General features: G+C 60.4%; 49 protein-coding genes (2 of these 49 cut by a window edge). 18 read left to right on the top strand and 31 right to left on the bottom strand.

Annotated features, from left to right (window positions below; all coding sequences use genetic code 11):
- The 3 genes from ABTV87_RS18505 to ABTV87_RS18495 all read left to right on the top strand — a co-directional run.
- Positions 1–424: the final stretch of a glutamine--tRNA ligase/YqeY domain fusion protein gene (locus ABTV87_RS18505; protein ID WP_262196245.1), read on the top strand. Its footprint begins 1,277 nt before the window's first position; only the last 424 of its 1,701 coding nucleotides appear in the window; its start codon lies beyond the left edge, outside the window; it ends in the stop codon at positions 422–424.
- A 20-nt stretch (positions 425–444) separates the two neighbouring features.
- The gene (cysS, locus tag ABTV87_RS18500) at positions 445–1,827 is read left to right on the top strand and encodes a cysteine--tRNA ligase (RefSeq protein WP_433898089.1); all 1,383 of its coding nucleotides are present in this window, start codon (positions 445–447) and stop codon (positions 1,825–1,827) included.
- Positions 1,828–2,115: 288 nt separating this feature from the next.
- The gene (locus tag ABTV87_RS18495) at positions 2,116–3,333 is read left to right on the top strand and encodes an MFS transporter (RefSeq protein WP_221533223.1); all 1,218 of its coding nucleotides are present in this window, start codon (positions 2,116–2,118) and stop codon (positions 3,331–3,333) included.
- A 174-nt stretch (positions 3,334–3,507) separates the two neighbouring features.
- Here ABTV87_RS18495 and ABTV87_RS18490 read toward each other — a convergent pair whose 3' ends face one another.
- Positions 3,508–5,373 carry a sigma-54-dependent Fis family transcriptional regulator gene (locus ABTV87_RS18490; RefSeq protein ID WP_433898088.1) on the bottom strand — a complete coding sequence of 622 codons (1,866 nt, stop codon included), beginning with the start codon at positions 5,371–5,373 and terminating at the stop codon, positions 3,508–3,510.
- A 270-nt stretch (positions 5,374–5,643) separates the two neighbouring features.
- On the opposite strand from ABTV87_RS18490, the gene ABTV87_RS18485 reads away from it, so the two are divergent.
- The 6 genes from ABTV87_RS18485 to ABTV87_RS18460 are packed head-to-tail and all read left to right on the top strand — an operon-like array spanning position 5,644 to position 11,596.
- Entirely contained in the window at positions 5,644–6,738 is a 1,095-nt protein-coding gene (locus tag ABTV87_RS18485) for an ABC transporter ATP-binding protein (protein WP_433898087.1), read from the top strand.
- A complete protein-coding gene (locus tag ABTV87_RS18480; RefSeq protein ID WP_007951488.1) occupies positions 6,738–7,850 on the top strand; it encodes an ABC transporter ATP-binding protein in 1,113 nt (370 codons plus the stop codon). Before ABTV87_RS18485 ends, ABTV87_RS18480 begins: the two co-directional genes overlap by 1 nt.
- On the top strand, positions 7,847–8,713 hold the full coding sequence (locus ABTV87_RS18475; protein ID WP_007951487.1) for a carbohydrate ABC transporter permease: 867 nt from the start codon (positions 7,847–7,849) through the stop codon (positions 8,711–8,713). Before ABTV87_RS18480 ends, ABTV87_RS18475 begins: the two co-directional genes overlap by 4 nt.
- A 9-nt stretch (positions 8,714–8,722) precedes the next feature.
- Positions 8,723–9,523, top strand: coding sequence for a carbohydrate ABC transporter permease (locus ABTV87_RS18470; RefSeq protein ID WP_007951486.1), 801 nt, complete (start codon positions 8,723–8,725; stop codon positions 9,521–9,523).
- Between the two features lie 10 nt (positions 9,524–9,533).
- Positions 9,534–9,806 (top strand): DUF2160 domain-containing protein, encoded by a 273-nt coding sequence (locus ABTV87_RS18465; RefSeq protein WP_039767461.1) that lies wholly within the window; start codon positions 9,534–9,536, stop codon positions 9,804–9,806.
- Positions 9,807–9,853: 47 nt separating this feature from the next.
- The gene (locus tag ABTV87_RS18460) at positions 9,854–11,596 is read left to right on the top strand and encodes an ABC transporter substrate-binding protein (protein WP_007951484.1); all 1,743 of its coding nucleotides are present in this window, start codon (positions 9,854–9,856) and stop codon (positions 11,594–11,596) included.
- Positions 11,597–11,639: 43 nt separating this feature from the next.
- Here ABTV87_RS18460 and ABTV87_RS18455 read toward each other — a convergent pair whose 3' ends face one another.
- From ABTV87_RS18455 to ABTV87_RS18430, 6 genes are all read right to left on the bottom strand, one after another.
- Positions 11,640–12,518 carry an alpha/beta fold hydrolase gene (locus tag ABTV87_RS18455; protein WP_433898086.1) on the bottom strand — a complete coding sequence of 293 codons (879 nt, stop codon included), beginning with the start codon at positions 12,516–12,518 and terminating at the stop codon, positions 11,640–11,642.
- Complete coding sequence (locus tag ABTV87_RS18450; RefSeq protein WP_433898085.1) at positions 12,515–13,465, bottom strand: class I SAM-dependent methyltransferase; 951 nt, start codon at positions 13,463–13,465, stop codon at positions 12,515–12,517. Before ABTV87_RS18450 ends, ABTV87_RS18455 begins: the two co-directional genes overlap by 4 nt.
- Complete coding sequence (locus ABTV87_RS18445) at positions 13,462–14,685, bottom strand: YcaO-like family protein (protein ID WP_433898084.1); 1,224 nt, start codon at positions 14,683–14,685, stop codon at positions 13,462–13,464. Before ABTV87_RS18445 ends, ABTV87_RS18450 begins: the two co-directional genes overlap by 4 nt.
- 50 nt (positions 14,686–14,735) lie before the next feature.
- The gene (locus ABTV87_RS18440) at positions 14,736–14,864 is read right to left on the bottom strand and encodes a hypothetical protein (protein WP_007951477.1); all 129 of its coding nucleotides are present in this window, start codon (positions 14,862–14,864) and stop codon (positions 14,736–14,738) included.
- Positions 14,865–15,236: 372 nt separating this feature from the next.
- Complete coding sequence (locus ABTV87_RS18435; RefSeq protein WP_085608370.1) at positions 15,237–16,646, bottom strand: heavy metal sensor histidine kinase; 1,410 nt, start codon at positions 16,644–16,646, stop codon at positions 15,237–15,239.
- Positions 16,643–17,317 carry a heavy metal response regulator transcription factor gene (locus ABTV87_RS18430; protein WP_007951475.1) on the bottom strand — a complete coding sequence of 225 codons (675 nt, stop codon included), beginning with the start codon at positions 17,315–17,317 and terminating at the stop codon, positions 16,643–16,645. Before ABTV87_RS18430 ends, ABTV87_RS18435 begins: the two co-directional genes overlap by 4 nt.
- A gap of 408 nt (positions 17,318–17,725) precedes the next feature.
- Here ABTV87_RS18430 and ABTV87_RS18425 point away from each other — a divergent pair, with 408 nt between their 5' ends.
- The 5 genes from ABTV87_RS18425 (at position 17,726) to ABTV87_RS18405 (ending at position 24,230) form a co-directional block, all read left to right on the top strand.
- Positions 17,726–18,973: a TolC family protein gene (locus ABTV87_RS18425; RefSeq protein ID WP_433898083.1), complete on the top strand. Its 1,248-nt coding sequence runs from the start codon at positions 17,726–17,728 to the stop codon at positions 18,971–18,973.
- A gap of 49 nt (positions 18,974–19,022) precedes the next feature.
- Complete coding sequence (locus ABTV87_RS18420; RefSeq protein WP_433898082.1) at positions 19,023–20,216, top strand: efflux RND transporter periplasmic adaptor subunit; 1,194 nt, start codon at positions 19,023–19,025, stop codon at positions 20,214–20,216.
- A gap of 15 nt (positions 20,217–20,231) precedes the next feature.
- On the top strand, positions 20,232–23,387 hold the full coding sequence (locus tag ABTV87_RS18415) for a CusA/CzcA family heavy metal efflux RND transporter (protein WP_433898081.1): 3,156 nt from the start codon (positions 20,232–20,234) through the stop codon (positions 23,385–23,387).
- Between the two features lie 230 nt (positions 23,388–23,617).
- A complete protein-coding gene (locus ABTV87_RS18410) occupies positions 23,618–23,818 on the top strand; it encodes a co-regulatory protein PtrA N-terminal domain-containing protein (protein ID WP_201820100.1) in 201 nt (66 codons plus the stop codon).
- 79 nt (positions 23,819–23,897) lie between these two features.
- Positions 23,898–24,230 (top strand): DUF2790 domain-containing protein, encoded by a 333-nt coding sequence (locus tag ABTV87_RS18405; RefSeq protein ID WP_115078475.1) that lies wholly within the window; start codon positions 23,898–23,900, stop codon positions 24,228–24,230.
- Positions 24,231–24,379: 149 nt separating this feature from the next.
- Here the strand turns inward: ABTV87_RS18405 and ABTV87_RS18400 are convergent, their stop codons facing one another.
- A complete protein-coding gene (locus ABTV87_RS18400) occupies positions 24,380–25,705 on the bottom strand; it encodes an OprD family porin (RefSeq protein ID WP_433898080.1) in 1,326 nt (441 codons plus the stop codon).
- Between the two features lie 362 nt (positions 25,706–26,067).
- Here ABTV87_RS18400 and ABTV87_RS18395 point away from each other — a divergent pair, with 362 nt between their 5' ends.
- A complete protein-coding gene (locus ABTV87_RS18395; RefSeq protein WP_085609245.1) occupies positions 26,068–26,541 on the top strand; it encodes a GNAT family N-acetyltransferase in 474 nt (157 codons plus the stop codon).
- Positions 26,542–26,601: 60 nt separating this feature from the next.
- Here ABTV87_RS18395 and nuoN read toward each other — a convergent pair whose 3' ends face one another.
- The 22 genes from nuoN to ABTV87_RS18285 all read right to left on the bottom strand — a co-directional run bounded on the left by nuoN (position 26,602) and on the right by ABTV87_RS18285 (position 52,613).
- Positions 26,602–28,065, bottom strand: a complete 1,464-nt coding sequence (nuoN, locus tag ABTV87_RS18390) for an NADH-quinone oxidoreductase subunit NuoN (protein ID WP_007951465.1) — start codon at positions 28,063–28,065, stop codon at positions 26,602–26,604.
- A 7-nt stretch (positions 28,066–28,072) separates the two neighbouring features.
- The gene (gene nuoM, locus ABTV87_RS18385) at positions 28,073–29,605 is read right to left on the bottom strand and encodes an NADH-quinone oxidoreductase subunit M (RefSeq protein ID WP_007951464.1); all 1,533 of its coding nucleotides are present in this window, start codon (positions 29,603–29,605) and stop codon (positions 28,073–28,075) included.
- Between the two features lie 39 nt (positions 29,606–29,644).
- The gene (gene nuoL, locus ABTV87_RS18380; RefSeq protein WP_007951463.1) at positions 29,645–31,498 is read right to left on the bottom strand and encodes an NADH-quinone oxidoreductase subunit L; all 1,854 of its coding nucleotides are present in this window, start codon (positions 31,496–31,498) and stop codon (positions 29,645–29,647) included.
- Positions 31,495–31,803 (bottom strand): NADH-quinone oxidoreductase subunit NuoK, encoded by a 309-nt coding sequence (gene nuoK, locus ABTV87_RS18375; protein WP_003180046.1) that lies wholly within the window; start codon positions 31,801–31,803, stop codon positions 31,495–31,497. Before nuoK ends, nuoL begins: the two co-directional genes overlap by 4 nt.
- 3 nt (positions 31,804–31,806) lie before the next feature.
- A complete protein-coding gene (gene nuoJ / locus ABTV87_RS18370; protein ID WP_007951462.1) occupies positions 31,807–32,307 on the bottom strand; it encodes an NADH-quinone oxidoreductase subunit J in 501 nt (166 codons plus the stop codon).
- Between the two features lie 9 nt (positions 32,308–32,316).
- Positions 32,317–32,865 (bottom strand): NADH-quinone oxidoreductase subunit NuoI, encoded by a 549-nt coding sequence (gene nuoI, locus ABTV87_RS18365; protein WP_007951461.1) that lies wholly within the window; start codon positions 32,863–32,865, stop codon positions 32,317–32,319.
- 11 nt (positions 32,866–32,876) lie between these two features.
- Positions 32,877–33,884 carry an NADH-quinone oxidoreductase subunit NuoH gene (nuoH, locus tag ABTV87_RS18360; protein ID WP_007951460.1) on the bottom strand — a complete coding sequence of 336 codons (1,008 nt, stop codon included), beginning with the start codon at positions 33,882–33,884 and terminating at the stop codon, positions 32,877–32,879.
- Entirely contained in the window at positions 33,881–36,595 is a 2,715-nt protein-coding gene (gene nuoG / locus ABTV87_RS18355) for an NADH-quinone oxidoreductase subunit NuoG (RefSeq protein WP_433898079.1), read from the bottom strand. Before nuoG ends, nuoH begins: the two co-directional genes overlap by 4 nt.
- A gap of 137 nt (positions 36,596–36,732) precedes the next feature.
- The gene (gene nuoF / locus ABTV87_RS18350) at positions 36,733–38,088 is read right to left on the bottom strand and encodes an NADH-quinone oxidoreductase subunit NuoF (protein ID WP_007951458.1); all 1,356 of its coding nucleotides are present in this window, start codon (positions 38,086–38,088) and stop codon (positions 36,733–36,735) included.
- Positions 38,085–38,582: an NADH-quinone oxidoreductase subunit NuoE gene (gene nuoE, locus ABTV87_RS18345; protein ID WP_003223804.1), complete on the bottom strand. Its 498-nt coding sequence runs from the start codon at positions 38,580–38,582 to the stop codon at positions 38,085–38,087. The genes nuoF and nuoE overlap by 4 nt, the downstream gene beginning before the upstream one ends.
- Before the next feature lie 2 nt (positions 38,583–38,584).
- Positions 38,585–40,369 (bottom strand): NADH-quinone oxidoreductase subunit C/D, encoded by a 1,785-nt coding sequence (gene nuoC, locus ABTV87_RS18340; RefSeq protein WP_007951457.1) that lies wholly within the window; start codon positions 40,367–40,369, stop codon positions 38,585–38,587.
- A 69-nt stretch (positions 40,370–40,438) separates the two neighbouring features.
- Positions 40,439–41,113 carry a NuoB/complex I 20 kDa subunit family protein gene (locus tag ABTV87_RS18335; protein WP_007951456.1) on the bottom strand — a complete coding sequence of 225 codons (675 nt, stop codon included), beginning with the start codon at positions 41,111–41,113 and terminating at the stop codon, positions 40,439–40,441.
- A gap of 10 nt (positions 41,114–41,123) precedes the next feature.
- Entirely contained in the window at positions 41,124–41,537 is a 414-nt protein-coding gene (locus tag ABTV87_RS18330) for an NADH-quinone oxidoreductase subunit A (RefSeq protein WP_003223812.1), read from the bottom strand.
- Between the two features lie 546 nt (positions 41,538–42,083).
- A complete protein-coding gene (gene aceA, locus ABTV87_RS18325) occupies positions 42,084–43,409 on the bottom strand; it encodes an isocitrate lyase (protein ID WP_262161031.1) in 1,326 nt (441 codons plus the stop codon).
- Positions 43,410–43,885: 476 nt separating this feature from the next.
- Entirely contained in the window at positions 43,886–44,638 is a 753-nt protein-coding gene (locus ABTV87_RS18320; RefSeq protein WP_433898078.1) for a secretin N-terminal domain-containing protein, read from the bottom strand.
- Positions 44,639–44,880: 242 nt separating this feature from the next.
- Complete coding sequence (locus ABTV87_RS18315; RefSeq protein ID WP_007951452.1) at positions 44,881–45,306, bottom strand: GNAT family N-acetyltransferase; 426 nt, start codon at positions 45,304–45,306, stop codon at positions 44,881–44,883.
- Positions 45,299–46,474, bottom strand: a complete 1,176-nt coding sequence (locus tag ABTV87_RS18310; RefSeq protein WP_085609248.1) for a cupin domain-containing protein — start codon at positions 46,472–46,474, stop codon at positions 45,299–45,301. Before ABTV87_RS18310 ends, ABTV87_RS18315 begins: the two co-directional genes overlap by 8 nt.
- An 86-nt stretch (positions 46,475–46,560) precedes the next feature.
- Positions 46,561–47,931: an adenylosuccinate lyase gene (gene purB / locus ABTV87_RS18305; RefSeq protein WP_039767413.1), complete on the bottom strand. Its 1,371-nt coding sequence runs from the start codon at positions 47,929–47,931 to the stop codon at positions 46,561–46,563.
- 127 nt (positions 47,932–48,058) lie between these two features.
- Positions 48,059–48,682 carry a high frequency lysogenization protein HflD gene (gene hflD, locus ABTV87_RS18300; RefSeq protein ID WP_039767411.1) on the bottom strand — a complete coding sequence of 208 codons (624 nt, stop codon included), beginning with the start codon at positions 48,680–48,682 and terminating at the stop codon, positions 48,059–48,061.
- On the bottom strand, positions 48,679–49,803 hold the full coding sequence (mnmA, locus tag ABTV87_RS18295; RefSeq protein WP_074688946.1) for a tRNA 2-thiouridine(34) synthase MnmA: 1,125 nt from the start codon (positions 49,801–49,803) through the stop codon (positions 48,679–48,681). The genes hflD and mnmA overlap by 4 nt, the downstream gene beginning before the upstream one ends.
- A 59-nt stretch (positions 49,804–49,862) precedes the next feature.
- Positions 49,863–50,309: an NUDIX hydrolase gene (locus ABTV87_RS18290; protein ID WP_433898077.1), complete on the bottom strand. Its 447-nt coding sequence runs from the start codon at positions 50,307–50,309 to the stop codon at positions 49,863–49,865.
- Between the two features lie 78 nt (positions 50,310–50,387).
- The gene (locus ABTV87_RS18285; protein WP_433898076.1) at positions 50,388–52,613 is read right to left on the bottom strand and encodes an NADP-dependent isocitrate dehydrogenase; all 2,226 of its coding nucleotides are present in this window, start codon (positions 52,611–52,613) and stop codon (positions 50,388–50,390) included.
- A gap of 481 nt (positions 52,614–53,094) precedes the next feature.
- On the opposite strand from ABTV87_RS18285, the gene icd reads away from it, so the two are divergent.
- Positions 53,095–54,351: an NADP-dependent isocitrate dehydrogenase gene (gene icd / locus ABTV87_RS18280; protein ID WP_007951441.1), complete on the top strand. Its 1,257-nt coding sequence runs from the start codon at positions 53,095–53,097 to the stop codon at positions 54,349–54,351.
- Between the two features lie 79 nt (positions 54,352–54,430).
- Here icd and ABTV87_RS18275 read toward each other — a convergent pair whose 3' ends face one another.
- Positions 54,431–54,712 carry a cold shock domain-containing protein gene (locus ABTV87_RS18275; protein WP_433898075.1) on the bottom strand — a complete coding sequence of 94 codons (282 nt, stop codon included), beginning with the start codon at positions 54,710–54,712 and terminating at the stop codon, positions 54,431–54,433.
- 224 nt (positions 54,713–54,936) lie between these two features.
- Between ABTV87_RS18275 and clpS the strand changes: the two genes are divergently transcribed.
- Entirely contained in the window at positions 54,937–55,320 is a 384-nt protein-coding gene (gene clpS, locus ABTV87_RS18270; RefSeq protein ID WP_011334948.1) for an ATP-dependent Clp protease adapter ClpS, read from the top strand.
- A gap of 30 nt (positions 55,321–55,350) precedes the next feature.
- A protein-coding gene (clpA, locus tag ABTV87_RS18265) for an ATP-dependent Clp protease ATP-binding subunit ClpA (RefSeq protein WP_007951436.1) crosses the window boundary here: on the top strand, positions 55,351–57,554 show its 5' portion. The gene runs 67 nt beyond the window's last position; the window shows 2,204 of its 2,271 coding nt (coding positions 1–2,204); it begins with the start codon at positions 55,351–55,353; the stop codon falls past the right edge of the window.

Below are 57,554 nucleotides of genomic sequence, written 5' to 3'. Positions count from 1 at the left end.
CAGCTACGTGATCCGTGCCGACGAAGCGATCAAGGACGCCGACGGCAACATCGTCGAGCTGCGTTGCTCGTACGATCCGGACACCCTGGGCAAGAACCCTGAAGGCCGCAAGGTCAAGGGCGTGATCCACTGGGTGCCGGCCGCTGCCAGCATCGAGTGCGAAGTGCGTCTGTACGATCGCCTGTTCCGTTCTCCGAACCCGGAGAAGGCCGAAGACAGCGCGAGTTTCCTGGACAACATCAACCCTGACTCACTGCAAGTGCTGACCGGTTGTCGTGCTGAACCCTCGCTGGGCAATGCACAGCCGGAAGACCGTTTCCAGTTCGAGCGCGAAGGCTACTTCGTTGCGGATATCAAGGACTCGAAACCAGGCCAGCCGGTATTCAACCGTACCGTGACCCTGCGCGATTCGTGGGGCCAGTGATCAAGTCTTAAGGAAACACCGTGCTTACGATCTACAACACGCTCACCAAGAGCAAAGAAGTCTTCAAGCCGCTGGATGGCAAGAAGGTGCGCATGTATGTCTGCGGGATGACCGTGTACGACTACTGCCACCTGGGCCATGGCCGCAGCATGGTCGCGTTCGACCTGGTGACCCGCTGGTTGCGGTTCAGCGGTTATGACCTGACCTACGTGCGCAACATCACCGACATCGACGACAAGATCATCAACCGGGCCAACGAGAACGGCGAGTCGTTCGAAGCGTTGACCGAGCGCATGATCGCCGCGATGCACGAAGACGAAGCGCGCCTGAACATCAAGAAGCCGGACATGGAGCCGCGCGCCACGGATCACATCCCTGGCATGCACGCGATGATCCAGACCCTGATCGACAAGGGTTACGCCTACGCCCCGGGCAATGGCGACGTGTACTACCGCGTCGGCAAGTTCATGGGCTACGGCAAGCTTTCGCGCAAGAAGATCGAAGACCTGCGCATCGGTGCGCGGATCGAGGTCGACGAAGCCAAGGAAGATCCGCTGGACTTCGTGCTCTGGAAAGGCGTCAAGCCGGGCGAGCCGAGCTGGGAATCGCCGTGGGGCGCCGGGCGTCCGGGCTGGCACATCGAGTGCTCGGTGATGTCCACCTGCTGCCTCGGTGAGACCTTCGACATTCATGGCGGCGGCAGCGATCTCGAGTTCCCGCACCACGAAAACGAAATCGCCCAGAGCGAAGCGGCCACCGGCAAGACCTACGCCAACGCGTGGATGCATTGCGGCATGATCCGTATCAATGGCGAGAAGATGTCCAAGTCCTTGAACAACTTCTTCACCATTCGCGACGTGCTCGACAAGTACCACCCGGAAGTCGTGCGTTACCTGCTGGTGTCGAGCCACTACCGCAGCGCGATCAACTACTCGGAAGACAACCTCAAGGACGCCAAGGGCGCACTGGAGCGTTTCTACCACGCGCTGAAAGGTCTGCCGAGCGTCGCGCCGGCTGGCGGCGAAGCGTTCGTCGAGCGTTTCACCACGGTGATGAACGACGACTTCGGCACGCCGGAAGCCTGCGCGGTGCTGTTCGAGATGGTCCGTGAGATCAACCGTCTGCGCGAGAGCGATCTCGATGCAGCGGCCGGTCTGGCAGCGCGCCTGAAAGAACTGGCCAGCGTGCTCGGTGTGTTGCAGCTTGAAGCCGATGACTTCCTGCAGGCCGGCGCCGAAGGGCGTGTCGATGCAGCTGAAGTCGAGGCGCTGATCGCTGCGCGTCTGGCGGCACGTGCCGGCAAGGACTGGGCCGAATCCGACCGCATCCGCGACCAGCTCACCGCCATGGGCGTGGTGCTGGAGGACGGCAAGGGCGGCACGACCTGGCGTCTGGCTGACTGATTGCTGCGCTTGCTACAAACAAAACCCGCCTTGTGCGGGTTTTTGTTTTTCTGCTGCTTACTCCGGGTTGATCGTTCCCACGTCGAGGCGTCGAACCGTCCGCGTGGGAATGCCTCAATGGACGCTCCGCGTCCGCTTCGGCATGGGACGCGGAGCGTCCCGGGCTGCATTCCCACGCGGAGCGCGGGAACGATCCAGACAATGTGTGATTGCTTTTGGTATTCGCATAGGTCTTGATAGCGCACGCGGCAGGATGCTCATCAGCGACGAATCCGGAAGGGAGGAATCATGGCTAATCACTATCGCGAGCTGGTATCGACACCCGGCGCCACCGGGCTGATCCTCGCGAGCTCTATCGCCCGACTGCCCCAGGCAATGATCGGCATCGGCATCATCACCATGCTGGTGCAGCAGACCGGCGTTTACTGGCTGGCCGGCGCAGTCGCCGGCACGTTTACTCTGGCCAACGCGCTGCTCGGCCCGCGCATCTCGAAACAGGTTGATCAGCGGGGTCAGAGCCGCGTGCTGCCCGTCGTCACGGTTTTCAGCATCGTCATGTTGCTGGCGCTGATTGTTGCCGTGCATCTGAGGGCGCCCGCCGCGTTGTTTTTTGTACTGGCGGCACTGGCGGGGACGATGCCGAGCATGCCGTCCATGATCCGCGCACGCTGGACGCAGCTGTTTCGTGGCAAGCCGCAACTGCACACTGCGTTCTCGCTGGACACGGTCCTCACCGAACTGGCTTACATCATCGGCCCGCCACTGGCGATCGGTTTGAGCGTGAGTTTCTTTGCGGAGGCCGGGCCGCTGGTGGCGGTGGGGCTGCTGGCCGTCGGCGTGACGGCGTTTCTCATGCAGCGTCAGACCGAACCGAAAGTGGTGGCGGGCAACCGGAAAAACAGCGGATCAACCCTGCTGATTCCCGGTGTTCGCACCATTGTCCTCGCGCTGCTGGCGATGGGGGCCATCGGCGGGTCGATCGATGTCGCCGTTGTAGCCTTCGCCAATGCCCAGGGCTGGCCATCGGCTGCCACCTTTATCCTCGCCGCCTATGCGTTCGGCTCGCTGGTGGCGGGCCTGACCTTCGGCGCGCTGCGGGTTTCGCTGGCGATTGAAAAACAGTTCTTTATCGGGATCTTGGTCACGGCAGTCACCGGCGTATTGCCGGTGTTCTCACCGGACGTTTATGTCCTGTCCGCCATGTTGTTTATCGCCGGCATCTCGTTTGCGCCGACCATGGTGGTGGTCATGAAGCTGGGGACGATCATCATCCCGGCGGCAAGGATGACCGAAGGGCTGACGTGGATGACCACCGGGATCAGCATCGGCGTGGCGCTGGGCGGCATGCTGGCGGGGCTGGTGATTGATGCTTGGGGCGCGCGGGCAGGGTTCGGCGTTGCGATAGCCGCAGGTCTGATGATGATGGTTGTGGTGCTGATGGGCCTGCGGACGTTGGCGGCGGCATCGGCTGCACCTGTTGAGCAAGCCTTTTCACCCTCACCCTAGCCCTCTCCCCCAGGAGAGGGGACCGATTGGGGGATGTTCGAGAGGTACACCGACTTGAACGATTGGCGCCGAATCCATAATCGACTGGTTTTTTCAGGTCGATGTAAAACGCAAGACACCTCGGTCGGCTCCCTCTCCTGGGGGAGAGGGCTGGGGTGAGGGGAAGGGGTTGACTCAACCTTCAATCTGTCGCAATCGCTTGTATAGGGTATTGCGGCTCACCCCCAACCGACGCGCCAGGTGGGAAATATTGCCCCCGGCCAGCTGCAACTCCCGGTTCAACGCCTCGGCATCGTTCAGGTCGATGCCCAATGGCTCGGCCACTTCGACCGGCTCCATCTCCAGATCGACAAAAAAATCGTCCGGCAAATGCTCGGGCCGAATCGGTTGTTCCTCGGCCATCGCCAGCGCCACCTGCATCACGCTGCTGACCTGTCGCAGATTGCCCGGCCATGGATGCCGCTCGAACAGCTCCAGAACCTCACGACTCAATCCCGCCCACTGCGACGGCTCGCGATGTTGTTCCCACAACCGCTTGAACAGCGCCTGCTTGTCGCTGCGCTCGCGTAACGGAGGCAGTTCCAAGGTCAAGCCGCCGATGCGGTAGTACAAGTCTTCGCGAAATCGCCCCAGTTGCACCTGTTCCCTGAGTGAACGGTTGGTGGCGGAGATGATCCGCAGATCCACCGGAAACAGCTCGCTGCTGCCCACCGGTTGCACGCAGCGCTCCTGCAACACGCGCAACAGGCGAGCCTGGGTCGGCAGCGGCATGTCGCCGATTTCGTCGAGGAACAGCGTGCCCTTGTCGGCCTTGCGGATCAGTCCGATGCTGCCTTTCTGGTTGGCGCCGGTGAACGCACCTTTTTCATAGCCGAACAGCTCGGACTCCACCAGTTCGGCGGGGATCGCCGCGCAGTTGACGGCGATGAACGCCTGTTTGCTGCGGGAGCTGGCCTGATGCAGGGCCTTGACGAAGACTTCCTTGCCGACCCCGGTTTCCCCGTGAATCAGCAGCGGAATGTCCTTTTCCAGCAGGCGTTCGGCCTGGCGCACGGCTTTCTCCACGCGACTGTCGCCGAAGTGCAAAGTGCTCAGGCTGATGGCCGTCGGAACGACGACTTTCGGTTCGTCGGTTCTGCTTTCAGCGGTTCTTGTTTCAGTGAAGACGCGCGCCTGAATCGGCGCCTGTTTAGGCCGTTTCAACAAACACTGGAAACGATTGCGCCCGGAGGTCTGCAAGGCAAACGGCAAACCGTCCGGCTGATTGATCAACTCCAGCAACGACACCTTGAACAGGCTTTCAACGCTGACCCGCGACAATCGCACCCCCAACAGATTGTCGGCCCGACGGTTGGCCGACAGCACCTGACCGCTCTCATCAAAGATCAGCAGCCCGGCCCACTGGCTGTCGAGGTTGTTCAACCCGGTGTTGAAGGTCAGTTGAAAGTGCTGACCATGGAACAGGTTAAGGATCAGACGGTTTTCCACGGTCTGGCTCATCATCTTGACCATACCGAGGGTGTGCGACGGTGGCAGATAGCTGTCGCTGGACACATCGAGCACGGCGATGACCTTGCGCTCTGCATCGAAAATCGGCGCGGCGGAACCGGTCATGAAGCGGTTGGCCTTGAGAAAGTGTTCATCGTGTTCGATGTGCACCGCCTGCTCGCAGGCCAGCGCCGTGCCGATGGCGTTGGTGCCGCTGGCGCGCTCGACCCAACTGGCGCCCGCCTGAAAACCACGCGCCAGGTTCGGCTCGATAAAGCGCTGGGTGCCCCAGGACGTCAGCACCTGGCCCTGATTGTCGGCCAGCATGATCAGGCAGTTGGAGTTGCTCAGGATGTTCTCGTAATACGGCAGCACTTCCTGGTGAGTGGTCTGCACCAGTGAATGATGGCGGTCGAGCAACTGCGCGATGCCGGCAGCGGGCAACTGATCGAAGGCCGGGGCGCTTTGATGATTGAGACCGAAGGCGCGGCAACGGGACCAGGAGTCCTGGACGATGGCGTCATGGGAAAGCGGCGGGGCAGGTGCGGCCATGATTGGCAGTCTCTGAAGGGTGCTTTGTTGTTTTTGTTATGGCTCGCTCGACGAGCAAAAAGCATCCATAGAGTGTTGTTCACTATTGTTCATTGTCAATCGCCCGACTGTTCAATTGTTCAGTCGCGACTGTTCACTTGTGTTCAGCTACGAACCCCGGTTCGCGTGGCCTCCAGCGAATTTTGCGGTAAATCAACAGCTTGCCGTTTCTGGCACGAATGTCGCTCTACAGCACAGGTCGCTTGACTCCAATAATAAAAAGGCCGAGCCATGTCACTCACCCTGGAGCACGTCAGCCGTACCGTCGAGGGCCAGACCTGGATCGACGATGCGAGCCTGAAATTCGAACCTGGATCCTTCAACGTTTTGCTCGGGCGCACGCTGTCCGGCAAGACCAGTCTGATGCGTCTGATGGCCGGTCTGGACAAGCCCGACAGCGGCCGCATCCTGATGAACGGCGTCGACGTCACCCAGCGCCCGGTGCGCTTGCGCAACGTGTCGATGGTCTATCAGCAATTCATCAATTACCCGACCATGACGGTGTTCGAGAACATCGCCTCGCCGCTGCGCCAGGCCGGGATCTCCAACGAGCAGATCCAGAGCAAGGTGCAGGAAACCGCGAAGATGCTGCGCATCGAGAAGTTTCTGCAGCGCTATCCGCTGGAACTCTCCGGTGGCCAGCAACAGCGCACGGCCATGGCGCGGGCGCTGGTCAAGGATGCCGAACTGATTCTGTTCGACGAGCCGCTGGTCAACCTCGACTACAAACTGCGCGAAGAGCTGCGCCAGGAAATGCGCGAGCTGTTCAAGGCGCGCCACACCATCGCCATCTACGCCACCACCGAACCCAACGAAGCGCTGGCGCTGGGCGGCACCACCACCATTCTTCATGAAGGCCGGGTGATCCAGAGCGGGCCGTCGACCGGGGTCTATCACCAGCCGCAAACGGTGCTGGCCGCCGAATTGTTCTCCGAGCCACCGATCAACCTGATGCCGGGGCGTATCGCCGGTAACGAAGTGAGTTTCGCCAACTTCGTGCACTTTCCGTTGAACGTCGACCTGCGGCCGGTGGGCGAGGGCGAGTTCCGCTTTGGCGTGCGCCCGAGCCACATCTCGCTGGTGCCGAGCAACGACGACGACCTGGAACTGGCGGTGACCGTCGAGGTGGCGGAAATCAGCGGTTCGGAAACCTTCCTGCACGTGCGCAACGAGCATTTCCTGCTGGTGCTGCATTTGCCGGGGGTTCACGAATACGACGTCGATGCGCCGATCCGCATCTATATCCCGACCCATAAACTGTTTGTGTTCGATGCGCAGGGCCGTCTGGTGCAGGCACCGGGCCGGCGTGTCGCGAGGGTTGCCTGATGGCCGAAATCCGTTTGCAGCACCTCGCCCACAGCTACAGCAAAACCCCGAGCGGGCCCGAGGATTACGCGATCCGCGAGATGGACCACATCTGGGAGCAGGGCGGCGCCTATGCCTTGCTCGGTCCGTCGGGTTGCGGCAAGTCGACGTTGCTCAACATCATTTCCGGTCTGCTCAGCCCGTCCCAGGGTCATGTGCTGTTCGACGGCAAAGCGGTCAACGATCTGACGCCGGAAAAGCGCAACATCGCGCAGGTTTTCCAGTTCCCGGTGGTGTACGACACCATGACCGTGTTCGACAACCTGGCCTTTCCCTTGCGCAATCAGGGCCTGGCCGAGGCGAAAGTACACAGCAAGGTGCAGGAAATCGCCGAAGTCCTCGACCTGCAAAACCTGCTGAGCAAAAAGGCGCGCAACCTCACCGCCGACGAAAAACAGAAAGTCTCCATGGGCCGCGGCCTGGTGCGTGATGACGTGTCGGCGATCCTGTTCGACGAGCCGCTGACGGTGATCGACCCGCACCTCAAATGGAAACTGCGGCGCAAGCTCAAGCAGATCCACGAGCAGTTCAACATCACCATGGTCTACGTCACCCACGATCAGCTGGAGGCTTCGACGTTTGCCGACAAGATCGCGGTGATGTACGGCGGCCAGATCGTCCAGTTCGGCACCCCACGGGAATTGTTCGAGCGGCCGAGCCACACCTTTGTCGGCTACTTCATCGGCAGTCCCGGCATGAACCTGATCGAAGTGCAGCCGCAACCGGGTGGGGTCGGTTTCAACTCGACCCACCTGCCGCTGTCCGACGGCTTGCAGCGCCATATCGAACACGGCCAGTGGAAAAATCTGAAGGTCGGCATCCGCCCCGAATTCATTCATGTGTGGGACGAACCGTTTGATGACGCGATGCAGGCACGGGTCGTACACGTCGAAGACCTCGGCACCTACAAGATCATGACCCTGGACCTGGACGGCGCGCCGCTGAAAGTGCGTCTGGCCGAGGACAAACCGGTGCCGCAGGGCACGGCATACATCAGTTTTCCGGCGCAGTGGCTGATGGTCTATGCCGACGAATTTCTGCTGGATGCCACCGACAGCGAGGTACAGCCATGAACAAGGTGCAGAACAACAAAGCCTGGTGGCTGGTGTTGCCGGTGTTCCTGCTGGTGGCGTTCAGTGCGGTGATCCCGATGATGACCGTGGTCAACTATTCGGTGCAGGACATCTTCGACCAGTCCAGCCGCTACTTCGTCGGCGCCGACTGGTACAAGCAGGTGCTGCTCGATCCGCGTCTGCACGACTCGTTGCTGCGCCAGTTCATCTACTCGGCGTGTGTGCTGCTGATCGAAATCCCGCTCGGCATCGCCATTGCGCTGACCATGCCGACCAAGGGCCGCTGGTCATCGGTGGTGCTGATCGTGCTGGCGATCCCGCTGCTGATTCCGTGGAACGTGGTCGGCACCATCTGGCAGATTTTCGGCCGCGCCGACATCGGCCTGCTGGGTTCGAGCCTCAATGCCATGGGCATCAGCTACAACTATGCGGCCAACACCATGGACGCCTGGGTCACCGTGCTGGTGATGGACGTCTGGCACTGGACTTCACTGGTGGCACTGTTGTGTTTCTCCGGGCTGCGGGCGATTCCCGATGTGTATTACCAGGCCGCGCGCATCGACCGGGCCTCGGCCTGGGCCGTGTTCCGGCACATTCAGCTGCCCAAGTTGAAGAGCGTGCTGCTGATCGCGGTGATGCTGCGCTTCATGGACAGCTTCATGATCTATACCGAGCCGTTCGTACTCACCGGTGGCGGACCGGGTAACTCGACGACCTTCCTGAGTCAGACCCTGACCCAGATGGCCGTAGGCCAATTCGACCTGGGGCCGGCGGCGGCATTCTCGCTGGTGTACTTCCTGATCATCCTGCTGGTGTCCTGGCTGTTCTATACCGCCATGACCCACAACGATGCCAACCGCTGAGGCCCGGCCATGAGCAAAAGAAAGCTGATTCCACTGCTGCTCTACATCCTGTTCCTGCTGGTGCCGATCTACTGGCTGCTGAACATGTCGTTCAAGAGCAATACCGAAATCCTCGGCGGACTGACCCTTTTCCCACAGGATTTCACGCTGGCGAACTACAAGGTGATTTTCACCGACCCGAGCTGGTACACCGGCTATATCAACTCGCTGTACTACGTCAGTCTGAACACGATCATTTCTCTGACCGTGGCACTGCCGGCGGCCTACGCGTTTTCCCGCTACCGCTTTCTCGGCGACAAGCATCTGTTCTTCTGGCTGCTGACCAACCGCATGGCGCCGCCGGCGGTATTCCTGCTGCCGTTCTTCCAGTTGTACTCGTCGATCGGCCTGTTCGACACCCACATCGCCGTGGCGCTGGCGCACTGCCTGTTCAACGTGCCGCTGGCGGTGTGGATCCTCGAAGGTTTCATGTCCGGGGTGCCGAAAGAAATCGACGAAACCGCCTACATCGACGGCTACAGCTTTCCCAAGTTCTTCGTGAAGATCTTCATTCCGCTGATCGGCTCCGGCATCGGTGTGACGGCGTTTTTCTGCTTCATGTTTTCCTGGGTCGAACTGCTGCTGGCGCGCACGCTGACCTCGGTGAACGCCAAACCGATCGCGGCGGTGATGACGCGCACGGTGTCGGCGTCCGGCATTGACTGGGGTGTACTGGCGGCGGCGGGGGTGTTGACTATTCTCCCCGGCATGCTGGTGATCTGGTTCGTTCGCAACCACGTGGCCAAGGGCTTTGCCCTGGGCCGGGTCTGAGGAACTGATGATGGAATGGATGAGCTGGACCGTCCCGACGGCGGCGTTTTTCATCGTGATCGGGTTGATCCTGGTGGGCATGACCACCTGGGAATTGCGCTCGCCGAGCATCTTGCGGCGAGGGTTTCTGCCGATTGCCACCACCCGTGGCGATCGCTTGTTCATCGGTCTTCTCGGCAGCGCCTACCTGCATCTGCTGGTAATCGGCGTGACCGACTGGAGCATCTGGGTAGCGTCCGCGTTGTCCCTGGTGTGGCTGTTGGCTGTGATGCGTTGGGGCTAGTCGAATCGCTCGGCAATCTTGCTCCGAAAACCTAACAGGAGGTCTCTATGTTCGATAAGAAAAATAAGCTGCGACATAGCATTTCATTGGCAGCCATGCTGGCACTCAGCGGTTTGAGCGCGTCCGCCTGGGCCGACGCCTACGAAGATGCCGCAAAAAAATGGATCGGCAGCGAATTCAAGCCGTCGACCCTGACGGCCGAGCAGCAACTCGAAGAACTGAAGTGGTTCATCAAGGCGGCCGAACCGTTTCGCGGGATGGACATCAAGGTCGTCTCGGAAACCCTGACCACCCACGAATATGAATCCAAGGTGCTGGCCAAGGCCTTCAGCGAAATCACCGGCATCAAGCTGACCCACGACCTGCTGCAGGAAGGCGACGTCGTGGAAAAAATGCAGACCGTGATGCAGTCGGACAAGAACATCTACGACGGCTGGGTCAACGACTCGGACCTGATCGGTACGCACTTTCGCTACGGCAAGACCGAATCGATCACCGACCTGATGGCCAACGAAGGCAAGAACTTCACTTCGCCGACCCTCGACATCAAGGACTTCATCGGCATCTCCTTCACCACCGCGCCGGACGGCAAGATCTATCAATTGCCCGACCAGCAGTTCGCCAACCTGTACTGGTTTCGCGCCGACTGGTTCGAACGCGCCGACCTGAAAGCCAAGTTCAAGGAAAAGTACGGCTATGAACTGGGCGTGCCGGTGAACTGGTCGGCCTATGAAGACATCGCCAAATTCTTCAGCGAAGACGTCAAGGAAATCGACGGCAAGCGCATTTACGGGCACATGGACTACGGCAAGAAAGACCCGTCGCTGGGCTGGCGCTTCACCGATGCCTGGTTCTCCATGGCCGGTGGCGGCGACAAGGGCATTCCCAACGGCTTGCCGGTGGACGAGTGGGGGATTCGCGTCGAGGATTGCCACCCGGTCGGTTCCAGCGTGACCCGCGGCGGCGACACCAACGGCCCGGCGGCGGTGTTCGCCACCACCAAATACGTCGACTGGCTGAAGAAGTACGCGCCACCGGAAGCGGCGGGCATGACCTTCTCCGAGTCGGGCCCGGTGCCGTCCCAGGGCAACATCGCCCAGCAGATCTTCTGGTACACCGCCTTCACCGCCGACATGACCAAACCGGGCCTGCCGGTGGTCAACGCCGACGGCACGCCGAAATGGCGCATGGCGCCGTCGCCGCGCGGGCCATACTGGGAAGAGGGGATGAAGCTCGGTTATCAGGACGTGGGCTCGTGGACCTTCATGAAGTCCACGCCTGAGAAACAGAAACTCGCGGCCTGGCTGTACGCGCAGTTCGTGACCTCGAAAACCGTGTCGCTGAAGAAAACCATCGTCGGTCTGACGCCGATTCGCGAGTCGGACATCAACTCGCAAGCGATGACCGATCTGGCACCGAAACTCGGTGGTCTGGTCGAGTTCTACCGCAGCCCGGCCCGCGTGCAATGGACGCCGACCGGCACCAACGTGCCGGACTATCCACGCCTGGCGCAACTGTGGTGGAGCCACATCGCCGAAGCCGCCAGCGGCGAGAAGACCCCGCAACAGGCCCTCGACGGTCTGGCCAAGGATCAGGACGCGATCATGACCCGTCTGGAACGCTCCAAGGCCCAAGCGGTGTGCGCACCGAAAATGAACCCCGAGCGCGACGCGCAATACTGGTTCGACCAGCCGGGCGCACCAAAACCGAAACTGGCCAACGAGAAGCCGAAAGGCGAAACCGTGAGCTACAACGAACTGCTCAAGTCGTGGGAGGCGGCACGCAAGTAAGCGCTTTTGCGGGACGGAACGGCACCTTCGGGTGCCGTTTTTTTTAGCCCTCGATTTCACGTTTCACCGCCCGGCGCACTGCTTTTAGGAGAGCGTTTTCAAAGGCGTTGTGCCCGGCGTGCAGCAGCCGGCAGTGGATGTTCATGCGTTGCCTGAGCCAGCGCACGCTGGCCATGCCATGGGTATCGCGGATGCCCTGGATCAGCAGGGTGTTGTCGTCAAGGGTCAGGTCTTCATCCTTTGGTGTGAAGCAGTAGTTCTGCAGGTGGTAATGCAGTTCCAGACGGATCGCGAGCACCGCTTCCTGATCGACGAAACGCTCCAGAGTGTCGGGGCAGATCGTCTGCCCTGTGCGACGTAGAACAGCGTTCAACCATTCGATGGCGGCGCGGTGTTGCTGCGATGGACAGCCTTCGCCGAGGATCCGGTAGATGTCCTTCGCGCGATGGCCTGACGACGTTTGAGGCGATTGCGCCAGCCCGTCATTGAGCGCCTGATCGTAGGCCCGGACATTGTCGGCAAACGGCACGAATACCGAGACCAGCGTGGTTTTCAGCAGGTGCTGCGGGTAACGCTGCTGGTACTGAATCGCCAGCCAGCTACCCCATGACACGCCCAGCACGCTGATTTTTTCGAAGCCGAAATGCTGGCGCAGGGCATCGATGTCTTCGACACACAGCCCGGTAGTGTTATCCCGAAGTTCGCCGTAGGGCGTCGAGCGTCCGCAGCCCCGTTGGTCAAACAGGATGATGTCGAACCTATCCGGTTCGAAGAACTGCAAATGGTGGCGGCTGATACGCCCGCCGGGGCCGCCATGGAGGAAAAACACCGGTTCGTGTCCCGGAACACCATGGCGTTCCCAATAGAGTTGATGGCCGTCGCCGGTCGGGTAATAACCTCGGCTGTGCAGGGAAAAGCTCATGGCGTCGGAACCGTCAGACGATAGAACTGGAACAGCTCGACCTGCCCCGGTCGCGCCGCGACGCTGGATTCAAGTTTCAGGTGGTGGAGGGAGGCAAGCCAGGTCACCGGAATCAGCACCGGGGTGTGACCGAAGACGAGGATCGTGCCACCGAGATTGACGCAGCGGATCAGCGACTCGAATGCGGTCTGGGCTTCCCGGCGGGTCAAGACTTCGGCGTTGAGGAACCGCAGGATCAAGACATCGCAGCGAATCCCGGCATCGAAAGCTTCACTCGCCTCCAGCACGTCGAATTCGACGGAGATCCCGCTGTGCCAGCGCCTGGCGTGTTCGATCATCGAGGCCGAACGGTCACTGCCCAGGCACAGACAGTCGGGGAGGGCGCGGGCGAGGTGGGCGATGAACGCGCCGGTCGAACAGGCCGGGTCGTAAATCAGTGCGCCTTTTTCAGTGATGGCCTGGAGCAGCCCGGCGCAGTATTCGCGCAAGTGGTGCTCGTCGGTGTTCAGCTGTTCGGCCAGTGATTCGTTGCATTGCCAGAAGTCTGCTGGGCAGACCGCCTCCCGACCGGTCTCATCCAGCAGTGGAAAGGGAAACAGGATCTCGCTGTCAGCCTGATGCAAGGCGTGCTCGAAGAACTGCGCTTTGTCTGCGGGGGAGACCGTCCGATAGCCGATCGACAACCCGTCATCACCCCACAATGAGTGGAGGTGCGGGCCAAACAACATGTCGGGTTTGAGCGCACTGCCGGCCTGCCACCGGAAATGCCGGTCACGCTGCAGGAGCTTGCGGCCGACCCAGAGCTCATCGTTCACCCGCAGCAAAAAAACCTGATGCAGTCCGCTGCCTCGCGGTTCGAGGTAGTGGCCAACAGCGCCGTTCTCGTTGAGGTAAAGGCGCATGGATCGGGCCAATGTCAGCTCCCGGGTGCGATCAAGTCGGTTCATGGGGCTGGCCTCTCCAGCGTACGGCCCCGCGCTTGCGGGATGACGACGTTGCCGCTGGAGACCACGAAGAAGCGCTCCAGGCCGGGAATCACCACGTTGAGCAGGGTGGTGCCGAGCTCGGTTCGCTGCAGGACCGCTGCACCCAGCGTACGTCCATGAATCCGCAGGTCTTGAGTCAGCAGGTGCAGTTGATTTTCCACCGACAGGTCTTTGGCGGAACCCGCCAGTCTCACCTCGTGTTGAACGCAGCGATGCAGCAGCGTCTGCGGATTGAACTGCGCACAGCGCAGCAGGCGCGGGAAAGGCTGCAGGTTGCGCAGCGCATTGTTCAGCGTCTGTCGGTATTCGGGTTCGGCGGCACTCAGTTGCAACTGCACCAGTTCAGTGAGCGCCCGCCACGCCGCATGGCGCGGTTCGAGGGAGCTGCCACTACCGAATACCTGTGGATGAGGCCCCGGCTTCGTCGTGAACGCCAGAAAGGTCCGGGTCATGAACTCGGTGCTGATATCCACCAGCACGATTTCGCCGTCGATTTCCTGCTCGGCATCGGCCCATAGACGACCGAGTTCGTCGCTTTCAGCGAGGCGCGCCACCCGTCGCAGTGGTGGATGGTTCTGGTAATAAAAATGATCGAGCAGAAACAACGATACGGCGTCGCGCTCGATGCATTCGTTGGCGGCGTGCAGCATCGCTTCGTTGTAAGTGGCGCCAATCGCGGTGCCGTTGTTGCTGGCGTAGCGCTGCACGGCGCGGTAGTCCGCCATGCCCGGTGATGAGGGCAAACGTGAGCCGTTCGGCGAGGTCAGCGCCAACGGATAGGAAAACCGGTCATGCCACGGCGGACAGACATAGGTCCGGCAGGTGATGCGCACGTTTTGCTGGCAGGTGAGCCTGTGCAGGAGCGAGTCATCGGCAAACACCGGCGTGTCTTTGAAATAGCGTTCCGTCTCGTGGTGAACATCGTAGGTACAGAGTTCATCCGTCCAGTAGTGCTCGAGCGCTTCATAAAGCGCGCCCAGGTGCGCCTGATCCGCATAGCCCTTGCCGGAGCCACGGGCATGACGGTTGTCGTCGCCATGAAGACTCGCCTGAACGGCAACCACTTTGCTGCCGAGGGTGCGGGTGTGCGGTGTGAGGCCCAGGCGTGAAAGTTCGGTGTGAATACGCCGTTCTGCCTGATCGGCGGTGAGCTCACGCTCGGCCAACGTTGTCTTGTCCATGATTCCCTTCCTGGAAAGCCCGCGAGGGCGCAAGGCCCCCGCGGGTTCTGTCACTCGGCGTTGAGTTCCGCCTGTTCTTCCTCGGTCAGTTGCAGCGCTTCGATCTGCTCTGGCGAGGGTGCTTCCTGCTCTTCCAGTTCATCGATAGGGTTTGCGTTCAAGCTGCCCATGTAGCCCATGATGTTGCTCCTTGGTTGTTGTTTGGGAGTGCTGTTGCAAGCACGAGCCGAATCTAAAAGGGCGGTGAGGGCGGGGTCAAAAATGTCCAGACGTTTCCAGCCGCGGGTTTCAGCGGTGTCGAAACACGTACTGATAAAACGTGAATTGACGCCGGGCGGACGTGTTTCTGGGGGGCAGCACTGCGTGGCAACGGGCGAACCACGCGAAAGGAATCAGCGGTCTGAGGCGTTCTGTCTGTTGTCGTTGTCAGACGTTTCAGCGCGGGGACGACGCAAATTCGTACTGAAGAATCTACGGGGATGGATGCAGCACTTGTGCGGTGATTTTTCCTATGAGGTTTCAGAAAACACCGCACAAATCGGCTTGAAGGTTTAGTGCCGTTCCCGGTGCAACGCGGGAAACACCAGACTGAACACCGTCATCGCCCCCGGACGGCTTTGAACCTGCGCGGAGCCCTGATGCAAGGTCATGATCGAATGCACGATGGCCAGTCCCAGACCGGTACTGCCCTGTGAACGGGTGCGACTGCTGTCGACCCGGTAAAAACGGTCGAACAGATACGGCAGGTGCTGCGCTTCGATGCCTGTGCCGGGATTGCTCACCCGCAGCGACACCTCGTTCGGCGCCTGTTCGATGAACAGCGAAACGGTCTTGCCGGACGGGCAGTGGCGCAGGGCATTGGACAGCAGATTGGAAATCGCTCGCTGAATCATCAGCCGGTCGCCCGACACCTGAGCGCTGCCGATGACTTTCAGGTCGATCTGTTTGTCCTGTGCCGTCAGGGAAAACAGATCCGCCACCTTGGACGCCTCTTCCTCCAGCGCAATCGGCTCGAACGAAGCGTGCGCCGCAGGCTGGCTGGCCTGGGCCAGGAACAGCATGTCCGAGACAATCCGCGCGACCCGCTCCAGCTCTTCGGTGCAGGACACCAGAACGTTGGTGTATTCCTCGACCGAGCGCTCCCGCGACAGCGTCACCTGGGCCTTGCCCATCAGGTTGTTGATCGGCGTGCGCAGCTCGTGGGCCAAGTCATCGGAGAACTGCGACAACTGCTGCACGCCGCTGTCCAGGCGATCGAGCATGACGTTGATGCCCTGCGCCAGCTCGCTGAGTTCCTGGGGCATGTTCAGCACCGACAGGCGATGATCGAGATCCTGCGTCGTCACTCGCGCCGCTACTTTGCGGAATTCGCGCAACGGTGCCAGCCCTCGCTGCACGGCCCCCCATGCGGTCAGGCCGATGAACACCAGCAGCAACGGCAAAGCCATCAACGTCGAGCGCAAATAAGCGCTGAGCAGAGCCTGATCGTGGGCGTTATCCATCGACAGCAGCACTGGTACGCTGCTGCCGTCCTTGAGGCGAATCAGCTTGGAGACGGTGAGAAACTTCACGCCTTCAGCATCGGCGCTGTCGGTGTGGGTCAACTGATCGGTGGTCGCCCGTACCGCTTTCAGTTCAACCCGTGGATCGGTCAGGCCCGACCCGGATTTGAGCAGCGGGGTGCGCAGGTTGTTCAGGTCATAAATGGTCAGCGTCAGGTTGTCATGCCCCATGACCTGATCGAGCAGAATGTGCGGCTTGGCACTGATCTCACCGGTGTCGGCGTACAACGTCAGGCTGTGCTCGACCTGTTCCATCTTTTTTTCCAGGCTGTCGCGCGATAGCGCGTTCAGCTCATGGGTCAGGGCGAAATACGCGAGGATCGCCAGAAACACCACCAACAATGCGCCGAGAATACTGACCGTCAGACCCAGACGCAGCGACAGGCTGGCCGGCTTCATTCCCGCGCCTCCAGCACATAGCCGACACCGCGCAGGGTGTGGATCAGTTTGCTGTCGAACGGATCGTCGATCTTCGCTCGCAAGCGGCGGATCGAGACCTCGACCACGTTGGTGTCGCAGTCGAAATTCATGTCCCACACCAGCGAGATGATCTGGGTGCGGGTCAGCACTTCGCCGGACTGGCGCATCAGCAGGTGCAGCAGGGCGAATTCCTTGGTGGTCAGGTCGATGCGCTGGGTGCCGCGAAAGGCCCGGTGACGGCCCGGATCAAGTTCCAGATCGGCGACCTTGAGCACCTGCGGCACCGGAATGTTCTCGCTGCGACGCATCAACGTGCGTACCCGCGCCAGCAGTTCCGGAAACTCGAACGGCTTGACCAGATAATCATCGGCACCCAGATCCAGACCCCGGATCTTGTCCGCCAGCCGCCCGCGTGCGGTGAGCATCATCACCCGGGTGGAGTGGGTGCGACGCAGTTGTTCCAGCACGCTCCAGCCGTCGAGTTCCGGCAGGTTCACATCGAGAATGATCAGGTCATAAACCTGTTGTTGCGCCAGGTGCAAACCGTCAGCGCCGTTAACGGCGTGGTCAACGATATAACCACTTTCGGTCAGGCCCTGATGCAAGTATTCGGCAGCTTTAAGCTCGTCCTCGACGACAAGGATTCGCATGATGTTTCACCACTTTTAATGAATGGGTATTTAAGTAAGTGAGTCGGGAAGTTGCAGTTTTTACAGGGGCTTCCTGACGGACTTTGGAACTGGATGGCGTGCACGGTAAAGGCTGTAGTGGCTACAGAGTCAACGCCTGAGGCCTTTAAATCGGCCATCCGCGACAGCCTGTCGCAGCGAAATAGTGGGTTTTCCATGACTTCCATTTCGGCAAGTGCTGTTCGGCGGATAACTAACGCGCATTTGTTTCTATCTATTGCAACAAACTCATTCGAACTTCGAATCCTAGAGCAAAACAACTTCGATAAACCGTGGATAACGGATTTGTAATGTTCACGTCACCTTGTCGATAAGTTCAAAACCCTACCGTGGCGCCATCAACGATTCTTGATTGAAGGAAGCCTTCCATTGCCCGGTTTAATTGAACTGACGGCGCGATCACGCCTGAAAAAAACCGCCAGCGGCCTCTTGTTGCTGGCCTGTACCAGCCTTGCCAGTGCATCGACCCTGACCCTGGATCAGGCGCTGCAAACGGCCTTCGCTGGCAACCCTGATCTGGCCGCCGCGCAGTGGGAAATCGGCATTGCCGAAGGTGACCGCAAGCAGGCTGGCCTGATCCCGAATCCCGAAGTGTCGTGGGAGGCCGAAGACACCCGGCGCGAATCGCGCACCACCACGGTGATGCTCAGCCAGCCGATCGAGCTGGGCGGCAAGCGTGGCGCGCGGATTGATGTGGCGAGCCGTGCGCAGGACGCCGCCGGCATCGAGCTGGAGCGCAAGCGCAACGCATTGCGCGCCGACGTGCTTCAAGCGTTCAACGGTGCGCAGACCGCGCAGCAACGTTTGCAACTGGCCCGGCAGTCGCTGCAGCTTGCCGAGCACGGTTTGCATGTGGCGCAGGGACGAATCGAGGCAGGCAAGTCGTCGCCGGTGGAAGGCACGCGGGCGCAAGTGCAGCTCTCGGAAGTGCGCCTGGAATTGAGCCGCGCCGAGCGCGATCAGGCCAATGCGTACCAGCAATTGGCGCAGGTCATGGGCGCCCCGTTGCCGACGTCGACTACGGTGCAGAGCGCGACTCAAAGCCTGCCCAGCGTACCGCCGCCCACCCGTTTGCTTGAGCGCCTGAACGAAACAGCGGAGCTGCGGCTGGCCAGGTTGCAGATCGAGCAGCGCGAGGCGTCGCTGGGGCTGGAAAAGTCCCAGCGGATTCCCGATCTCACCGTCAGCATCGGCAGCCAGTACAGCGAAACCGAGCGCGAGCGGGTCAACGTGGTGGGGCTGTCGATGCCGATTCCGCTGTTCAACCGCAATCAGGGCAACGTGCTGGCGGCGGCTCGGCGTACCGATCAGGCGCGGGACCTGCGCAACGCCACCGAACTGCGCTTGCGCACGGAAATCCAGACCACGCTGGCGCAATGGCAGACCGCCAACGGCGAAATCCAGGCGTTCGACCGGACCATCCTGCCCGCCGCGCAAAGTGCCGTGGACAGCGCCACTCGCGGTTTCGAAATGGGCAAGTTCGGCTTCCTCGACGTGCTCGACGCCCAGCGCACATTGATCGCCGCTCGCAGCCAATACATCCAGGCGGTGAGCGAGGCGACCGACGCCCGGGTCCGCATCGAACGCATCTTCGGCGACCTCAGCGCCAACCCTTGAATTTCAACTTTCTGATCACTGCGCGATGGCTTGGCGCAGAGGAGTTTCCATGGACAAAAAACTGATCGTGGTCGCTGCGGCGACGTTGGCGCTGGGCATTGGCATCGGCTCGATGTGGAGCGGCAATGCGTCGATCGATGCGCATGCCGATGAAGCGGCGGAACACGCCGATCACGCCGAAGAAGGCGCCGCTGCTGACGGCGAGCACGCCGAAGAAGGGCACATCGAATTGACGGCCGAGCAGATCGCGGCGGCGGGGATTCAACTGGCCGCCGCCCAGGCGCAGAACTTCAGCCTCGGTCTGTCGTTTCCCGGCGAAGTACGTTTCGACGAGGACCGTACCGCACACGTCGTACCGCGTGTGCCGGGCGTGGTCGAGTCGGTGTCGGTCAATCTTGGGCAGTCAGTGAAGAAGGGGCAGTTGCTGGCCGTGATCGCCAGTCAGCAGATTTCCGATCAGCGCAGTGAACAGGCAGCCGCGCAACGTCGTCTGGCTTTGGCCCGCACGACGTTCGAGCGCGAGAAGAAACTGTGGCAGGACAAGATTTCCGCCGAGCAGGATTTCCTCCAAGCACGTCAGGCCCTGGAAGAAGCCGAAATCGCCGTAAGCAATGCCCGGCAAAAGATCAGCGTGCTCAGTGGCAGTGTGGTCGCCACTGGCGGCAATCGCTATGAACTGCGGGCGCCTTTTGACGGTGTGGTGGTGGAAAAACACCTGACGCCGGGGGAGGTGGTCGATGAAACCACGGCGGCGTTCACGCTCTCGGATTTGTCGCGGGTGTGGGTCACGTTCGGCGTGTCACCGAAAGACCTGAACAAGGTGCAGGTGGGCAAATCCGTCACCGTCAGCGCGGCGGAATTGAACGCCGAAGTCAGCGGCACCGTGGCTTACGTCGGCAGCCTGCTCGGCGAACAGACCCGTACCGCGACCGTGCGCGTCACCCTGGAAAACCCGCAAGGCTCATGGCGTCCCGGCCTGTTCGTCACCGCGCTGGTCGCCACCGACAGCCGTCAGGCCAAAGTCGCCGTACCGGAAACCGCAATCCAGACCGTTGAGGACAAACCCACGGTATTCGTGCGCACCGACGACGGCTTCAAGGCCCAAGCGGTGGAGCTGGGCAGTCGCGCGGCGGGTCGGGTGGAAGTCACCGCCGGACTGGAACCGGGCGTGCAAGTCGCCAGCGCCGGCAGCTTCGTCCTCAAATCGGAGCTGGGCAAAGCCTCGGCCGAGCACAGTCATTAATCGCGGAAGACTCCCATGTTCGAACGCCTGATCCAGTTTGCCATCGAGCAGCGCATCATCGTGCTGCTCGCCGTTCTGCTAATGGCCGGCCTCGGCATCGCCAGTTACCAGAAACTGCCGATCGACGCTGTGCCCGACATCACCAACGTCCAGGTTCAGATCAACACCGGCGCGGCTGGGTTCTCGCCGCTGGAAACCGAGCAGCGCATCACTTTCCCGATTGAAACCGCGATGGCCGGCCTGCCGGCTCTGGAGCAGACGCGCTCGCTGTCGCGCTCGGGCTTGTCGCAGGTCACGGTGATCTTCAAGGACGGCACCGATCTGTTCTTTGCCCGGCAATTGGTCAACGAGCGGTTGCAGTCGGCCAAGGAGCAATTGCCCGAAGGCGTGGAAGCGGTGATGGGGCCGATTTCCACCGGGCTCGGCGAGATCTTTTTATGGACGGTCGAGACCAAGGAAGGCGCGCTGAAAGGGGACGGCACGCCCTACACGCCGACCGACTTGCGGGTGATTCAGGACTGGATCATCAAGCCGCAACTGCGCAACGTCCCCGGGGTGGCGGAGATCAACACCATCGGCGGTTTTGCCAAGGAGTACCAGATCGCGCCCGATCCGAAAAAACTCGCGGCCTACAAGCTGACCCTCACCGATCTGGTGACGGCGCTGGAGCGCAACAACGCCAACGTCGGCGCCGGGTACATCGAGCGCAGCGGCGAGCAGTTGCTGATTCGCGCGCCGGGCCAGGTAGCGAGCACCGAGGACATCGCCAACATCGTCATGGCCAACGTCGACGGCACGCCGATCCGGATCAAGAACGTCGCCACCGTGGACATCGGCCGTGAACTGCGCAGCGGCGCCGCCACGGAAAATGGCCGTGAAGTAGTGCTCGGCACCGTGTTCATGCTGATCGGCGAAAACAGTCGCACGGTCTCTCAGGCCGTCGCCGTGAAACTCGAACAGATCAACAAATCCTTGCCCGCCGGCGTGATCGCGGTGCCGGTGTACGACCGCACGCATCTGGTCGACAAGGCCATTGCCACGGTGAAGAAGAATCTCGTCGAAGGCGCGATTCTGGTCATCGCGATTCTGTTTCTGTTCCTCGGCAATATCCGCGCCGCGCTGATCACGGCGATGGTGATTCCTCTGTCGATGCTGTTCACCTTCACCGGGATGTTCAGCAACAAGGTCAGCGCCAACCTGATGAGCCTCGGCGCGCTGGACTTCGGCATCATCGTCGACGGCGCGGTGGTGATCGTCGAAAACACCCTGCGACGGCTGGCCCATGCGCAGCAGCATCACGGGCGATTGCTGACGCGATCCGAGCGTTTCCATGAAGTGTTTGCGGCGGCGAAAGAGGCGCGGCGCCCGCTGATTTTCGGCCAGTTGATCATCATGGTCGTGTACCTGCCGATCTTCGCCCTGAGCGGCGTCGAAGGGAAAATGTTCCACCCGATGGCGTTCACAGTGGTCATCGCGTTGCTTGGCGCCATGCTCTTGTCGGTGACCTTTGTGCCGGCGGCAATTGCGCTGTTCGTGACCGGCAAGGTCAAGGAAGAAGAGGGCGTGGTGATGCGCGGCGCCCGTCGCGTTTATGCACCGGCGCTGAACTGGGTCATGTCCCATCGGACGATGGCGGTCGGCGCGGCGTTGGGTGTGATTGTGCTCAGCGGTGTGGTCACCAGCCGCATGGGCAGCGAGTTTGTGCCGAGTCTCAGCGAAGGCGATTTTGCCTTGCAGGCGTTGCGCGTGCCGGGCACCAGCCTGACGCAGTCGGTGGACATGCAGCAGCGACTGGAAACGTTGATCCTGGCCAAAGTGCCCGAGGTTGAACGCGTTTTCGCCCGCACCGGCACTGCGGAAATCGCCTCTGACCCGATGCCGCCGAACATCTCCGACAGCTACGTGATGCTCAAACCGAAGGAGCAATGGCCGGACCCGGGCAAGTCCCGCGAAACCCTGATGGCCGAACTGCAACAGGCCGCGGCAACGCTGCCGGGCAGCAACTATGAACTGTCGCAGCCGATCCAGTTGCGCTTCAACGAACTGATCTCCGGCGTGCGCAGCGACGTGGCGGTCAAGGTGTTCGGTGATGACATGGACGTGCTCAACGCCACGGCGGCGCAGATTGCCGCCGCGATGCAGAAGGTCGACGGTGCGTCCGAGGTCAAGGTCGAGCAAACCACCGGTCTGCCGGTGCTGACCATCAACATTGATCGCGACAAGGCGGCGCGTTACGGGCTCAACGTTGGCGATGTGCAGGACACCATTGCGGTGGCCGTCGGCGGGCAGAAGGCCGGGACGCTGTATGAAGGTGACCGTCGATTCGACATGGTGGTGCGCTTGTCCGACGCCATGCGCAAGGACATCGACGGGTTGTCGGCATTGTTGATTCCGGTGCCGGCGGCGGGTGGTGATGCCTCCAGTCAGATCGGCTTCATTGCGCTGAAGGACGTTGCCAGCCTCGATCTGGTGCTGGGGCCGAATCAGGTCAGCCGCGAAAACGGCAAGCGCCTGGTGATCGTCAGCGCCAACGTGCGTGGGCGTGACATCGGTTCTTTTGTCGCCGAGGCGGGCGAGGTGATCGAACGCGACGTGCAGGTGCCGGCAGGTTACTGGACCACCTGGGGCGGGCAGTTCGAGCAACTGCAATCGGCGGCCAAGCGTTTGCAGATCGTGGTGCCGGTGGCGTTGCTGCTGGTGTTCGGATTGCTGTTCATGATGTTCAACAACCTCAAGGACGGCTTGCTGGTGTTCACCGGGATTCCGTTTGCGCTGACCGGCGGGGTCATGGCGTTGTGGCTGCGCGATATTCCGCTGTCGATCTCGGCGGGTGTCGGGTTTATCGCGCTGTCCGGTGTGGCGGTGCTCAACGGGTTGGTGATGATCGCGTTTATCCGCAACTTGCGGGAGGAAGGGCGCTCGCTGTCCGAAGCGATTCACGAAGGCGCGCTGACGCGATTGCGCCCGGTGTTGATGACGGCGCTGGTGGCGTCCCTGGGCTTCATTCCGATGGCTCTTGCGACCGGCACCGGGGCCGAGGTGCAGCGACCGCTGGCGACGGTGGTGATTGGCGGGATCCTGTCATCGACCATTCTCACGTTGCTGATCCTGCCGGCGCTGTATCAGCTGGCACATCGTCGGGACGAGGTCACTGGTCAACTGAATAGATGATCTACCTGTGGGAGCGAGCTTGCTCCGGGCGGCGATCCGACGAAAGCGGTCTGTCATTCAATTCATTAGTCGACTGACACGGCCTCTTCGCGAGCAAGCTCGCTCCCACAGTTTTTGTATTGATCCAATAGGACGGTGGCACATAACGGATATGTAATTTCGGCGCCACCGTCACGAAAGGTTCGGATTGTTACCTTGATCCCGTCAGTGACTTGAATGAGGAATCAACGATGAAACTTGCACAGATTGGCGCGTTTGCCGTGGCTCTGATGATGTCTTCCCTGGTGTTGGCCGAAGGTGGCGGCGACCGCACTTTCGACCGAATGATGGCCGCCAATGACCGCTCGATGGAGATTTTTGCTGCGAAGGAAAAGGCCCGTGATCCGGTCGTCGTGAACGACAAGAAGGACGACAAGACCCAAGACCTGTAAGCGTGCTGCCAGTGAATGAGCCCGTCATCGCACATCGATGGTGGGCTTTTTTATGAGTCGTGATTTGAAGGAAGCGAATATGAAAACTCTAAAGCTGTTGGCGTTTACCGCTGTCATGGCGATCTCCTTGAATGCGTTGGCCGAAGGCGGTGGCGACAGAACGTTCGACCGGGCGCTCAGTGCCAACACCAAAGCCATGGAGCAGTACGCGGCCAGTCAGGGCAAAGCGGCGCCGGTGGTCAAGGAATATGAGTACGGGATGAAGCTGGATGTGAAGAAGGTGGTGAGCGTTGTCCGGCCAAAGAATGAATGCGCTGTTGTGCCGGCTGCGATGACTTACGAGGACTCCAAGGGGCAGCTCAATACGGTCACTTACAACGTGATGGGGAATTGTCGCCAGCAGGGTGGCTGACGCTAATCCCGGCTGAAACGCCCGGTTCATGTTCAGTGAGTCGGGCTTTTTTTCGGGCATAAAAAAGGCGTCCCGAAGGACGCCAAAGATTCACCTCTTACCAAAGGAGCAAGGAGCTTCTAAAGGTGAATGGGCATTGCTCGTGAAACTCAGAGAATCGCCAGCGGGTATTCGACGATCACCCGCACTTCATCAAGGTCTGACTCGAATGCGGTGGCGCGGGTAGTGGCCTGGCGCAGACGCAGCGACAGGTCTTTCATCGAACCGCTCTGCACCACGTATTTGACTTCGATATCACGTTCCCAGCGCTTCTGGTCGGTCAGCGGATTGCCCTCGGCATCGCGGCGCATGTACACGGCGTTGGCGTTGGAGTAATCGGCGTCGGTGCCGCGTGCGTAACGGGTCATGAACGACAGGCCCGGTACGCCATAGGTGGTCATGTCGAGGTCGTAGCGCATCATCCACGAACGTTCTTTCGGCGAGTTGAAGTCGCTGTACTGGATCGAGTTGTCGAGGAAGATCGAGTCGGACTGACGCAGGTAATCGAAGTCGTCATTGCCGTTGTTGCGCTGGTGGGAAATGGCGACCGAGTGCGCGCCGAGTTTCACCCCGACGCGGCCGCTCCAGATGTTGTTGTCGAACTCGCCGAGCAATTGTTTGCCTTCGTCGATCGCCTTGTAGTAGTTCAGGCCGCCGAACAGCGACAGGTCATCCGACAGCGGATACGTCCAGGCGGTGCCGGCGTAGTACTGGTTCCAGGCATCTTTCAGGCGACTGGAGTACAGGCTGAAACTGAGGTTTTTGTTCAGCGCGTAATCGCCGCCGCCGTAAGCGATCCACGGCGAATTGACCGGGCCGGCATAGAAGGTTGCGAAGTTTTCACGCAGGTCGCTGGACACCGGTTGGCTCATCGCATGCAGCCGACCACCCTGGATCGATAGACCTTCGATGCTGGTGTTGGTCGCCGTCACACCGCGAAAGCTTTCCGGCAGCAATCGCGAATCGCCTGCCGCGACCACCGGGTTGGCCGGGAACACATCACCGACTTTCACCACCGTATCGAAAGCGCGCACTTTGGCGGCGCCACCGACCTTGGTGTACTCGTCCCGCGCTTCGCCGTCGCTGTTGACCGGCAACACATCGAACGAACTGCGGCCACCGTTGCGACCGTCGCCGGTGTCGAGTTTCAGGCCGATCATCGCAAACGCATCCACCCCGACCCCGACGGTGCCCTGGGTGAAACCGGATTCGAACTTGCCGATGATGCCGTGGGCCCAGGCTTCGGAATAACCATTGCCCGTGGGACTGGACTGACCGTTGCGGTGGTCACGGTTGAAATAGAGGTTACGGTTGAGCACCGTCAGGCTGCTGCCTTCGATAAACCCTTCGGGTTTTTCTTCTGCAAACACCGTGGACGGCCCGGCGCCTACAACCACTGCCAGAGCGGCCATCGACATTTTTGTGTTGTTAACCATCAATCACTCCTAGGGTTCGGCAGAACGGGAACGAGCTTCGGCGTAGGTTTTATTGTTCGACGGACAAGGGCCCGCCGGCATGGTCGCCGGGTGACATCGTTGCAGGCTGCAGATAACGCGGAGGTGATTGGGGAATTACAATTTCGTTAGGTGGCCTGCGATTGACGCGTCGGAACAATCCGCAGCACTATCCAGCCATGACTGCCCAACACCGAATGACCATGATGTGCTCCTCTATGACCGCTTCCGGCGGGCCATAAGGTCGTGCATGTCTGGCAAATGACGTGTTGTTACCCAAAGCCCCGCCAGAAATGGACGGGGCTTTTTCATTGCCCGTCCGCACATGGCTCAAGGAGAGAGAAATGTTCGAAATGAAAAGAGCCGAACCGGACGATGCCGGGATAGCGTTCGAGATTCGGCGACTGGCGATCCGGCATCAATGCATCGGTGCCTACAGCGAGCAGCAAATGCTCGACTGGACAAAAGGCTCAGCAGCAGACGGTTATGACACGCTCATGCAAAAGCATTTCTATCTGGGTTGCGTTGAGGGGGAGCCCGTGGCAACCGGCATGCTCGATCTGGAGCACCGCGAAATCGGCGCAATCTTCATCCATCCGGATTTCATGCAGCGCGGGCTGGGTAAACGTGTGCTGCACTTTCTGGAAGCGCTGGCAAAGGATCTGGGGCTGGCAGAGGTTTGTCTGGATGCGACGTTGAATGCCGCTGATTTTTATCGGCGCTGCGGTTACGTCGGGGAGGGGAGTGCGATCTATCAATCGCCTTCAGGTCTGCAACTGGCCTGCGTGCCGATGGTGAAGAAACTCAAGACGGTCTAGACGCAAAAACGGCACCCGAAGGTGCCGTTTCTGTTTGTAGCCAGCTATCGCTCTGAGCGATCAGCCCGCCAGGCCCGATTGCTGAACCAGGGTCAGCAGCGGTTGTGGGTAGACGCCGAGGAAGAACGCGACAAGGGCGATTGCCAGCAGCATCACGCCGCCTGCTTTCTGTTCCCAGTGCAGCTGGGCGTCGTGGCGGCGCAGGTTTGGTTCGATCAGGTACAGGGTGACCATCACGCGCAGGTAGTAGAAGACGCCGATGGCGCTGCCCAGTACCAGCGAGCCGACCAGCCACCATTGGTGCGACTCGACACCGGTAGCGATGATGTAGAACTTGCCGATGAAGCCAGCGGTCAGCGGGATACCGGCCAGGGACAGCATCATCACGGTCAGTACGGCGGTCAGGTACGGACGGCGCCAGAACAGGCCGCGGTACTCGTACAGCGCATCTGCGTCACGGCCGTTGTACGGCGAGGACATCAGGGTGATCACGCCGAAGGCGCCGAGGCTGGTGATCACGTAGGTGACCAGGTACACGCCGATGGCTTCCACGGCCAGACCCTTGCTCGCCACCAGTGCGATCAGCAGGTAGCCGAAGTGCGCGATGGACGAGTAACCGAGCAGACGCTTGAGGTTGCTCTGGGTCAGGGCCAGCAGGTTACCGAACAGGATCGAAGCGATGGCGATGATGGTCAGCACGTTGCTCAGAACGCCACTGCTTGCAGCAGGGGAGATCTGGAACAGACGAACCATGACCGCGAACACGGCCACTTTCGAAGCGGTGGCGAGGAACGCGGCCACCGGTGCCGGAGCACCTTCGTACACGTCCGGCGTCCACAGGTGGAACGGTACCAGCGACAGCTTGAACGCCAGACCGATCAGCATCATGCCCAGGCCCAGTTGCGCCAGCGAGCTTGGCAGGCCGGTCGCGGCCAGTGCCTGACCGATGCCGACGAAGCTCAGCGAACCCGAGTCGGCGTACAGCAGTGCCATACCGAACAGCAGGAACGCGGAACCGGCGGCCGACAGCACCATGTACTTGATGCCGGCTTCCAGCGAACGCTTGTTGAAGAAGGCGTAGGCCACCAGACCGTAGACCGGCACCGACAGCAGTTCCAGACCGATGAACAAGCCGGCCAGGTGCTGCGCGCTGACCAGAACCAGGCCACCGGCGGCGGCCATCAGGATCAGCAGATACAGTTCTTCACGGTTGCCCGGGTAACCCGAACCGCCATCGCCGAGGTAGGCGTGGGCGAGGGTGACGCAAGCGAGGGTGGCGACCAGGATCAGCGCCATGTACAGGCAGGCAAAGGTGTCGATCTGCAGCAACGGGGTCACGGCCAGAGGCGCGACTTTCAGGGCTGGCAGGATCGACAGCAAGGCCAGGTTCAGACCTGCCACCGAAATCAGGAAGGTCTGCGAGTGGTTGCGGCGCCAGGCGATTGCCAGCATCACCACGATAATGGTGAGGCTGGTGATCAACAGTGGCGCAAGCGCAATAAAGTGTTGAATCGTGAATTCCATAGCGCTCTTACCGGGCCGAAGCGAGTTGAGTGAAGGCGGTGCCGAGCCACTGCTGCACGCCATGCATCGTGGCGGCAGAAGTGTCGAGGAACGGTTGCGGGTAGACGCCGAGGTAAATCAGCAGTACCGCAAGGCCCAGCACCATGATCAGTTCGCGACCGTCCATGCCGTGCAGGATCGAATCCGATTTGGACGGACCGAAGTAAGCGCGGTGGATCATGATCAGCGAGTAGACCGAACCGAACACCAGACCGGAGGTGGCAATCGCGGTGATCCATGGAGCACTGGCGAACGTACCGATCAGGATCAGGAACTCGCCGACGAAGTTACCGGTGCCCGGCAGACCCAGAGAGGCGGCTGCGAAGAACAGGCTGATCGCCGGCAGGTAAGCGATACGCGACCACAGACCGCCCATCTCACGCATGTCACGAGTATGCAGACGCTCGTACAGCTGACCGCTGAGGATAAACAGTGCCGCCGCCGACAGACCGTGCGCCAGCATCTGGATCACAGCGCCTTGCAGCGCCAGTTGGCTGCCGGAGTAGATGCCGATCAGTACGAAGCCCATGTGGGAAACGGACGAGAAGGCGATCAGACGCTTGATGTCGGTTTGCGCGAAAGCGAGGAACGCACCGTAGAAGATCCCGATCAGACCGAGGGTCATGGCGATCGGCGCGAACTCGGCCGAGGCGTTCGGGAACAGCGGCAGGGCGAAACGCAGCAGACCGTAGGCCGCGGTTTTCAGCAAGATACCGGCGAGGTCGACGGAACCTGCAGTCGGTGCCTGGGCGTGAGCGTCAGGCAGCCAGGAGTGGAACGGAACCACTGGCAGCTTGACCGCGAAGGCGATGAAGAAGCCGAGCATCAGGATGTACTCGGTGGTCATCGACATCTTGGTCTTCAACAGATCGGCGTAGTTGAAGGTGATCACGCCGGTGCTGTTGTAGTTGACCAGGACCAGACCGAGAATCGCCACCAGCATGATCAGGCCGGAAGCCTGAGTGAAGATGAAGAACTTGGTCGCTGCGTAGATCCGGGTTTTCTTGCCGTCCGAAGAACTGTGACCCCAGAGCGCGATGAGGAAGTACATCGGCACCAGCATCATTTCCCAGAAGAAGAAGAACATGAACAGGTCGAGGGCGAGGAACACGCCGACAACGCCGCCCAGGATCCACATCAGGTTCAGGTGGAAGAAGCCAACGTGACGTTGAATCTCTTTCCACGAGCAGAGTACCGACAGGATACCCAGCAGACCGGTCAGCAGGATCATCAGCAGCGACAGGCCGTCGAGGGCCAGGTGCACGTTGATGCCGAAGCGCTGGATCCAGACGTGCTTGAACTCAAGCGCCCAGGTCGGATCGGCGCCAGGCGCCGGAGCAAATGAATAGTCACCGTGGGCCCACAGCCAGAGGCCGAGGGCGAGTTCCAGGGTCATGGTCAACAGCGCAATCCAGCGGGGGAGGGTAGCGCCGAAGCGCTCACCCATCCAGCACAGCAGGCCGCCGATGAAGGGGATCAGGATTAGCCAAGGCAGAATCATGACGGGCTCGTTTCCTTTCGCAAATTCGCAAGGTTCATATCAGACCGCTACCAGCACGACAGCGCCGATGACCAACACGGCACCAGCAGCCATCGAAGCAGCGTACCAACGCAGTTGACCGGTTTCGGTACGGCTCAGGGCGGTGTGACCACCCTTGGCCATGCGCGGGATCAGACCGATGGTCTGGTCGAGCGGGTCTTTGCGCAGCATGTGGCTGATCGCAAGGTACGGCTTCACGAACAGTTTGTCGTAGATCCAGTCGAAGCCCCAGGCAGCGAACCACCAGGCCGAAAGGAGACGGCCGATGCCGCTGTTGGCGATCGCGGTCACGAAGCGACGCTTGCCGAGGAACAGCAGGGCCGCCAGCAGGATACCGGCCAGGGCGATGGCGCCCGAGGCGATTTCCAGACTGTGCTTGGCTTCGCCACCGGCATGGCCAACGCTCTCGGGCAGTACGCCGTGCAGCGGTGGAACGATCATGGCGCCGACGAAGGTCGACAGCACGATCAGCACCGACAGCGGCAGCCAGTGAGCGATGCCGTGACCGGCGTGGGCTTCGGTCTTGGCTTCACCATGGAACGCGATGAAGATCAGGCGGAAGGTGTACAGCGACGTCATGAATGCGCCGACCAGACCTGCGTAAAGCAGACCGTGGTTGCCGCTGGCGAACGCTTCCCAGAGGATTTCGTCCTTGGAGTAGAAACCTGCGGTCACCAGCGGCAGGGCGGCCAGAGCGGCACCACCGACGATGAAGCTGGCGTAGGCCAGCGGCAGTTTCTTCCACAGGCCGCCCATCTTGAAGATGTTCTGCTCGTGGTGGCAGGCAACGATCACCGCACCGGAAGCAAGGAACAGCAGGGCCTTGAAGAAGGCGTGGGTCATCAGGTGGAAGATCGCGCCTTCCCAGGCGCCAACGCCCAGCGCCAGGAACATGTAGCCGATCTGGCTCATGGTCGAGTAGGCGAGGATACGTTTGATGTCGGTTTGAACCAGTGCGGCAAAACCTGCCAGAACCAGGGTCACACCACCGACGATTCCCACGAGATGCAGGATGTCCGGCGCCAGGGCGAACAGACCGTGGGTACGGGCGATCAGGTAGACACCGGCAGTCACCATGGTTGCGGCGTGGATCAGTGCCGAAACCGGGGTAGGGCCGGCCATCGCGTCCGCAAGCCAGGTTTGCAGCGGCAGTTGCGCCGATTTACCGACCGCACCACCCAGCAGCATCAGGGTTGCCAGCACGATCCAGAAATCACCGACCTTGAAGTGCTCAGGCGCCTTCACCAGCAATTCCTGGACGTTCAGCGTGCCCAGTTGCTGGAACAGGATGAACAGGCCGATCGCCATGAACACGTCACCGATACGGGTGACGATGAAGGCTTTCAGTGCGGCGTTACCGTTGTTGCGGTTGCTGTAGTAGAAACCGATCAACAGGTACGAGCACAGGCCCACGCCTTCCCAACCGAAGTAGATGAACAGCAGGTTATCGCCGAGGATCAGGAACAGCATGCTGGCGATAAACAGGTTGGTGTACGAGAAGAAGCGCGAGTAACCGTCTTCGCCACGCATGTACCAGGAGGCAAACAGGTGGATCAGGAAGCCGACACCGACGACTACACCGAGCATGGTCACGGACAGACCATCCAGGTACAGCGCGAAGTTAGGCTGGAAACCTTCCACCGACATCCAGCGCCACAGCACCTGGGTGTAGACGCCACCTTCCGGTGGCGCGACGTTGAATTGCCAGATCACGTAGGCCGCGACGATGGCAGACAGGCCGATGGAGCCGACACCGATCAGCGCCGACAGGTTTTCCGAGAAGCGGCCGCGCGAGAACGACAGCAACAGGAACCCGATCAGAGGGAATACGAAAGTCAGAAAGAGTAGGTTCATCCGCGCATCTCACTGGCAGCGTCGATATCGAGCGTGTGGAAGCGGCGATACAGTTGCAGCAGGATCGCCAGGCCAATACTGGCTTCGGCGGCTGCAAGGCTGATCACCAGGATGAACATGATCTGTCCATCCGGTTGCGCCCAGCGGGCGCCCGCAACGATGAAGGCCAGTGCAGAGGCGTTCATCATCACTTCCAGACTCATCAACACGAACAAAATGTTGCGGCGGACCATCAGGCCGACCAGACCAAGGCAGAACAGGATGCCGGCAACGGCTAAACCATGTTCGAGAGGGATAGCAGGCATGTCTTACTCCTTCGCCTCGTTGCGGCCCAAATGGAACGCCGTGACGGCTGCAGCGAGCAGCAGCATCGAGGCGAGTTCGACCACCAGCAGATACGGACCGAACAGGCTGATGCCCACGGCTTTTGCATCGACGGTGGTGTGGCCGATGGCCTGACCGCTCTGGTGAGCGAACAGCACATACAGCAGTTCGGCCAGCAGCAGGGCGGCGAGAATCACCGGCCCTGCCCAGATCCCGGGCTTGAGCCAGGTGCGTTCCTGCTGAACCGAGGCCGGGCCCAGGTTCAGCATCATCACCACGAACACGAACAGCACCATGATGGCGCCAGCGTAGGCGATCACTTCCAGCACGCCGGCGAACGGAGCGCCGAGTGCGAAGAAGGTCATGGCCACGGCGATCAACGAAATGATCAGGTAGAGCAGGGCGTGCACAGGATTGGTGTTGGTGACCACACGCAGTGTGGACACAACAGCGATACCCGATGCGAAATAGAAAGCGAATTCCATCGTTCTTCCTTAAGGCAGCAAGCTCTTCACGTTGATCGGCTCGGCTTCGTTTTGTGCGGCGCCTTTCGGCTTGCCCGCAACGGCCATACCAGCAACACGATAGAAGTTGTAATCAGGGTTTTTGCCGGGGCCGGAGATCAAAAGATCTTCTTTCTCGTACACCAGGTCCTGACGTTTGAACTCGGCCATCTCGAAATCCGGGGTCAGCTGGATCGCGGTGGTCGGGCAGGCTTCCTCGCAGAGACCGCAGAAAATGCAGCGCGAGAAGTTGATACGGAAGAAGTCCGGGTACCAGCGACCGTCTTCGGTTTCAGCTTTCTGCAGCGAGATGCAACCCACCGGGCAGGCCACGGCGCACAGGTTGCAAGCCACGCAGCGTTCTTCGCCATCGGGGTCGCGGGTCAAGACGATGCGACCACGGTAGCGTGGTGGCAGGTAGACCGGCTCTTCCGGGTATTGCAGGGTGTCGCGCTTGCGAAAGCCATGGCCGAAGACCATCACCAGGCTGCGCAACTGGGTACCGGTACCCTTAACGATGTCGCCAATATATTTGAACATGGGTCAAATCCTCACTGAACCGCAACCGCAGGCGTGTTCCACAACACGATTGCAGCGGTCACCAGCAAATTGATCAGGGTCAGTGGCAGGCAGAATTTCCAGCTGAAATCCATCACCTGGTCATAACGCGGACGCGGGATGGAAGCGCGCAGCAGGATGAACAGCATGATGAAGAACGCGGTCTTCAGTGCGAACCAGACGAAGGACAGTTGCGGCAGGATGCCGAACGGACCGTGCCAGCCACCGAAGAACAGGGTGACCAGCAGCGCCGAGATCAGGATGATGCCGATGTATTCACCGACGAAGAACATGCCCCATTTCATACCGGCGTATTCAATGTGGTAACCGTCGGCCAGTTCCTGTTCCGCTTCCGGCTGGTCGAACGGGTGACGGTGAGTCACGGCCACGCCAGCGATGAAGAAGGTACAGAAGCCGAAGAACTGCGGAATGATGAACCACAGGTTCTGCGCCTGGTACTCGACGATATCGCGCATGTTGAACGAGCCGACCTGCACCACGATGCCCATCAGGGCCAGGCCCATGAACACTTCGTAGGACACGGTCTGCGCCGAGGCACGCAAGCTGCCCAACAGGGCGAACTTGTTGTTGCTCGACCAGCCGGCGAACAGCACCGCGTAGACCGAAAGACCCGCCATGGCGAAGAAGAACAGCAGGCCGATGTTCAGATCCGCCACGCCCCAGGTCGGGGTGATCGGGATGATCGCGAAGGCGATCAGCAGGGCGGACATGGCCACCACCGGTGCCAGGGTGAAGATCACCTTGTCGGCAAACGGCGGGGTCCAGTCTTCCTTGAAGAACATCTTCAGCATGTCGGCCGCGATCTGGAACATGCCGAACGGGCCAACGCGGTTCGGACCGTAACGGTCCTGCCACCAGCCCAGCAGGCGACGCTCGACAAAGCTGAGCAACGCGCCTGCGACCACCACGGCCAGCAGGATCACGATGGCCTTGATGACCGTCAGGATCACATCGATCACTTCAGGGGTGAACCAGGTCATTGCGCTGCCTCCTGCAGACCATCAACGGTTTGGCCGAAAATCGCCGGCGGAATGCCTGCCAGACCGGCCGGCAGTGCAACCAGGCCAGCGCCCAGCTCTTCATTGATGCGCAGCGGCAGACGCAGGGTCTGGCCGGCAACATTGAGGCTCAGCAGTGCGCCGTCGTTGACGCCCAGGCGATCCGCTTCGGACTTGGCCAGTGCCACGTAGGCAGCCGGGATGCGTTCCTGGACCGGAGCGGCTTTCGACGAGTTCTCGTCGCTGCCGAACAGGTGGTAGAACGGCACGGCTTGCCAGGTGCCTTGGGCCGGGTTGAACGCGCGCGGAACACTGGCGAACCAGTTCAGCGAATCACCGGTGCTTTCAATCAGGCGGGTGCCCGGATCGCCAGCGCGCAGGTGACCACCGACTTCGTCCTGGAACTTGTTCCAGGCTTGCGGCGAGTTCCAGCCCGGCGACCAGGCGAACGGCACTTGCTGACGCGGTTCGGCGGAGCCCGAGTAACCTTCCATCGAGAAGGCGAACGCGGTGTCCTTGTCTTGCGGGGTGCGTGGTTCGTGAACGCTGATATCGGCGCGCATCGCGGTGCGACCGGAATAACGCAGCGGCTCACGCGCCAGTTTCAGACCCTTGATGCGGAACGAGGCGGACGGTGCGGCGTCGACGATACGGGCCAGTTGCGTGGTGCTCGAAGCAACGGCAGCGGTCACGTGGTCGAGTTGCGTCCAGTCGATCGGCTGGTTCAGCAGGGTGGCGCGCAGGGCATGCAGCCAGCGCCAGCCTTCGTGGACCAGAATGTTCGCGTCCATGTATTGCGGGTCGAAAACCTGGAAGAAGCGCTGGGCGCGACCTTCCTGGCTGACCAGCGTACCGTCGCCTTCAGCGAAGCTGGCGGCTGGCAGAACCAGATGCGCGCGGTCGCTGGTAGCGGTCTTCTGATGGTCGGCAACGATCACCACTTTCGCAGCGTTCAGTGCCGCATCGACCTTGGCCTTGGCGGTACGGGTGTACAGATCGTTTTCCAGCACGACGATGGCGTCGGCCTTGCCGTCGATGACCGCTTGCAGCGCGGCATCAACCGATTCGCCACCGAGCATGGCCAGGCCGAGGCTGTTGGCTTCCGGCACGATCAGGCTGATCGAACCGTTCTTCTCGCGCAGCTTCAGGGCCTTGGCGATGTTCGCCGCGGCTTCGATCAAGGCTTTGGAGCCCAGCGAAGTACCGGCGATGATCAGCGGACGCTTGGCAGCGAGCAGTGCATCGGCGATGCGCTTGGCCAGTTCCAGGGCTTCGGCGTCCAGACCTTCAACGGCCGGTGCGCTGGCGTCCAGGGCGTGAGCCACGGCGAAACCGATGCGCGCCAGATCGTCTGGAGCGGCGTGTACACACTCTTCGGCGATATCGTCGAGCTTGGTTTCAGCCAGGCTGGCGATGAACAGCGGGTTCAGCTCGTGCTGACCGATGTTCTTAACCGCAGCGTCGAGCCAAGGCTGAACGCGCATGGCTTCGGCCATGTCTTCGGCCTTGCCTTTTACCGACTGACGCAGGGCCAGGGCCATACGGGCGGCGGTCTGGGTCAGGTCTTCACCGAGGACGAACACGGCGTCGTGGTCTTCGATGTCGCGCATGTTCGGCACTGGCAGCGGGCTGTCTTTCAGCACTTGCAGGACCAGACGGATGCGTTCCAGCTCGGAGGCTTCGATACCGGAGTAGAAGTGCTCGGCGCCCACCAGTTCACGCAACGCGTAGTTGCTTTCGAGGCTGGCACGCGGCGAACCGATACCGACGATGTTGCGACCGCGCAGCAGGTCGGCGGCTTTGTCCAGCGCAGCATCCAGCCCAAGCTTGGTGCCGTCGGCCAGCAGTGGCTGACGTGGACGGTCGGTGCGGTTGACGTAGCCATAACCGAAACGGCCACGGTCGCACAGGAAGTACTGGTTCACCGAACCGTTGTAACGGTTTTCGATGCGACGCAGTTCGCCGTAACGTTCGCCCGGGGAGATGTTGCAACCGCTCGAGCAGCCATGGCAGATGCTCGGCGAGAACTGCATGTCCCACTTGCGGTTGTAGCGTTCGGAGTGAGTCTTGTCGGTGAACACACCGGTCGGGCAGACCTCGGTGAGGTTGCCGGAGAACTCGCTTTCCAGCGTGCCGTCTTCAACGCGACCGAAGTACACGTTGTCGTGGGCGCCGAATACACCGAGGTCGGTGCCGCCGGCGTAGTCCTTGTAGAAACGCACGCAGCGGTAGCAGGCGATGCAGCGGTTCATTTCGTGGGAAATGAACGGGCCCAGTTGCTGGTTCTGGTGGGTACGCTTGGTGAAGCGATAACGGCGCTCGTTGTGGCCGGTCATCACGGTCATGTCTTGCAGGTGGCAGTGACCGCCTTCTTCGCAGACCGGGCAGTCGTGCGGGTGGTTGGTCATCAGCCATTCAACAACACTGGCGCGGAACGCCTTGGATTCTTCATCGTCGATGGAGATCCAGGTGTTGTCGGTGGCAGGCGTCATGCAGGACATGACGATGCGACCACGGGTGTCGTTCTCGTCGGTGTACTGCTTGACCGCGCACTGGCGGCAGGCCCCGACGCTACCAAGCGCGGGGTGCCAGCAGAAATAAGGGATGTCGAGGCCCAGCGACAGACATGCCTGTAACAGGTTGTCTGCCCCGTCGACTTCGAGCGCTTTGCCGTCTACGTGGATAGTGGCCATGGTTCAAAGGTCTTCGTTGGCCCGGTGTCAGCGGGCGTGGCTAATGGAATCTTGTTATCCGTCCGAATCCAGTCAGCCCCGAAAGGCGTCATCGGACGAAAGGCGAAGGGCACGGACCCTTCGCCTTTTTTAAGCGTTTACGCGCCGACTACGATCGGCTTCGCCAGAGGCGGGACGGCGGCGCTTGCGGGCGCGATACCGGCTTCGAACTCTGGACGGAAGTATTTGATGGCACTGCCCAACGGCTCCACGGCACCCGGTGCGTGAGCACAGAAGGTCTTGCCCGGGCCGAGGAAGTTGACCAGACCCAGCAGGGTCTCGATGTCGCCTGGCTGGCCGCGGCCCTGTTCGATGGCCATCAGCAGCTTGACGCTCCATGGCAAACCATCACGGCAAGGTGTGCAGAAACCACAGGATTCGCGAGCGAAGAACTGCTCCATGTTGCGCAGCAGGGACACCATGTTGACGCTGTCGTCCACCGCCATGGCCAGGCCGGTACCCATACGGGTGCCCACCTTGGCGATGCCGCCGGCGTACATTTGTGCGTCGAGGTGTTCAGGCAACAGGAAACCGGTACCGGCGCCGCCTGGCTGCCAGGCTTTCAGCTTGAAGCCGTCGCGCATGCCGCCGGCGTAGTCTTCGAACAGTTCGCGACCGGTCACGCCGAATGGCAGTTCCCACAGGCCAGGGTTCTTGACCTTGCCGGAGAAGCCCATGAGCTTGGTGCCCATGTCTTCGCTGCCGTCGCGGGCCAACGATTTGTACCAGTCCACGCCGTCGGCGATGATCGCCGGCACGTTGCACAGGGTTTCAACGTTGTTCACGCAGGTCGGCTTGCCCCACACGCCAACGGCGGCAGGGAAGGGTGGCTTGGAGCGCGGGTTGGCGCGGCGACCTTCGAGGGAGTTGATCAGTGCGGTTTCTTCACCGCAGATGTAACGCCCGGCGCCGGTGTGGACGAACAACTCGAAATCGAAGCCGCTGCCCAGAATGTTCTTGCCCAGCAGGCCCGCTGCCTTGGCTTCTTCCACGGCACGGTTCAGGTGCTTGGCGGCGGTGGTGTACTCGCCCCGCAGGAAGATGTAGCCACGGTAGGTTTTCAGCGCGCGGGCACTGATCAGCATGCCTTCGATCAGCAGATGGGGCAGTTGCTCCATCAGCATGCGGTCTTTCCAGGTGTTCGGCTCCATTTCATCCGCGTTGCACAGCAGGTAGCGGATGTTGATGGATTCGTCCTTTGGCATCAGGCCCCACTTCACGCCAGTGGGGAAGCCTGCACCGCCGCGACCCTTGAGGCCGGCGTCTTTCACGGTCTGGACGATGGCGTCCTGATCCATGTCGGCGAAGGCCTTGCGCGCAGCGGCGTAACCGTTCTTGGCCTGGTACTCGTCGAGCCACACGGCTTCGCCGTCGTCACGCAGGCGCCAGGTCAGCGGGTGGGTCTCGGCCGAACGCTGGATGCGGTTGGCCGGGCCGAAAGAAGTCAGGGTCATACGTAGCCCTCGAGCAGTTTGGCGACGCCGGCAGGCTGGACATCGCCAAAGGTGTCGTCATCGATCATCAGCGCCGGTGCCTTGTCGCAGTTGCCGAGGCAGCAGACCGGCAGCAGGGTGAAACGACCGTCGGCGGTGGTCTGGCCCAGGCCGATACCCAGGTTGTTCTGGATCTCGCTGACCACCGACTCGTGGCCGCCGATGTAGCAGACCATGCTGTCGCAGACGCGAATGATGTGACGGCCGACCGGCTGACGGAAGATCTGGCTGTAGAACGTGGCCACGCCTTCAACATCGCTGGCCGGGATGCCGAGGATCTCGCCGATGGCGTACAGAGCGCCGTCCGGCACCCAGCCGCGTTCCTTCTGAACGATCTTCAGGGCTTCGATCGACGCCGCGCGCGGGTCTTCGTAGTGATGCAGCTCGTGCTCGATGGCCGAGCGCTCGGTTTCACTCAAGGTGAAACGGTCTGTCTGGATAAGCGTGCTGTTCATGCTTAGCGGTCCACGTCGGCCATAACGAAATCGATACTACCCAGGTACGCAATCAGGTCCGCGACCATGCTGCCTTTGATCACCGAAGGGATCTGTTGCAGATGCGGGAAGCTCGGAGTACGGATCCGGGTACGGTAGCTCATGGTGCCGCCGTCGCTCGTCAGGTAATAACTGTTGATGCCCTTGGTCGCTTCGATCATCTGGAAGGATTCGTTGGCCGGCATGACCGGGCCCCACGAAACCTGCAGGAAGTGCGTGATCAAGGTTTCGATGTGCTGCAGCGTGCGCTCTTTCGGCGGCGGCGTGGTCAGCGGGTGATCCGCCTTGTACGGGCCTTCCGGCATGTTGCGCAGGCACTGGTCGATGATCTTGACGCTCTGGCGCATCTCTTCGACGCGAACCATGCAGCGGTCGTAGGCATCGCCGTTGGCAGCCAGCGGTACTTCGAACTCGAAGTTCTCGTAGCCGGAGTACGGACGCGCTTTACGCAGGTCGAAGTCGCAACCGGTGGAACGCAGGCCGGCACCGGTGACGCCCCATTCCAGGGCCTCTTTGGTGTTGTACTGGGCAACGCCGATGGTACGACCCTTGAGGATGCTGTTCTGCAGGGCGGCCTTGGTGTATTCGTCGAGGCGCTTCGGCAGCCATTCAACGAAGTCCTTCACCAGTTTTTCCCAGCCGCGTGGCAGGTCGTGGGCGACGCCACCGATGCGGTACCAGGCTGGGTGCAGACGGAAACCGGTGATGGCTTCGATCACCGTGTACGCCTTCTGGCGGTCGGTGAAGGTGAAGAACACCGGGGTCATGGCGCCGACGTCCTGGATGTAGGTACCCAGGAAGAGCAGGTGGCTGGTGATCCGGAAGAACTCGGCCATCATGATGCGGATGACGTCGACCTTCTCGGGCACCTTGATGCCGGCCAGCTTCTCGACCGAGAGCACGTACGGCAGGTTGTTCATCACGCCGCCGAGGTAGTCGATACGGTCGGTGTACGGAATGAAGCTGTGCCAGGACTGACGCTCGGCCATCTTCTCGGCACCACGGTGGTGGTAACCGATGTCCGGAACGCAGTCGACGATCTCTTCGCCGTCCAGTTGCAGGATGATGCGGAACGCACCGTGAGCCGAAGGGTGGTTCGGACCCAGGTTGAGGAACATGTAGTCCTCGTTCGCCCCGGAACGCTTCATGCCCCAGTCTTCAGGACGGAAGCGCGCGGCTTCTTCCTCAAGCTGTTGCTTGGCCAGGTTCAGGCTGAACGGATCGAATTCGGTGGCGCGCGCCGGGAAGTCCTTGCGCAGCGGGTGACCTTCCCAGGTCGGCGGCATCATGATGCGCGACAGGTGCGGGTGACCTTTGAAGTCGATGCCGTACATGTCCCAGACTTCACGCTCGTACCAGTTGGCGTTCGGCCAGATGCTGGTGACGGTCGGCAAGCTGAGGTCGCTCTCGGACAAGGCGACCTTGATCATCACGTCACTATTACGTTCCAGCGACATGAGGTGATAGAACACGGTGAAATCGGCACCGCTCGGCAGCCCTTGACGCTTGGTGCGCAGACGCTCGTCCACGCCGTGCAGGTCATAGAGCATGACGTACGGCTTGGGCAGGTTGCGCAGGAAGGTCAGGACTTCGACGAGCTTGGCGCGCGCCACCCACAGCACCGGCATGCCGGTGCGGGTCGGCTGAGCGGTGAACGCTTCGGCGCCAAAACGGTTGTTCAGTTCGACGACCACATCCTGGTCGTCTGCCTTATAAGGCGGGATGTACAGAGCACTGCCTGTAGTCATGGTTATTTTTTCGCTTTCGGTCAACGTAAAGAATGAAGCCAGCTTCTCGTTTCTTTGAAACAGACTGGATCAGACTTCGTCAGGGCTGCGCAGGTTGGTGACTGCGATTCGCTGTTCGCGGCGCTGTTCCTTCTGCGAAGGCATGTCGGCGCGATAAACGCCTTGATCGCCAACGACCCAGGAAAGTGGGCGACGCTCCTGGCCAATGGATTCCTGCAACAGCATCAAGCCTTGCAGAAATGCTTCTGGACGGGGCGGGCAGCCAGGTACGTAGACGTCAACGGGCAGGAACTTGTCCACCCCCTGAACCACGGAGTAGATGTCGTACATGCCGCCGGAGTTGGCGCACGAACCCATCGAGATCACCCACTTGGGCTCGAGCATCTGCTCGTACAGGCGCTGAATGATCGGCGCCATCTTGATGAAGCAGGTCCCTGCGATAACCATGAAGTCGGCCTGACGCGGTGATGCCCGGATAACTTCGGCGCCGAAGCGCGCGATGTCGTGGGGCGCCGTGAAGGCGGTGGTCATTTCCACGTAGCAGCACGACAGACCGAAGTTGTACGGCCACAGGGAGTTCTTACGTCCCCAGTTGACCGCGCCACTCAGCACGTCTTCCAGCTTGCCCATGAAAATGTTTTTGTGGACTTGATCTTCTAACGGATCGGAAACGGTTTCCCGCTGGCCGATCGGATACTGCTCGTTAGGAGCATCGGGGTCGATTCTGGTGAGATTGTATTGCATTGCCAAAGCCTCATTGTTTCAGCTTCGCCTGCCGCTTGCGACGAGCTTCCGGAGCCCAGTCAAGGGCGCCCACTCGGAACAGGTAGACAAGACCTGCCAACAGAATTGCTATGAAAACGAGAGCTTCGACGAATCCGGTCCAGCCGCTTTCGCGGACGGACACAGACCATGCAAAGAGAAAGAGGGCTTCGATATCGAAGATCACGAAGAGCATCGCGACCAGATAGAATTTGGCTGAGAGCCGCAAGCGGGCGCCACCGGTAGGTAGCATGCCGGACTCGAACGGTTCGTTTTTGCTGCGGCCCCAGGCTTTTGACCCGAGGAGGCTGGAGACGCCGAGCATGAAGGCACACAGGCCGACTACACCCAGAAGGAAAATGGCAAAGCCCCAGTTGTGGGCCATGAGTCCTGTCGCTTCGGGCATGCTGGAAATCCTTAACAGAGAGCAAAGGTCTCTGAGCTTGATAAAGAAATAAGGCAGTGACGATATGTCGCAGCAATCAATCGCGCTGATTTTATGGCTAAACACCCTGCAAGTAAAATTCCTATAGCGAAATTATTTATTGGAATAAGGACATAGCGCACCTCGAAGGGCCCGCAGCCCATGCGTTGCGGGCATTAGCCGGGATTTCACGAATTATGTTTTGTAGGAAATGTAACGAACATAGTTGCCGCTAAATGATAATTAATATCGTTTGGAGTGGTTTGGTAACTGTTTAACGGGTCAGTAGTTGGGAAGTTGTCTTATATGCGCGTTACTGCAAGTTGCAGCGGGGCCCGTTTTAGCCGATTTTTGCGATGCGGATACCGCTCTGGATCAATGTTTTGCCTGACAGGCTGTGCCAATTCCTGAGGTGCCTGGAAAACCGCAGGCAAAAAAACGCCCCGAACCAGTCGGGGCGTCAGTTTTTCGGCAATGCGGTTAGCTTTCTATACGGTCCGCAAAGGCCGTTCGCTCAGGCGAAGTCGATCAGTGGAACTGTTCTTCTTCGGTCGAACCGGTCAGCGCGGTCACCGAGGACGTGCCGCCCTGGATCACGGTGGTCATGTCGTCGAAGTAGCCAGTGCCCACTTCCTGCTGGTGAGCCACGAAGGTGTAACCCTTGGCGGCGTCAGCGAATTCCTGCTCTTGCAGCTTAACGTAGGCAGTCATGTCGTTGCGGGCGTAGTCGTGCGCCAGGTTGAACATGCTGTGCCACATGTTGTGAATGCCGGCCAGGGTGATGAACTGGTGCTTGTAACCCATGGCGGACAGTTCGCGCTGGAACTTGGCGATGGTCGCGTCGTCCAGGTTTTTCTTCCAGTTGAAGGAAGGCGAGCAGTTGTACGACAGGATCTGGTCCGGGTATTCCTTCTTGATCGCTTCGGCGAAACGACGGGCTTCGTCCAGGTCCGGCTTGGCGGTTTCGCACCAGATCAGGTCGGCGTACGGCGCGTAGGCCAGGCCACGGGCGATTGCCTGGTCCAGACCTGCACGAACCTTGTAGAAGCCTTCCTGAGTACGATCGCCGGTTACGAACGGCTTGTCATACGGGTCGCAGTCGGAAGTCAGCAGGTCGGCAGCGTTGGCGTCGGTACGGGCCAGAATGATGGTCGGTACACCGGCAACGTCGGCAGCCAGACGAGCTGCGGTCAGCTTTTGCACGGCTTCCTGGGTTGGAACCAGAACCTTGCCGCCCATGTGGCCGCATTTCTTCACGGAAGCCAGCTGGTCTTCGAAGTGAACGCCGGCGGCGCCTGCTTCGATCATGCTCTTCATCAGCTCGTAGGCGTTCAGTACGCCGCCGAAACCGGCTTCGGCGTCAGCCACGATTGGCGCGAAGTAGTCGATGTAGCCTTCGTCGCCCGGGTTCTTGCCGGCTTTCCACTGGATCTGGTCGGCACGACGGAACGAGTTGTTGATGCGCTTGACCACGGTTGGAACCGAGTCCACCGGGTACAGCGACTGGTCCGGGTACATCGATTCGGCGGAGTTGTTGTCCGCAGCGACTTGCCAGCCCGACAGGTAGATTGCCTGGATACCGGCTTTGACCTGCTGCACAGCCTGGCCGCCGGTCAGGGCGCCCATGCAGTTGACGAAATCTTTCTCTGGGCGGAAGGACGGCTTGGCACCCTGGGTGACCAGGTTCCACAGTTTTTCGGCGCCCATTTTTGCAAAGGTGTGCTCTGGTTGAACCGAGCCACGCAGACGGACGACGTCAGCAGCGGAGTAATTGCGAGTCACGCCTTTCCAGCGCGGGTTTTCAGCCCAGTCTTTTTCAAGGGCTGCAATTTGCTGTTCGCGTGTCAGTGCCATGGAGATAAACCTCGTCGCGTCTTTATGAAAAGTTGTTCTGCGGTGGAAAATTCCTTGCGCTCGCTGACCAGAAGCTTAGGTGGTCAGGTCGGGTTCGGCGGGGCAGGCGACGGGATGAACGATGGGCTCGAGGGGAAGTGAGCAGGTAAAGGCGAACTGGCGGGCGCATTCGGGCGTCGTGGGCCTTTATACGAACTACAGTGTAAAGCCGGGTTACCTAATTACGCTTCCGTCCCTCGGGACAACTTCGTTCCAGTCGGCAACCTCGTCAAACACACCTTGTGGGCGGTACAGACACGAAACGGCTCGCGGGGATGGTTGCGAGCATCGCTTCGAAGGCCCTTGCCAGGGCCTCTGATTAGCGGGAGCGAGGCCATCATGCCTTCGCTTTTTTGGCTCGTCAAACGTTTTGTAGTGCTTTTTTTCAAGCACTACATCTTTCGTCTAATACGACTAATCAGTCAGTTTTTGGTGCTTTAGTCCAACGTGTCGACTTTCACCCGCAACGTCATGTCATCCCGGCCTTGAGTCGAGTAGCTGCGGGCCAGGCCCTGTTTGTCGGCCTGGGTCTGGCGGTTCACGCCGGCGAGGGTGATCCATTCGCCCAGTCGCCCGGTGACAGTTGTGTCGGTGCTTTGCACGTTCACTACATCGGGACGTTCCTGGCTCATGCGGTCACGGTTGGTACTGATCGCCAGGTGAACGGTTTCGCCGGTGACGCTGGCGGTGACGTAAAAGCCCTGTGTGACGTTGCGATATTGAGTCTGGCTGCTGTAATCGCCGTAGGAGTTGGTCTGGCTGCTGGTGATCGGCACGCTCTGGCCGACCTGGATCAGCGCCGGTGCACCTTCGCTGGCCTGGATCTGCTGAATGCCGCCGTCACGGCTGGAAGTGCTGCGACTGATGATACGGGTTTGCGCGCCGTTGACCGAATAGCCTTCATCGCCACGGCCGTTGTTTTCGTTGGTGTCGACCGTGATCAGCAGGCGCTTGGGCGCGGTGTCGAGCTGCGAGAGCAGGTCCTTGAGTTCTTCGATCTTGCCGGGCTCGGCCTTGACGATCAGTTGGTTGCCATAGGCGCTGACCTGGCCGTCCTTGCCGATGAAGTCCTGTGCCACCGGCAGCATGTCGGCGCTGGTGTGGTATTTGAGGGGCACGATTTCTGTGGCTGCCATCACCGAAAAACTGCAGCCGAGCAGCAGGGTGGTGAGCAGGGTGCGTAGGGACATGTCCGTTATCTCCGCTTTCGAAAGGCTTGATATTGCCAGTTTGTCGGCCCGGGGTGGGGCAAGTTGAATCGTAGACAGCAAAACGCCCCGGCATCGTGAGATGGCGGGGCGTTTTACGTGATCGTTCCCACGCTCCGCGTGGGAATGCAGCCAGTGACGCTCTGCGTCACATGCCGCAAGGGACGCGGAGCGTCCCGAGAGGCATTCCCACGCAGAGCGTGGGAACGATCGGCGCCTCGGTCTTAAGCTGAGTGACGAACCATGTCGACATGCGGAATCCCTGCTTCCAGGAATTCCTCGCTGACCAGGTTGAAACCCAGGCGCTCATAGAACGCCGTGGCCTGCACCTGGGCGCTGAGCATCTGCTGCTTCAGGCCGCGAGCTTCCGCTTCGGCAATCACCGCTTGCATCAGCGCATCGCCGACCTTCAGGCCGCGCCAGTCCTTCAGCACCGAAACCCGGCCGACATGCCCGTCGGGCAAGAGGCGGGCGGTGCCGATCGGAAAGTCGCCTTCGAAAGCCAGGAAATGCACCGCCGTGGCGTCATCAGCGTCCCACTCAAGCTCGGGTGGAACTGATTGTTCGGCAATGAACACCGTTTCGCGAATGCGGCGGATCTCGGCGTTGTCCTTTTGCCAGTCTGCAACACGTACGCGAATCTTATTCATCGTCGGCGAACCCCAGGCTTCCCTGTTTGACCAGTTCGCACAGCAGGCCGCGACCGTCTTCGTCGCTCAGCCAGTCACCGAGGTTGTCGGTGTGCAGGGCGTCGGCAGAGCAGATCAGCTTCAGCAGTTCGCGCAGCTTGCCCGGCAGGTAACGGCTCTGGCCGCTGGCGAACAGCAGCAGATCATCATCGACGTCCGACCACGCCAGGCGCGCGCTCGGGTTGCGGATCAGGATGGCGCCGTCTTCGAGTGCTCCAAGAAGGTCTTCTTCCTCGACTTCTTCCGGGCCGACCACCAGCTCTGGATAACGCGGCTCGGTCATGTACTGGCCGAACCAGGTCAGCAGCAGGCGTTCGTCGCTCATGTGCTCGGCGAGCAGGGCTTTCAGGCGGCCGAGTGCATCGTGCTGGATCTGATGTGGATCATCGCTGACCGGCTTGGCGTCGGCGTCGGTGTAGCGCTCTTCGTCAGTCAGGAACTGGCTGAGGAAGTCGGTGAAGTGGGTCAGCACTTCAGCGGCGCTTGGTGCGCGGAAGCCGACCGAGTAGGTCATGCAGTCATCGACGGCAACGCCGCAGTGGGCCAGACGCGGCGGCAGGTAGAGCATGTCGCCCGGTTCCAGGACCCACTCTTCGGTCTCGTTGAATTCGGCGAGGATGCGCAGGTCCGCGTGTTGCAGCAGCGGGCTTTCGGAGTCGCACATCTGGCCGATTTTCCAGTTGCGCTTGCCGTGGCCTTGCAGCAGGAACACGTCGTAGTTGTCGAAGTGCGGGCCGACGCTGCCACCCGGGGCGGCGAAGCTGATCATCACGTCGTCGACGCGCCAGCTCGGCAGGAAGCGGAAGTTTTCCAGCAGCTCGCTGACTTCCGGCACGAACTGATCGACCGCCTGCACCAGCAGGGTCCACTCGCGCTCCGGCAGTTTGCTGAATTCGTCTTCGGCGAACGGGCCGCGACGCAGTTCCCATGGACGCTCGCCGTGCTCGATCACCAGGCGCGATTCAACTTCCTCTTCCAGGGCCAGGCCGGCGAGTTCGTCGGCGTCGATCGGGCTTTCGAAATCAGGAATCGCCTGACGGATCAGCAGTGGTTTTTTCTGCCAGTAATCGCGCATGAATTCGCGCGCCGTAAGACCACCCAGAAGTTGAAGAGGAATATCGGGATTCATATGTAACCTATTGAAAAAAAGCATTTTTCAGACGGGAATAAAAACGCCCGGCGCGGCCGGGCGTCTCAAACGGGTCAAGCAGTCGATCAGATGCGTTTGGCTTGCGCTACAGCGTTGCCGATGTAGTTGGCCGGGGTCAGTTGCTTGAGCTCGGCTTTCGCAGCGGCCGGCATGTCCAGGCCATCGATGAAAGTCTGCAGCGCTTCAGGGCTGATGCCCTTGCCGCGAGTCAGTTCTTTCAGCTTCTCGTACGGATTTTCGATGTTGTAGCGGCGCATCACGGTCTGGATCGGCTCGGCCAGGACTTCCCAGCAAGCGTCCAGATCGGCAGCGATCTTGTCAGCGTTCAGCTCGAGCTTGCTGATGCCTTTGAGGCTCGCTTCGTACGCGATCACGCTGTGGGCGAAGCCGACACCGAGGTTACGCAGAACGGTGGAGTCGGTCAGGTCGCGCTGCCAGCGGGAGATCGGCAGTTTGCTCGCCAGGTGCTGGAACAGCGCGTTGGCGATGCCCAGGTTGCCTTCGGAGTTTTCGAAGTCGATCGGGTTGACCTTGTGCGGCATGGTCGACGAACCGATTTCGCCGGCGATGGTGCGCTGCTTGAAGTAGCCCAGGGAGATGTAGCCCCAGATGTCACGGTCAAAGTCGATCAGGATGGTGTTGAAGCGCGCAATGGCGTCGAACAGCTCGGCGATGTAGTCGTGCGGCTCGATCTGCGTGGTGTACGGGTTGAAGCCCAGACCCAGCTCGTCTTCGATGAAGGCGCGGGCGTTGGCTTCCCAGTCGATCTGCGGGTAGGCCGACAGGTGAGCGTTGTAGTTGCCGACAGCGCCGTTGATCTTGCCCAGCAGCGGAACGGCAGCGACCTGAGCGATCTGACGCTCGAGACGGTAAACCACGTTCGCCAGCTCTTTACCCAGGGTGGTCGGCGAAGCCGGCTGACCGTGGGTACGCGACAGCATCGGCACGTCGGCGAAGCGGATGGCCAGTTCGCGGATGGCGTTGGCAGTCTGGCGCATCAGCGGCAGCATCACGTCGTCACGGCCTTCGCGCAGCATCAGGGCGTGGGACAGGTTGTTGATGTCCTCGCTGGTGCAGGCGAAGTGGATGAATTCGCTGACCTTGGCCAGCTCTGGCAGCTTGGCCGCTTGCTCTTTGAGCAGGTATTCGATCGCTTTTACGTCGTGGTTGGTGGTGCGCTCGATCTCTTTCACGCGCTCGGCGTGCTCCAGCGAGAAGTTTTCGGCCAGTTCATTCAGAACGGCGTTGGCTTCGGCGGAGAAGGCTGGCACTTCCGGGATGCCGGCGTGAGCGGCCAGGCGCTGGAGCCAGCGCACTTCAACCAGAACGCGGGCACGGATCAGACCGTACTCGCTGAAAATTGGGCGCAGGGCCTGGGTTTTGCCGGCGTAGCGGCCGTCAACAGGGGAAACCGCAGTGAGCGAAGAGAGCTGCATGGGGTGTTCTCGGACAGTCGGGCAACGAAATGGGGCGCGTATCATACATGAAAAAATCCGCCGGTCCGTCGCCAACTGACCGGCGTATTACGCGTTACAGACTACAAAGCTTTTATTGCGCGGCGATTTACTCGCTGCGCATCAACGGATACAGCTCTTTGAGCAATTTGCGTCGGCTCACGACCAGCTGCCAGCGATGGCCGCCGAGCTGACGCCACAGGCGTGCCGAACGAATGCCGGCGAGCAGCAGGGCACGGATCTTCGAGGCGTTGCTCGGTTGCTGCAGGTTGCGCATGTCGCCATGCACCTGAATGCGTTGGCGCAGCGTGCTCAGGGTGTCCTGATACAGCGCACCGCAGGCCGCGATCACGTTTTCGTGGGCCGGGCCGAAATGCTCGACCTGCGACTGGATCTGCGGCAAGCGCTTGCCGATCACGTCGAGCATGTCGTTGCGCTTGGCCAGTTGTCGCTCAAGGCCGAGCATCGACAGGGCGTAGCGCAGCGGTTCGCGCTGCAAGGTGCTCGGGTCGCGCTCGAGGGCGCCGATCAGCGCGCGGTAACCCTCGCGCAGGTTGATGTCGTCGCCGCCGTAAACATCCAGCGTGTCTTTCGGGTCGCGAACCAGCAGGCTGCCGAGCATGCAGCTCAGGCCGGCCTCGTTGGTCTGACCGGTCTTGGCGATCCGGTCGACCAGCACGGCGGCGAGAAACACGCCGCCCAGAGCGGTCAATTGCTCCTGAGTCGGGCTCATGCCTGGCCGCTCCACGGCTCGGCGACTTCGATCACGCCGCCACCGAGGCAGATTTCACCGTCATAGAACACCACCGACTGGCCCGGCGTGACCGCGCGTTGCGGCTCGTCGAACACGGCGCGATAACCGGTCTCGGTTTTTTCCAGCGTGCAGGCCTGATCGCTCTGGCGATAACGAACCTTGGCGGTCAGGCGCAGTGGCTGGCTCAAGTCGATCGGGTTGACCCAATAGATTTCCGAAGCGAGCAGGGCGCTGGAGAACAGCCACGGATGGTTGTTGCCCTGGCCGACGATCAGCTCGTTGGTGTCCAGATCCTTGCGAAGCACGTACCACGGCTCGTCGCCGGCGTCTTTCAGGCCACCGATGCCCAGGCCCTGACGCTGGCCGATGGTGTGGTACATCAAACCGTGGTGGCGGCCGATGACTTCGCCTTCGGTAGTCTTGATCTCGCCCGGTTGCGCCGGCAGGTATTGCTTGAGGAAATCGCTGAAGCGACGCTCGCCGATGAAGCAGATCCCGGTGGAATCCTTCTTCTTGGCGGTCGCCAGTTCGTATTTCTCGGCAATTGCACGGACTTCCGGTTTTTCCAGCTCGCCGACCGGGAACAGGGTCTTGGCGATCTGTTCGCCGCCGACGGCGTGCAGGAAATAGCTCTGATCCTTGTTCGGATCCAGGCCCTTGAGCAGCTCGGTGCGGCCATCGATGTCGCGGCGACGCACGTAGTGACCGGTAGCGATCAGGTCAGCGCCGAGCATCATGGCGTAGTCGAGGAACGCCTTGAACTTGATCTCGCGGTTGCACAGGATATCCGGGTTCGGCGTGCGGCCGGCCTTGTATTCGGCCAGGAAGTGCTCGAACACGTTGTCCCAGTACTCGGCGGCGAAGTTGGCGGTGTGCAGCTTGATACCGATCTTGTCGCACACAGCCTGGGCATCCGCCAGATCGTCCATGGCGGTGCAGTATTCCGTTCCGTCGTCTTCTTCCCAGTTCTTCATGAACAGGCCTTCCACTTCATAGCCCTGCTCGATCAGCAGGAGAGCGGAAACGGAAGAGTCCACGCCGCCGGACATGCCGACAATGACGCGCTTCTTGGATGTGTCAGAAGGGGCTGGATCACGCATAGGGATTCAATGAGTGTCTTGAAAAAGGACGCGATTCTATCAGGCTCACGGCCTCAAGGCTAAAGGGAAGGGCGGATCAGTTCGAGGCCGAAGCGATTGCCGGCCAGATAATCATCGATGCAACGGATGATCAGCTCGCTGCGCCAGTTGTCGCGCTGGGCCAATAATTCGTCGCGGGTCAGCCACTTGGCGCCGACGATGCCGTCGTCCAGTTGATAATCCGGGTGATGTTTCACGGCTTTGGCGCTGAAGCATACGCGCTGGTAAGTCACGCCGTTGCTCGGGGCGGTGTACAGATAAATGCCGACCACAGCAGTGGGCTCGACGTCCCAGCCGGTTTCTTCGAGGGTTTCGCGCACGGCGGCTTCGATCAGGGTTTCGTCCGGATCCAGATGGCCGGCGGGCTGATTGAGCACGTTTCGCCCGGCCTTGTGTTCCTCGACCATCAGGAAGCGGCCGTTGTCCTCGACGATGGTGGCGACGGTGACGTGGGGGAGCCATTGCATTGATTGAATCTCCTGGGCGAAAGGCAGAAACACAAACCCCGGCGCATGGCCGGGGTTTGTGATGTTCCCTTTACAACCTTATACCAGCGCAGCGATGGCCGCGTTGAGGGTTGCGCTTGGGCGCATGGCCTTGCTGATCAGCTCGGCATTGGCGTGGTAGTAACCGCCGATGTCCACTGGCTTGCCTTGAACGGCGTTGAGCTCGGCGACGATGGTCGCTTCGTTCTCGGTCAGGGTCTTGGCCAGAGTCGCGAACTGCGCTTGCAGTGCAGCGTCTTCGGTCTGGGCGGCCAGGGCTTGTGCCCAGTACATTGCCAGGTAGAAGTGGCTGCCGCGGTTGTCGATGTTGCCGACTTTGCGCGATGGCGACTTGTTGTTGTCGAGGAACTGGCCGGTGGCCTGGTCCAGGGTCTTGGACAGAACCAGCGCTTTCGGGTTGTTGTAGTTCACACCCAGGTGCTCGAGAGAAGCGGCCAGGGCCAGGAATTCACCCAGCGAATCCCAGCGCAGGAAGTTCTCTTCGACCAGTTGCTGCACGTGCTTCGGAGCCGAACCGCCAGCGCCGGTTTCGAACAGGCCACCGCCGTTCATCAGCGGCACGATCGACAGCATCTTGGCGCTGGTGCCCAGTTCCATGATCGGGAACAGGTCGGTCAGGTAGTCACGCAGTACGTTGCCGGTCACCGAAATGGTGTCCTTGCCTTCGCGGGTGCGCTGCAGGGTGTATTTCATGGCATCGACCGGCGCCATGATCTGGATGTCCAGACCAGCGGTGTCGTGATCTTTCAGGTAAGCCTGAACCTTCTCGATCACCACGCCGTCGTGGGCGCGCATCGGGTCCAGCCAGAAAATGGCTGGAGTTGCGCTTGCACGAGCGCGGTTGACGGCCAGTTTGACCCAGTCCTGGATCGACGCGTCTTTGGTCTGGCACATGCGGAAGATGTCGCCGGCTTCAACAGCCTGTTCCATCAGCAGGGTGCCTTTGCTGTCGGTCACGCGAACCACGCCGTCGGCCTTGATCTGGAAGGTCTTGTCGTGGGAGCCGTATTCTTCGGCCTTTTTAGCCATCAGGCCAACGTTTGGCACGCTGCCCATGGTGGTCGGATCGAAAGCACCATTGGCTTTGCAATCTTCGATCACGGCCTGGTAGATGGTGGCGTAGCAGCGATCCGGGATCACAGCCTTGGTGTCGTGCAGCTGGCCGTCGGTGCCCCACATCTTGCCGGAGTCACGGATCATGGCCGGCATCGAGGCGTCGACGATAACGTCGCTCGGCACGTGCAGGTTGGTGATGCCTTTGTCGGAGTTGACCATCGCCAGCGACGGACGAACGGCGTAGACCGCTTGCACGTCAGCTTCGATCTGGGCTTGCTGCTCGGCCGGCAGGGATTTGATGCGGGCGTACAGGTCGCCGATGCCGTTGTTCAGGTTGAAGCCGATCTCGGCCAGCACGTCGGCGTGCTTGGTCAGGGCGTCCTTGTAGAACTCGGCAACGATCTGGCCGAACATGATCGGGTCGGAGACCTTCATCATGGTGGCTTTCAGGTGAACCGACAGCAGCACGCCTTGTTGCTTGGCGCTGTCGATCTCAGCGGCGATGAATGCGCGCAGGGCCTTTTTGCTCATCACGGAGCAGTCGAGGATCTCGCCCGCCTGAACGGTGGTTTTTTCTTTCAGGACGGTAGCGGTGCCGTCTTTGGCGATCAGCTCGATCTTCACGGCGTCAGCGGCGTCGATCAGGGCAGCTTTTTCGCTGCCGTAGAAATCGCCGGTGCTCATGTGAGCGACGTGGGACTTGGAGTCCTTGGCCCAGGCGCCCATTTTGTGCGGGTGCTTGCGAGCGTAGTTCTTGACCGACAGCGGCGCGCGACGGTCGGAGTTGCCTTCACGCAGGACCGGGTTCACGGCGCTGCCCTTGACCTTGTCGTAACGCGCCTTGGCATCTTTGTCGGCGTCGCTGGTCACGGTTTCCGGGTAGTCCGGCAGGTTGTAGCCCTGGGCTTGCAGTTCTTTGATCGCGGCTTGCAGTTGCGGAACCGAGGCGCTGATGTTCGGCAGCTTGATGATGTTGGCTTCAGGCGTAACGGCCAGGTCGCCCAGTTCGGCGAGGTGGTCGGCTACGGCTTTGTCGCCCAGTTGCTCGGGGAAGCTGGCCAGAATACGTGCTGCAAGAGAGATATCGCGGGTTTCCACGGCGATATCGGCCGAGGCGGTGTAAGCCTCGATGATCGGCAGCAGGGAATAGGTGGCGAGGGCTGGAGCTTCGTCGGTGAAGGTATAGATGATCTTCGAGCGGGTGGGCATATTCGGATTAACTCTCTCTTCTTTGCTAAAGCGTGCGCAGAAACTCGAGGGGCGCCGGGTAAGCGCGTTCGTTCAAAGTCATCCATGAACCGAATGTCGAGAATCTTCGCGGTGATGTTGGGTGCATCAGTAGAGCGTCAAGCAGTCGGACTGCGGTAACAACCCGACCAATCAGGCGGAAAGTCTCGTGCTAGAGAGGCCAGCCGTCGTGACCCTTTGGTCAGCGGGCGGCATTATACATAGGTAGCTGGCAATCTGCCGATGGTTCATATGCAACGATTCTCGTCCATTGGTCTAAAGGTCGCAGGGCGGGGTGGGGCGTAGAGTCGCCGTGAATGCTTGAGATTGGCGCTTTTCCCTTTGCTTTCAGGCTTGTACGAAACGAGATGTGGCCGCGCCCGGAACAGAGGGTTTGCGTGTTGATTCAACTGGGTTACGCTCGAACCAAGCCAGATGTTCAATCCAAACAATGGAGTTCAGCATGGGTTACAAGAAGATTCAGGTTCCAGCCGTCGGCGACAAAATCACCGTCAACGCAGACCATTCTCTCAATGTCCCTGATAACCCGATCATTCCCTTCATTGAAGGTGACGGCATTGGCGTCGACGTCAGCCCTGTGATGATCAAAGTGGTTGATGCTGCCGTAGAAAAAGCCTACGGGGGCAAGCGCAAGATTTCCTGGATGGAGGTTTATGCTGGCGAAAAAGCAACTCAGGTTTATGACCAGGACACCTGGCTGCCCCAGGAAACCCTGGACGCCGTCAAGGATTACGTGGTTTCCATCAAGGGTCCGCTGACCACCCCGGTCGGTGGCGGCATCCGTTCCCTCAACGTGGCCCTGCGCCAACAGCTCGATCTCTATGTCTGCCTGCGCCCTGTGGTGTGGTTCGAAGGCGTGCCGAGCCCGGTTAAGAAGCCTGGCGACGTCGACATGGTGATCTTTCGCGAGAATTCCGAAGACATTTATGCCGGTATCGAATGGAAGGCCGGCTCCCCAGAGGCCACCAAGGTCATCAAATTCCTGAAAGAAGAAATGGGCGTCACCAAGATCCGTTTCGACCAGGACTGCGGCATCGGTATCAAGCCGGTTTCGAAAGAAGGCACCAAGCGTCTGGTGCGCAAGGCCCTGCAATACGTGGTGGACAACGATCGCAAGTCGCTGACCATCGTGCACAAGGGCAACATCATGAAATTCACCGAAGGTGCTTTCAAGGACTGGGGCTACGAGGTGGCGAAGGAAGAATTCGGTGCCGAGCTGCTCGATGGCGGCCCATGGATGAAGTTCAAGAACCCGAAAACCGGCCGTGAAGTCGTCGTCAAGGACGCCATCGCCGACGCCATGCTCCAGCAGATCCTGCTGCGTCCGGCCGAATACGACGTGATCGCCACCCTCAACCTCAACGGTGACTACCTGTCCGACGCCCTGGCGGCGGAAGTGGGCGGTATCGGTATCGCGCCGGGTGCCAACCTGTCCGACACCGTGGCCATGTTCGAGGCGACTCACGGTACTGCGCCAAAATATGCCGGCAAGGACCAGGTCAACCCGGGTTCGGTGATCCTGTCGGCGGAGATGATGCTGCGTCACCTGGGCTGGACCGAGGCGGCCGACCTGATCATCAAGGGCACCAATGGCGCCATCAAGGCCAAGACCGTGACCTACGACTTCGAACGTCTGATGGAAGGCGCCACACTGGTGTCTTCTTCGGGCTTCGGTGAAGCGCTGATCAAGCACATGTAAGAACGGCAGCTGCAACGAAACCGCCCGGCTCGATTACTCGAGCCGGGCGGTTTGTTTTCTGGCAGGTGTTCGGGTCGCTTCAGCTGGTCACTGACTGGTGCTGAGCGGCTGCCGAGGCGGCATCTTTTGCGGCTTCGACATTCTGAATATTTGTGGCGTGCAGGCCTTTAGGGCCTTGCATGATATCGAATTTGACGATTTGCCCGGCTTTGAGGGTTTTGTATCCGTCCATCTTGATGGCGGAAAAATGGGCAAAGAAATCGATCTCCTTGCCGTCCTCGTCCTTCCCCTCGCGGGAGTCGGTGTTTATGAAACCGAACCCCTTGGCATTGTTGAACCATTTCACCTTGCCGACAGCCATGCTCAAATCCCTCTGCAACAGTCTCCATCGCTGGAGTATCATCCAATTCATCCGCAGTCGAATCCGTTAAAAAGATTGACTCCGCGGATCTTTTTTCCCCACTGTGGGTTCTATTGGTTGTAACACCGTTTTCCCGATAGTCAAGGTGACCGGGCAGTCGGAGTTGAAAACGTGTCAAGCCGCCCCCACCACTGTATTTGCACAACTGACGAACCTTTCTTTCCATGCATGCAATCAGCCAGATTCGACTAACATTCAATCAGGATCGCCCGCTTCTCCAAAAGGATCTTCCACAGGAGCACGACGACGATTCGGCAGGCGTTGCTGTTCAGGAAGCAAAGCCTGCGTTACAGGCGCCGCCGATGTACAAGGTGGTTTTGTTTAATGATGACTACACACCGATGGATTTCGTCGTCGAAGTGCTCGAGGTGTTTTTTAACCTGAATCGCGAGCTGGCGACCAAGGTCATGCTGGCCGTCCACACAGAAGGGCGGGCAGTATGTGGAGTGTTTACCCGCGACATCGCCGAGACAAAGGCCATGCAGGTCAACCAGTACGCCAGGGAAAGCCAGCATCCGCTACTCTGTGAAATCGAGAAGGACGGTTAATCGCCGACCACTTGGGTATGAGGTGAAGCTATGTTAAACCGCGAGCTCGAAGTCACCCTCAATCTTGCCTTCAAGGAGGCACGTTCGAAACGTCATGAATTCATGACCGTCGAACACCTGCTGCTGGCCCTATTGGACAATGAGGCTGCCGCCACCGTATTGCGTGCCTGCGGCGCAAACCTCGACAAACTCAAGCACGACCTGCAGGAGTTCATCGACTCCACCACGCCACTGATCCCCGTCCATGACGAGGATCGCGAAACCCAGCCAACCCTGGGCTTCCAGCGTGTGCTGCAACGTGCTGTCTTTCATGTGCAGAGCTCGGGCAAGCGCGAAGTGACTGGCGCCAACGTGCTGGTTGCAATCTTCAGTGAGCAAGAGAGTCAGGCGGTGTTCCTGCTGAAACAGCAGAGCGTTGCACGCATTGATGTCGTCAACTATATCGCTCACGGCATTTCCAAAGTGCCGGGGCATGGCGATCACTCTGAAGGTGAACAAGATATGCAGGACGACGAGGGCGGTGAGTCTTCTTCTTCAGGCAATCCGCTGGACGCTTATGCCAGCAACCTCAACGAACTCGCACGCCAGGGCCGGATCGATCCGCTGGTCGGGCGTGAAACGGAAGTCGAGCGTGTCGCGCAGATTCTCGCGCGCCGTCGCAAGAACAATCCGCTGCTGGTAGGCGAGGCTGGCGTGGGTAAAACCGCGATTGCCGAAGGCCTGGCCAAGCGTATTGTCGACAACCAGGTGCCGGACCTGCTGGCCAACAGCGTCGTTTATTCCCTTGATCTGGGCGCTCTGCTCGCGGGCACCAAGTATCGTGGTGATTTCGAGAAGCGCTTCAAGGCGCTGCTCAACGAACTGAAAAAACGTCCGCAGGCGATCCTGTTCATCGACGAGATCCACACCATCATCGGTGCGGGTGCTGCGTCCGGTGGCGTCATGGATGCCTCGAACCTGCTCAAACCGCTGCTGTCGTCTGGCGACATTCGCTGCATCGGCTCGACCACGTTCCAGGAATTCCGTGGCATCTTCGAAAAAGACCGTGCCCTGGCACGTCGCTTCCAGAAGGTCGATGTCGTCGAGCCGTCGGTGGAAGATACCATCGGTATTCTGCGTGGCCTGAAAGGGCGTTTCGAGCAGCATCACAACATCGAATACAGCGATGAGTCGCTGCGCGCCGCTGCGGAACTGGCTTCGCGCTACATCAATGACCGGCACATGCCGGACAAGGCCATCGATGTGATCGACGAGGCGGGTGCCTACCAGCGTCTGCAACCGGTCGAGAAGCGTGTGAAACGCATCGAAGTGCCTGAGGTCGAGGACATCGTTGCGAAAATCGCGCGGATTCCGCCGAAGCACGTCACCAGCTCCGACAAGGAACTGCTGCGTAACCTCGAGCGCGACCTGAAGCTGACGGTGTTTGGTCAGGACGCGGCGATCGATTCGCTGTCGACTGCGATCAAACTGTCCCGTGCCGGTCTCAAGTCGCCTGACAAACCTGTCGGTTCGTTCCTGTTCGCAGGGCCGACCGGTGTCGGTAAAACCGAAGCCGCGCGTCAATTGGCCAAGGCGCTGGGGATTGAACTGGTTCGCTTCGACATGTCCGAGTACATGGAGCGCCACACCGTATCGCGTCTGATCGGTGCGCCTCCGGGTTATGTCGGTTTCGACCAGGGCGGTCTGTTGACCGAAGCGATCACCAAGCAACCGCATTGCGTATTGTTGCTCGATGAAATCGAGAAGGCGCATCCGGAAGTCTTCAACCTGCTGCTGCAGGTGATGGACCACGGCACGCTGACCGACAACAACGGGCGCAAGGCGGACTTCCGCAACGTGATCGTGATCATGACCACCAACGCCGGTGCTGAAACGGCGGCGCGTGCTTCGATCGGTTTCACCCATCAGGACCACTCGTCCGATGCGATGGAAGTGATCAAGAAGAGCTTCACGCCGGAATTCCGCAACCGTCTGGATACCATCATTCAGTTTGGTCGCCTCAGTCACGAGGTCATCAAAAGCGTGGTGGACAAGTTCCTTACCGAGCTTCAGGCGCAGCTGGAAGACAAGCGTGTGCTTCTGGAAGTCACCGATGCGGCGCGCAGTTGGCTGGCGGCCGGTGGTTACGATTCGGCCATGGGCGCTCGTCCGATGGCGCGTCTGATCCAGGACAAGATCAAGCGTCCGCTGGCGGAGGAGATTCTGTTTGGCGAGCTGGCCGAGCATGGCGGTGT

Origin of the sequence: Pseudomonas sp. PSE1(2024), from assembly GCF_050990555.1 — a bacterium.
GTDB lineage: Bacteria > Pseudomonadota > Gammaproteobacteria > Pseudomonadales > Pseudomonadaceae > Aquipseudomonas > Aquipseudomonas aphyarum.
The sequence above is the reverse complement of the archived record's forward strand: the minus strand, read 5'-3'. Positions and strand labels throughout refer to the sequence as shown.

What these genes read in the sequence shown, in the direction of transcription:
- ABTV87_RS18495 (WP_221533223.1), top strand. Translation starts at nt 2,116, where the DNA reads ATGGCTAATCACTATCGCGAGCTGGTATCGACACCCGGCGCCACCGGG.
- ABTV87_RS18490 (WP_433898088.1), bottom strand. Translation starts at nt 5,373, where the DNA reads ATGGCCGCACCTGCCCCGCCGCTTTCCCATGACGCCATCGTCCAGGAC.
- ABTV87_RS18485 (WP_433898087.1), top strand. Translation starts at nt 5,644, where the DNA reads ATGTCACTCACCCTGGAGCACGTCAGCCGTACCGTCGAGGGCCAGACC.
- ABTV87_RS18480 (WP_007951488.1), top strand. Translation starts at nt 6,738, where the DNA reads ATGGCCGAAATCCGTTTGCAGCACCTCGCCCACAGCTACAGCAAAACC.
- ABTV87_RS18475 (WP_007951487.1), top strand. Translation starts at nt 7,847, where the DNA reads ATGAACAAGGTGCAGAACAACAAAGCCTGGTGGCTGGTGTTGCCGGTG.
- ABTV87_RS18470 (WP_007951486.1), top strand. Translation starts at nt 8,723, where the DNA reads ATGAGCAAAAGAAAGCTGATTCCACTGCTGCTCTACATCCTGTTCCTG.
- ABTV87_RS18465 (WP_039767461.1), top strand. Translation starts at nt 9,534, where the DNA reads ATGGAATGGATGAGCTGGACCGTCCCGACGGCGGCGTTTTTCATCGTG.
- ABTV87_RS18460 (WP_007951484.1), top strand. Translation starts at nt 9,854, where the DNA reads ATGTTCGATAAGAAAAATAAGCTGCGACATAGCATTTCATTGGCAGCC.
- ABTV87_RS18455 (WP_433898086.1), bottom strand. Translation starts at nt 12,518, where the DNA reads ATGAGCTTTTCCCTGCACAGCCGAGGTTATTACCCGACCGGCGACGGC.
- ABTV87_RS18450 (WP_433898085.1), bottom strand. Translation starts at nt 13,465, where the DNA reads ATGAACCGACTTGATCGCACCCGGGAGCTGACATTGGCCCGATCCATG.
- ABTV87_RS18445 (WP_433898084.1), bottom strand. Translation starts at nt 14,685, where the DNA reads ATGGACAAGACAACGTTGGCCGAGCGTGAGCTCACCGCCGATCAGGCA.
- ABTV87_RS18440 (WP_007951477.1), bottom strand. Translation starts at nt 14,864, where the DNA reads ATGGGCTACATGGGCAGCTTGAACGCAAACCCTATCGATGAACTGGAA.
- ABTV87_RS18435 (WP_085608370.1), bottom strand. Translation starts at nt 16,646, where the DNA reads ATGAAGCCGGCCAGCCTGTCGCTGCGTCTGGGTCTGACGGTCAGTATT.
- ABTV87_RS18430 (WP_007951475.1), bottom strand. Translation starts at nt 17,317, where the DNA reads ATGCGAATCCTTGTCGTCGAGGACGAGCTTAAAGCTGCCGAATACTTG.
- ABTV87_RS18420 (WP_433898082.1), top strand. Translation starts at nt 19,023, where the DNA reads ATGGACAAAAAACTGATCGTGGTCGCTGCGGCGACGTTGGCGCTGGGC.
- ABTV87_RS18415 (WP_433898081.1), top strand. Translation starts at nt 20,232, where the DNA reads ATGTTCGAACGCCTGATCCAGTTTGCCATCGAGCAGCGCATCATCGTG.
- ABTV87_RS18410 (WP_201820100.1), top strand. Translation starts at nt 23,618, where the DNA reads ATGAAACTTGCACAGATTGGCGCGTTTGCCGTGGCTCTGATGATGTCT.
- ABTV87_RS18405 (WP_115078475.1), top strand. Translation starts at nt 23,898, where the DNA reads ATGAAAACTCTAAAGCTGTTGGCGTTTACCGCTGTCATGGCGATCTCC.
- ABTV87_RS18400 (WP_433898080.1), bottom strand. Translation starts at nt 25,705, where the DNA reads ATGGTTAACAACACAAAAATGTCGATGGCCGCTCTGGCAGTGGTTGTA.
- ABTV87_RS18395 (WP_085609245.1), top strand. Translation starts at nt 26,068, where the DNA reads ATGTTCGAAATGAAAAGAGCCGAACCGGACGATGCCGGGATAGCGTTC.
- nuoN (WP_007951465.1), bottom strand. Translation starts at nt 28,065, where the DNA reads ATGGAATTCACGATTCAACACTTTATTGCGCTTGCGCCACTGTTGATC.
- nuoM (WP_007951464.1), bottom strand. Translation starts at nt 29,605, where the DNA reads ATGATTCTGCCTTGGCTAATCCTGATCCCCTTCATCGGCGGCCTGCTG.
- nuoL (WP_007951463.1), bottom strand. Translation starts at nt 31,498, where the DNA reads ATGAACCTACTCTTTCTGACTTTCGTATTCCCTCTGATCGGGTTCCTG.
- nuoK (WP_003180046.1), bottom strand. Translation starts at nt 31,803, where the DNA reads ATGCCTGCTATCCCTCTCGAACATGGTTTAGCCGTTGCCGGCATCCTG.
- nuoJ (WP_007951462.1), bottom strand. Translation starts at nt 32,307, where the DNA reads ATGGAATTCGCTTTCTATTTCGCATCGGGTATCGCTGTTGTGTCCACA.
- nuoI (WP_007951461.1), bottom strand. Translation starts at nt 32,865, where the DNA reads ATGTTCAAATATATTGGCGACATCGTTAAGGGTACCGGTACCCAGTTG.
- nuoH (WP_007951460.1), bottom strand. Translation starts at nt 33,884, where the DNA reads ATGACCTGGTTCACCCCTGAAGTGATCGATGTGATCCTGACGGTCATC.
- nuoG (WP_433898079.1), bottom strand. Translation starts at nt 36,595, where the DNA reads ATGGCCACTATCCACGTAGACGGCAAAGCGCTCGAAGTCGACGGGGCA.
- nuoF (WP_007951458.1), bottom strand. Translation starts at nt 38,088, where the DNA reads ATGACCCTGACTTCTTTCGGCCCGGCCAACCGCATCCAGCGTTCGGCC.
- nuoE (WP_003223804.1), bottom strand. Translation starts at nt 38,582, where the DNA reads ATGAACAGCACGCTTATCCAGACAGACCGTTTCACCTTGAGTGAAACC.
- nuoC (WP_007951457.1), bottom strand. Translation starts at nt 40,369, where the DNA reads ATGACTACAGGCAGTGCTCTGTACATCCCGCCTTATAAGGCAGACGAC.
- ABTV87_RS18335 (WP_007951456.1), bottom strand. Translation starts at nt 41,113, where the DNA reads ATGCAATACAATCTCACCAGAATCGACCCCGATGCTCCTAACGAGCAG.
- ABTV87_RS18330 (WP_003223812.1), bottom strand. Translation starts at nt 41,537, where the DNA reads ATGCCCGAAGCGACAGGACTCATGGCCCACAACTGGGGCTTTGCCATT.
- aceA (WP_262161031.1), bottom strand. Translation starts at nt 43,409, where the DNA reads ATGGCACTGACACGCGAACAGCAAATTGCAGCCCTTGAAAAAGACTGG.
- ABTV87_RS18320 (WP_433898078.1), bottom strand. Translation starts at nt 44,638, where the DNA reads ATGTCCCTACGCACCCTGCTCACCACCCTGCTGCTCGGCTGCAGTTTT.
- ABTV87_RS18315 (WP_007951452.1), bottom strand. Translation starts at nt 45,306, where the DNA reads ATGAATAAGATTCGCGTACGTGTTGCAGACTGGCAAAAGGACAACGCC.
- ABTV87_RS18310 (WP_085609248.1), bottom strand. Translation starts at nt 46,474, where the DNA reads ATGAATCCCGATATTCCTCTTCAACTTCTGGGTGGTCTTACGGCGCGC.
- purB (WP_039767413.1), bottom strand. Translation starts at nt 47,931, where the DNA reads ATGCAGCTCTCTTCGCTCACTGCGGTTTCCCCTGTTGACGGCCGCTAC.
- hflD (WP_039767411.1), bottom strand. Translation starts at nt 48,682, where the DNA reads ATGAGCCCGACTCAGGAGCAATTGACCGCTCTGGGCGGCGTGTTTCTC.
- mnmA (WP_074688946.1), bottom strand. Translation starts at nt 49,803, where the DNA reads ATGCGTGATCCAGCCCCTTCTGACACATCCAAGAAGCGCGTCATTGTC.
- ABTV87_RS18290 (WP_433898077.1), bottom strand. Translation starts at nt 50,309, where the DNA reads ATGCAATGGCTCCCCCACGTCACCGTCGCCACCATCGTCGAGGACAAC.
- ABTV87_RS18285 (WP_433898076.1), bottom strand. Translation starts at nt 52,613, where the DNA reads ATGCCCACCCGCTCGAAGATCATCTATACCTTCACCGACGAAGCTCCA.
- icd (WP_007951441.1), top strand. Translation starts at nt 53,095, where the DNA reads ATGGGTTACAAGAAGATTCAGGTTCCAGCCGTCGGCGACAAAATCACC.
- ABTV87_RS18275 (WP_433898075.1), bottom strand. Translation starts at nt 54,712, where the DNA reads ATGGCTGTCGGCAAGGTGAAATGGTTCAACAATGCCAAGGGGTTCGGT.
- clpS (WP_011334948.1), top strand. Translation starts at nt 54,937, where the DNA reads ATGCATGCAATCAGCCAGATTCGACTAACATTCAATCAGGATCGCCCG.